Source organism: Sinosporangium album, from assembly GCF_900100605.1.
Classification (GTDB): Bacteria; Actinomycetota; Actinomycetes; order Streptosporangiales; family Streptosporangiaceae; genus Sinosporangium; species Sinosporangium album.
Genome location: NZ_FNCN01000024.1, coordinates 55660 through 97382 on the forward strand (window position 1 = coordinate 55660; position 41723 = coordinate 97382).

The 41723-nt window shown below is 69.0% G+C and carries 38 protein-coding genes, 1 tRNA gene and 1 riboswitch (1 of these 40 running past the window's edge); of the genes, 19 read left to right on the forward strand and 20 right to left on the reverse strand.

Annotated features, from left to right (window positions below; translation table 11 throughout):
• Both BLQ73_RS22290 and BLQ73_RS22300 read left to right on the forward strand, forming a co-directional pair.
• A protein-coding gene (locus BLQ73_RS22290; protein WP_093173033.1) for a class E sortase crosses the window boundary here: on the forward strand, window positions 1–253 show its final stretch. 362 nt of this gene lie to the left of the window's left edge; the window shows 253 of its 615 coding nt (coding positions 363–615); its start codon lies off the left edge, out of view; the stop codon is at window positions 251–253.
• Window positions 254–427: 174 nt separating this feature from the next.
• A complete protein-coding gene (locus BLQ73_RS22300; protein WP_093172983.1) occupies window positions 428–1000 on the forward strand; it encodes an anthranilate synthase component II in 573 nt (190 codons plus the stop codon).
• A gap of 232 nt (window positions 1001–1232) precedes the next feature.
• Here the strand turns inward: BLQ73_RS22300 and pknB are convergent, their stop codons facing one another.
• The 7 genes from pknB to BLQ73_RS22335 form a co-directional block, all read right to left on the reverse strand.
• Window positions 1233–3098 carry a Stk1 family PASTA domain-containing Ser/Thr kinase gene (pknB, locus tag BLQ73_RS22305; RefSeq protein WP_093172985.1) on the reverse strand — a complete coding sequence of 622 codons (1866 nt, stop codon included), beginning with the start codon at window positions 3096–3098 and terminating at the stop codon, window positions 1233–1235.
• Between the two features lie 83 nt (window positions 3099–3181).
• Complete coding sequence (locus tag BLQ73_RS22310; protein ID WP_093172987.1) at window positions 3182–4639, reverse strand: serine/threonine-protein kinase; 1458 nt, start codon at window positions 4637–4639, stop codon at window positions 3182–3184.
• A complete protein-coding gene (locus BLQ73_RS22315; protein WP_093172989.1) occupies window positions 4636–6099 on the reverse strand; it encodes a peptidoglycan D,D-transpeptidase FtsI family protein in 1464 nt (487 codons plus the stop codon). The genes BLQ73_RS22310 and BLQ73_RS22315 overlap by 4 nt, the downstream gene beginning before the upstream one ends.
• Window positions 6096–7448, reverse strand: coding sequence for an FtsW/RodA/SpoVE family cell cycle protein (locus tag BLQ73_RS22320; protein WP_093173035.1), 1353 nt, complete (start codon window positions 7446–7448; stop codon window positions 6096–6098). The genes BLQ73_RS22315 and BLQ73_RS22320 overlap by 4 nt, the downstream gene beginning before the upstream one ends.
• A 30-nt stretch (window positions 7449–7478) precedes the next feature.
• On the reverse strand, window positions 7479–8879 hold the full coding sequence (locus BLQ73_RS22325; RefSeq protein WP_143020377.1) for a Stp1/IreP family PP2C-type Ser/Thr phosphatase: 1401 nt from the start codon (window positions 8877–8879) through the stop codon (window positions 7479–7481).
• Window positions 8876–9340, reverse strand: a complete 465-nt coding sequence (locus BLQ73_RS22330) for an FHA domain-containing protein FhaB/FipA (RefSeq protein ID WP_093172990.1) — start codon at window positions 9338–9340, stop codon at window positions 8876–8878. The genes BLQ73_RS22325 and BLQ73_RS22330 overlap by 4 nt, the downstream gene beginning before the upstream one ends.
• Window positions 9341–9357: 17 nt before the next feature.
• Complete coding sequence (locus BLQ73_RS22335; protein WP_093173037.1) at window positions 9358–10098, reverse strand: FHA domain-containing protein; 741 nt, start codon at window positions 10096–10098, stop codon at window positions 9358–9360.
• Window positions 10099–10188: 90 nt separating this feature from the next.
• Here BLQ73_RS22335 and BLQ73_RS22340 point away from each other — a divergent pair.
• Window positions 10189–10271, forward strand: a tRNA-Leu gene (locus BLQ73_RS22340).
• Window positions 10272–11716: 1445 nt separating this feature from the next.
• Here BLQ73_RS22340 and BLQ73_RS22345 read toward each other — a convergent pair.
• Window positions 11717–12751, reverse strand: coding sequence for a CNNM domain-containing protein (locus BLQ73_RS22345; protein WP_093172992.1), 1035 nt, complete (start codon window positions 12749–12751; stop codon window positions 11717–11719).
• Window positions 12748–14097 (reverse strand): hemolysin family protein, encoded by a 1350-nt coding sequence (locus BLQ73_RS22350; RefSeq protein WP_093172994.1) that lies wholly within the window; start codon window positions 14095–14097, stop codon window positions 12748–12750. The genes BLQ73_RS22345 and BLQ73_RS22350 overlap by 4 nt, the downstream gene beginning before the upstream one ends.
• A 789-nt stretch (window positions 14098–14886) precedes the next feature.
• Between BLQ73_RS22350 and BLQ73_RS22355 the strand changes: the two genes are divergently transcribed.
• Window positions 14887–15825 carry an LCP family protein gene (locus tag BLQ73_RS22355; RefSeq protein ID WP_245691278.1) on the forward strand — a complete coding sequence of 313 codons (939 nt, stop codon included), beginning with the start codon at window positions 14887–14889 and terminating at the stop codon, window positions 15823–15825.
• 43 nt (window positions 15826–15868) lie between these two features.
• On the opposite strand, the gene BLQ73_RS22360 is transcribed toward BLQ73_RS22355, so the two are convergent.
• The gene (locus tag BLQ73_RS22360) at window positions 15869–16516 is read right to left on the reverse strand and encodes a GOLPH3/VPS74 family protein (protein WP_245691291.1); all 648 of its coding nucleotides are present in this window, start codon (window positions 16514–16516) and stop codon (window positions 15869–15871) included.
• 117 nt (window positions 16517–16633) lie between these two features.
• Between BLQ73_RS22360 and BLQ73_RS22365 the strand changes: the two genes are divergently transcribed.
• Genes BLQ73_RS22365 through BLQ73_RS22375 form a run of 3 tightly spaced genes read left to right on the forward strand, consistent with a single transcriptional unit; the run spans window position 16634 to window position 18497 of the window.
• Window positions 16634–17239: a TenA family protein gene (locus tag BLQ73_RS22365; protein ID WP_093173000.1), complete on the forward strand. Its 606-nt coding sequence runs from the start codon at window positions 16634–16636 to the stop codon at window positions 17237–17239.
• A gap of 20 nt (window positions 17240–17259) precedes the next feature.
• Complete coding sequence (locus BLQ73_RS22370; RefSeq protein WP_093173002.1) at window positions 17260–18138, forward strand: Fpg/Nei family DNA glycosylase; 879 nt, start codon at window positions 17260–17262, stop codon at window positions 18136–18138.
• A 35-nt stretch (window positions 18139–18173) separates the two neighbouring features.
• A complete protein-coding gene (locus BLQ73_RS22375) occupies window positions 18174–18497 on the forward strand; it encodes a rhodanese-like domain-containing protein (RefSeq protein ID WP_093173003.1) in 324 nt (107 codons plus the stop codon).
• 67 nt (window positions 18498–18564) lie between these two features.
• Here the strand turns inward: BLQ73_RS22375 and BLQ73_RS22380 are convergent, their stop codons facing one another.
• Window positions 18565–18807, reverse strand: a complete 243-nt coding sequence (locus BLQ73_RS22380) for a hypothetical protein (protein WP_143020378.1) — start codon at window positions 18805–18807, stop codon at window positions 18565–18567.
• A 253-nt stretch (window positions 18808–19060) separates the two neighbouring features.
• Window positions 19061–19171, forward strand: a riboswitch (TPP riboswitch).
• On the opposite strand from BLQ73_RS22380, the gene BLQ73_RS22385 reads away from it, so the two are divergent.
• The gene (locus BLQ73_RS22385) at window positions 19162–20538 is read left to right on the forward strand and encodes a purine-cytosine permease family protein (RefSeq protein WP_093173007.1); all 1377 of its coding nucleotides are present in this window, start codon (window positions 19162–19164) and stop codon (window positions 20536–20538) included. Its footprint overlaps the riboswitch before it by 10 nt.
• Here the strand turns inward: BLQ73_RS22385 and BLQ73_RS22390 are convergent.
• Window positions 20535–21095 carry a methylated-DNA--[protein]-cysteine S-methyltransferase gene (locus BLQ73_RS22390; RefSeq protein WP_093173009.1) on the reverse strand — a complete coding sequence of 187 codons (561 nt, stop codon included), beginning with the start codon at window positions 21093–21095 and terminating at the stop codon, window positions 20535–20537. The two genes, BLQ73_RS22385 and BLQ73_RS22390, sit on opposite strands and share 4 nt — an antisense overlap.
• Window positions 21096–21216: 121 nt before the next feature.
• Between BLQ73_RS22390 and BLQ73_RS22395 the strand changes: the two genes are divergently transcribed.
• Together BLQ73_RS22395 and BLQ73_RS22400 are read left to right on the forward strand one after the other, a co-directional pair.
• Window positions 21217–23100, forward strand: a complete 1884-nt coding sequence (locus tag BLQ73_RS22395) for a sensor histidine kinase (protein ID WP_093173039.1) — start codon at window positions 21217–21219, stop codon at window positions 23098–23100.
• Between the two features lie 143 nt (window positions 23101–23243).
• Window positions 23244–23720: an ATP-binding protein gene (locus tag BLQ73_RS22400; RefSeq protein WP_093173041.1), complete on the forward strand. Its 477-nt coding sequence runs from the start codon at window positions 23244–23246 to the stop codon at window positions 23718–23720.
• A 10-nt stretch (window positions 23721–23730) separates the two neighbouring features.
• Here the strand turns inward: BLQ73_RS22400 and BLQ73_RS22405 are convergent, their stop codons facing one another.
• The 4 genes from BLQ73_RS22405 to BLQ73_RS22415 all read right to left on the reverse strand — a co-directional run bounded on the left by BLQ73_RS22405 (window position 23731) and on the right by BLQ73_RS22415 (window position 25726).
• The gene (locus BLQ73_RS22405; RefSeq protein WP_245691282.1) at window positions 23731–24507 is read right to left on the reverse strand and encodes a YidC/Oxa1 family membrane protein insertase; all 777 of its coding nucleotides are present in this window, start codon (window positions 24505–24507) and stop codon (window positions 23731–23733) included.
• 63 nt (window positions 24508–24570) lie between these two features.
• On the reverse strand, window positions 24571–24831 hold the full coding sequence (locus BLQ73_RS22410; protein ID WP_143020379.1) for a DUF6412 domain-containing protein: 261 nt from the start codon (window positions 24829–24831) through the stop codon (window positions 24571–24573).
• A gap of 27 nt (window positions 24832–24858) precedes the next feature.
• Entirely contained in the window at window positions 24859–25029 is a 171-nt protein-coding gene (locus BLQ73_RS32650) for a hypothetical protein (protein WP_176955603.1), read from the reverse strand.
• 319 nt (window positions 25030–25348) lie between these two features.
• Window positions 25349–25726, reverse strand: a complete 378-nt coding sequence (locus BLQ73_RS22415; protein ID WP_245691283.1) for a hypothetical protein — start codon at window positions 25724–25726, stop codon at window positions 25349–25351.
• A gap of 235 nt (window positions 25727–25961) precedes the next feature.
• Between BLQ73_RS22415 and BLQ73_RS22420 the strand changes: the two genes are divergently transcribed.
• The 3 genes from BLQ73_RS22420 (at window position 25962) to BLQ73_RS31585 (ending at window position 28941) form a co-directional block, all read left to right on the forward strand.
• On the forward strand, window positions 25962–26312 hold the full coding sequence (locus BLQ73_RS22420; RefSeq protein ID WP_093173047.1) for an STAS domain-containing protein: 351 nt from the start codon (window positions 25962–25964) through the stop codon (window positions 26310–26312).
• A 329-nt stretch (window positions 26313–26641) separates the two neighbouring features.
• Entirely contained in the window at window positions 26642–27355 is a 714-nt protein-coding gene (locus tag BLQ73_RS22425) for a glycosyltransferase family 2 protein (protein WP_093173049.1), read from the forward strand.
• A 77-nt stretch (window positions 27356–27432) separates the two neighbouring features.
• Window positions 27433–28941, forward strand: coding sequence for an MptA/MptB family glycosyltransferase (locus BLQ73_RS31585; RefSeq protein WP_143020380.1), 1509 nt, complete (start codon window positions 27433–27435; stop codon window positions 28939–28941).
• Here BLQ73_RS31585 and BLQ73_RS32655 read toward each other — a convergent pair.
• Window positions 28823–31066, reverse strand: coding sequence for a hypothetical protein (locus BLQ73_RS32655; RefSeq protein ID WP_218125963.1), 2244 nt, complete (start codon window positions 31064–31066; stop codon window positions 28823–28825). The genes BLQ73_RS31585 and BLQ73_RS32655 overlap by 119 nt on opposite strands.
• A gap of 194 nt (window positions 31067–31260) precedes the next feature.
• On the opposite strand from BLQ73_RS32655, the gene BLQ73_RS22440 reads away from it, so the two are divergent.
• The 4 genes from BLQ73_RS22440 to serS all read left to right on the forward strand — a co-directional run bounded on the left by BLQ73_RS22440 (window position 31261) and on the right by serS (window position 35358).
• On the forward strand, window positions 31261–32547 hold the full coding sequence (locus tag BLQ73_RS22440; protein WP_245691285.1) for a glycosyltransferase 87 family protein: 1287 nt from the start codon (window positions 31261–31263) through the stop codon (window positions 32545–32547).
• Between the two features lie 14 nt (window positions 32548–32561).
• Complete coding sequence (locus BLQ73_RS22445; protein WP_245691287.1) at window positions 32562–32978, forward strand: DUF4446 family protein; 417 nt, start codon at window positions 32562–32564, stop codon at window positions 32976–32978.
• A 47-nt stretch (window positions 32979–33025) separates the two neighbouring features.
• Window positions 33026–33946: a prephenate dehydratase gene (pheA, locus tag BLQ73_RS22450; protein WP_093173015.1), complete on the forward strand. Its 921-nt coding sequence runs from the start codon at window positions 33026–33028 to the stop codon at window positions 33944–33946.
• A gap of 146 nt (window positions 33947–34092) precedes the next feature.
• Complete coding sequence (serS, locus tag BLQ73_RS22455) at window positions 34093–35358, forward strand: serine--tRNA ligase (RefSeq protein ID WP_093173017.1); 1266 nt, start codon at window positions 34093–34095, stop codon at window positions 35356–35358.
• 215 nt (window positions 35359–35573) lie between these two features.
• Here the strand turns inward: serS and BLQ73_RS22460 are convergent, their stop codons facing one another.
• Window positions 35574–35777: a cold-shock protein gene (locus BLQ73_RS22460; RefSeq protein ID WP_093173019.1), complete on the reverse strand. Its 204-nt coding sequence runs from the start codon at window positions 35775–35777 to the stop codon at window positions 35574–35576.
• A gap of 226 nt (window positions 35778–36003) precedes the next feature.
• On the opposite strand from BLQ73_RS22460, the gene BLQ73_RS22465 reads away from it, so the two are divergent.
• Window positions 36004–36837, forward strand: coding sequence for an HAD family hydrolase (locus BLQ73_RS22465; protein WP_093173021.1), 834 nt, complete (start codon window positions 36004–36006; stop codon window positions 36835–36837).
• 68 nt (window positions 36838–36905) lie between these two features.
• Here BLQ73_RS22465 and BLQ73_RS22470 read toward each other — a convergent pair whose 3' ends face one another.
• Entirely contained in the window at window positions 36906–37415 is a 510-nt protein-coding gene (locus BLQ73_RS22470; RefSeq protein WP_093173023.1) for a bacterial proteasome activator family protein, read from the reverse strand.
• Between the two features lie 46 nt (window positions 37416–37461).
• Entirely contained in the window at window positions 37462–38418 is a 957-nt protein-coding gene (locus BLQ73_RS22475) for an NAD(P)H-quinone oxidoreductase (protein WP_093173025.1), read from the reverse strand.
• Window positions 38419–38534: 116 nt separating this feature from the next.
• On the opposite strand from BLQ73_RS22475, the gene BLQ73_RS34225 reads away from it, so the two are divergent.
• Window positions 38535–41252, forward strand: a complete 2718-nt coding sequence (locus BLQ73_RS34225; protein ID WP_245691289.1) for a MinD/ParA family ATP-binding protein — start codon at window positions 38535–38537, stop codon at window positions 41250–41252.
• The last annotated feature ends 471 nt before the right edge of the window (window positions 41253–41723 follow it).

Genomic DNA, 41723 nt, shown 5'->3' on the forward strand with positions numbered 1-41723 from the left:
CCGCATCGACGAGCTCGAACCCGGCGACGAGGTCGTGGTGGAGGCGCGAGAGGCCCGCTACACCTACCGCGTCACCGGGAGCAAGGTGGTCAAGCCCCAGCAGATGGAGGTCATCGGCCCAGTTCCCGGCGAGCCGGGAGCGGCGCCCAGCGAGGCGACGATCACCTTGGTGACGTGCCATCCCGAGTACTCCGCAGCCGAACGCCTGATCCTCTTCGGCACCCTGGCGATGCGGGAAGACCGGCGCACCTGAGAACGCCTGGGGGAGTGATATGTACGGTTGGATCTGGCGACACCTGCCGGGAGGCGCGGCGGCCAAGGCGGTGGCGGCGGTAGCACTGGCCATCATGGCGGGAGCCGTACTCTGGTATGTCGTGTTTCCCTGGTTGGAGCCGCAAGTGCCCCTTGATCGAGTGACGGTAGGTTCTTGACCCGTGTTCTGGTGGTGGACAACCACGACAGCTTTGTCCACAACATCGTGCAATATCTCTGCGAACTCGGTGCCGAGTGCGAGGTGCGTCCCCGCGACATGGTGACGCTTACCGACACGTCGGGCGTCGACGGGGTGTTGATCAGTCCGGGACCGGGCAGCCCCGAGGCCTCCGGAGTGAGCCTTCCGCTCGTACGGCACTGCGCCGACGGCGACCTCCCGCTCCTAGGCGTGTGCCTGGGCCACCAGGCGATCGCCGTCGCCTACGGCGCGACGGTGGCTCGGGCACCGGAGCTGATGCACGGCCGCACGAGCCCGGTCGCACACGACGGCAGGGGGGTCTTCGCGGACCTGCCCACCCCTGTGGTCATGACCCGCTACCACTCACTGGCGGTCCTGCCGGAGACGGTTCCCGCCGAACTAGAGGTCAGCGCGGCGACTCCCGAGGGAGTGATTATGGGGCTTCGTCACAGGTCAAAGAGGGTGGAAGGGGTGCAGTTCCACCCCGAATCGGTGCTGTCCGAGCACGGTCATCAAATTTTCGCTAATTGGCTTCGCGAAATGGTGTAACACCAGGGGTGTTCCGTACGACTTACTCAATGAGGGCCTCCGCCGTTGCCCCCGAGCGGCGGAGGCCCTCTTGTCGTTTTCCGGGCATCGTGCCCGGTCAGCGGCGCGCACCCGATGTGAACGCCAAGCGATCCACGGGATGCCGGGGCGGGGATCGAGCGGGCCGGTCGCGGGCAATGAGACGGGCCCCCTTCCCGCGGCTGGAAGAGGGCCCGTGTCCCAGGTCGGCCTGTCAGCCGCCTATGTCGGTGTCCGGGTCAGTGGGCGGGAACCCGGGGTCCTCAGCGTCGTGGGTCGGTTCCCCCTCAGGCACGGTCTCGGTCGGCTCAGGACTCGGGATCTCCTCTTCCACCGGCGGCGGCTGAGGCGTGTCCGGGCCGCTGGAGACGGTGAGCGTGACGGTCAGGCCCGCGCGCTGCTTGGAGCCGCCCGCCGGGGTCTGACTGATGATGTTGCCCTTCGGCACCGACGAGTTCGGCTGCATGACCGTGCGGTACTTGAACCCGGCCTCGCGGAGCATGTTCTGGGCGTCCCTCAGCGTGTAGCCGATCACCTCAGGCACCTCGACGGCGGCCTTCGGCACGTAGACCCGGACGGTGCTGCCCTTCTCCGCCTTCTTGCCCGCCTCAGGAGAGGTCTTGATGACCGTCTCCTCCGGCTTGGAGGAGTTCTCATATGTGACGCTGACCTCGAAGCCCGCGCCTTCCAGCTCGGACCTCGCCTCATCCAGGGTCTTGTCGACCACGTTGGGCACCTCGGCCTGCTCCTTGCCCTTGGAGACCACGAGCTTGACCGCGGATTCCTTGGGGACCTCGATGCCTGCGGCCGGGTCGGTCGAGATGACCGTGCCCTTCTCCACCTCGTCGCTGAACTCCTCGGTGACCTCCACCTTGAGGCCGAGGCCCGTCAGCCGCCTCTCGGCGGCCTCCTGCGTCTGCGTCACGACCGACGGAAGCTTGACCATCTCACTGGGCTCTTGCTGCCCACCGGACCCGAACAGGTAGTAGCCGATGCCGATGAACGTGCCGATGATCAGCAGCGGGACGATGATCCAGGCCGCGGTCTTGGCCGCGTTGCCGCCGCCGGACTCCGCGCGACGGCGGCGAGCGACGCGTCCGCCGTCGTCGTATTCGTAAGGCTGGATGTCCCCGGCGAGCTGCGTGGCCGGCCCCCCGCCGCCGGGCTGCTGCGGCTGCTGCATCGTGCGGGTGTGCGCGCCGTGGTTGGCGGTCATCGCCATCGTCTGCGCGTCGACCGGCATGCCGGACATGGCGCGCTGGATGTCCGCACGCATCTCGCCGGCGCTCTGGTAGCGGTGGTTGGGGTCCTTGGCCATGGCCTTCAGCACGATGGCGTCGGCCCATGGGGGGATCTCCGGGTCGATCTGCGACGGCGGGATCGGCTCCTCACGCACGTGCTGGTAAGCGATCGCCACCGGCGAGTCGCCGGTGAAGGGCGGCTGCCCCGTCAGCAGCTCGTAGAGCACACAACCCGTCGAGTAGAGGTCGCTGCGCGCGTCGACCCGCTCACCCCGCGCCTGCTCGGGGGACAGGTATTGCGCGGTGCCGATGACCTGTGCGGTCTGCGTCATCGTGGCGGCCGAGTCGGCCATCGCCCGCGCGATGCCGAAGTCCATGACCTTGACGTCGCCCGCACGGGTGATCATCACGTTGGCGGGCTTGATGTCGCGGTGGACGATGCCGCCCCGGTGGCTGTAGTCAAGGGCGCGCAGGATGCCGTCGACCAGCTCGGAGGCCCGCTCCGGCAGCAGCCTGCGGTCCGCCCTCAGAAGGTCGCGCAGCGTGCGTCCGTCGACATATTCCATGACGATGTACGGCACCGGCGTGTTGTCCATCATGTCTTCGCCGGTGTCGTAGACGGCGATGATCGACGGATGGTTGAGCGAGGCCGCGGATTGCGCCTCACGCCTGAACCGGGCCTGGAAGATGTGGTCTCGGGCGAGGTCGGCCCGGAGGGTTTTGATGGCGACGATCCGGTCCAGCCTGATATCCCGCGCGCGGTAGACCTCGGCCATGCCACCGCGCCCGACCACACCGTCGAGTTCGTAACGCCCGCCTAGGAGCCGAGGTTGAGTCATTTCCTGCACAGTCCCTTACCGTTCATCTTGGGTGCCGACAGGTTGGCTGTTCCGTCGGTGTCCATCGTCGACCCGTTGCCACATCACGTCTCCGCCATAGGCGGATCGGTGTCTCCGGGTTCCGGAGTGATGCTTGGTGTCGTGCTCGGCGTCGGGCTGGGAGTGGTGATCGTCGGGGTCGGCGTGGGGGTTGGAGTCGGGGTCGGTGTCGGCTCCGGTTCGGGAGAAGCCGACGTGCTTACGGTAGCCGACACGGATGGGGTGGGCCGAGTCGGCTTTGGGCGAAGTATGGGTGTTCTGACGCTCGGGGTTCGCGTCTTGACCGGCTTCTGGCTCTTGGTGGGTGTCGGTGGCGCGACCGGTTCGGCTCCCCCCACAGGTGGTGAGCCCATGGTGGCGATCGCCACGGCCCCGAGGCTCACCGCGGCCGCGCACCCGGCGGCGGCCAGGGCGGCCCGCGCTCTTCTACGCCCTTGGCGTACTCGCCCCACAGGGACGGCCGGGGCGGCCACACCGGAAAAGCGCGTCGCGTCGTAGACACCGGGTTCGTCGGGGATCTGCGGCACGTCACCGAGGGCTCCCGCCGTACGCATCGGCGTGCCGCCGCCGTCCGCCACGTCGACGGGGTACGGCACAGGCCCGGCCGGCCGGCGGCCCGGGTCGCTCTGCGCCCCCCACCCCGCGGGGTCGGTGAGGCTGCGCAGGTGCCCCGCGTCGGGGGCGTCGAGGGACTCCCGCAGCACGTAGGCGCGGTCGGACAGTTCGCGGGCGGTGGCGGGACGCCGGGCGGGGTCCTTGGCGAGGCACGACATGACGAGCGCCGCGACCTCCGGCGGCACCGAAGCCGGAAGAGGCGGTGGCGCCTGGTTGATGTGCTGGAGCGCGAGCGCGACCTGGTTGTCGGACTGGAACGGAGGCGCGCCCGCCAGGCACTCGTAGGCGACCACACCGAGGGAGTAGAGATCGGTGGAGGGGGTCAGGCGCAGGCCCGACGCCTGTTCGGGGCTGACGTATTGCACCGTGCCGACGACCGTGCCGGTCTGGGTGACGGGCGCCGCCTCAAGGGCGCGGGCGATGCCGAAGTCGGTGATCTTGATCAGTCCGGCCTCGGTCACCAGCAGGTTGCTCGGCTTGATGTCGCGGTGGATGAACCCCGAACTGTGCGCGACCTGCAGCGCCTTGGCGGTCTGCGACACCATGTCGAGGGCGGTGGCGGCGCCCAGCGAGCCGTTGCGGGCCAGGATGACCGACAGCGGCTCGCCGTGGACGAGCTCCATGACGAGGTAGGCGCCGTCGCTCTGCTCGCCGTAGTCGAAGACCTGGGCGATTCCTTGATCGGCAAGGCCCGCGGCGATCTGCGCCTCGGTGCGGAAACGGTGCCTGAAGGCGGGATCGGCGGCCATGTGCCGGCGGAGCAGCTTGACCGCGACCTCCCGGCCGAGCAACTCGTCCCTGCCACGCCAGACCTCCCCCATGCCGCCTTCGGCGATACGGGAGACGAGCAGGTAGCGGTTGCCCAGCAGGGTGCCTTCGGCGGTCATTTCCCTAGCACCGCCGCCATCACCGCGCGGGCGACCGGAGCCGCCGTCTGACCACCGGAAGCCTCGTTGCCCGCTCTGCCACCGGACTCGACGATGACCGCCACCGCGACCTCGGGGTTGACGGCGGGGGCGAAGGAGATGAACCAGGCATGCGGGGGCTTGCCGTCCGCCGTCTCCGCGGTGCCGGTCTTGCCCCCGACGGCGACGCCGGGGATCTGGGCCAACTTGGCGGTGCCGTTGTTGACCACGCTGACCATCATCTCCCGCAGCTTGCGTGAGGTCTCCTCGGTCACCGCGGTGGTGAACTCCTCGGGGTCCGCCTTCTCGATCTCGGTGCCCTCGCTGTCGGCGATCTCCTTCACGAGGTACGGCTTCATGACCACGCCGTTATTGGCGATGCCCGCCGCCACCATGGCCATCTGCATCGGGGTCATCTGGTTGCTCTGCTGGCCGATGGACGTCTTGGCGATCGCGGCCTTGTCCTCCTCCTTGCCGATGGTGCTCTTGGACACCGACATCGGGATCTCCAGGTCCTCACCGGCGCCGAACTTCTGTGTCTGCTCGTTCAGCGCGTCGTAGCCGAGGTCCATGCCGATCTGGCCGAACGGCGTGTTGCAGGAGACCTCAAGGGCGTAGACGAGGGAGACGGTGCCGGAGCCGCACGCCGCCCCGCCGGAGTTGGGCAGTCCGACCGAGGTGTTCGGCAGCTTGAGGACGGTGGGGGCCGACACCTGGGTCTGGGCGCCCCTGGACTCGTCGTCCTCCAAGAAGGCGGCGGCGGTGACGACCTTGAACGTCGAGCCGGGCGCATAAGACTGGTTGATCGCGCGGTTGAGCAGCGGCCCGCCGGCTCTCTTCTCGATCGCCTTATATGCCTCGTTGACCTCGCTCCTGTCCGGCTTGGACAGCGGGTTCGGGTCGAAGGTGGGCAGGGAGACCATGGCGAGAATCGCGCCGGTCTTCGGGTCGAGCGCCACCACCGCGCCGCGCTTTCCGCTCTGGCTGAGCGCCTTGTGCGCGGCCTCCTGCGCCTTCGGCATGATCGTCAGGTCGACGTTGGCCCCTTTGGACGCCTCGCTGTTGAGCAGGTCGATGCCGCGCCGGATCAAAAGATCGGGATGGGAGCCGTTGAGCAGCCGGTTGTGCGAGCCCTCGATCTGCGTCGCCTGCTCAGGGGCGAAGAACCCCGTGATGTGCGCGTAGATTTCGCCTTCCGGGTAGCGGCGGAGGTAGCGGTATTTACTGCTCGTGTCCTTGTTCTCCACCGACTCGGCCAGCACCTTGTCGCCTGCGGTGATACGGCCTCGCTCGACCTCGTAGCGCGCGTAGAGGTTGCGCTTGTTGCGGCCGTCGGCGCGAAGGTCCTCCGCCTGGACCACCTGCACGTAGTTCACGTTCAGCATGAGCAGGCCGAACAGCAGCATGCAGGCGAGTGAGGCACGTTTGAGGGTGCCGTTCATCGCTGGAACACCTGTGTGAGTCCTTCGTCTTGAATGGCTTGCGGCGGCGGGCGGCGGGCCGAGTCGGACATCCTCACCAGTAGCGCGATCAAGATCCAGTTGGCCAGCAGCGCCGAGCCGCCCTGGGACATGAACGGCGTCACCAGGCCGGTCAACGGGATCAGACGGGTGACACCGCCGACGATGATGAAAATCTGCCAGGCCAGCACAAAGGACAAACCACCCGCGAGCAGCTTCGAAAAGGGATCGCGGGCCGCGAGAGCCGTACGAAGTCCGCGCTGCACGATGAGGCCGTAGACCAGCAGCAGGGCCATCAGGCCGGTGAGGCCGAGTTCCTCTCCTGCCGCGGCGAAGATGAAGTCCGAGAACGCGAGCGGGATCTCCTCAGGGCTGCCCTGGCCGAGACCGGTACCGAGGATGCCGCCTGTGCCGAGGCCGAACAGGCTCTGCATGAGCTGGTAGCTGCCGCCGAACTCACGTTCGTAGTAGATCGAATTCGAGGGGTCGAGCCACACGTTGAAGCGGTCGCCCACATGGCTGAAGATCTGCCCGGCGATGAAGGCACCGCCGACGAACAGCAGGAGGCCGATGAGCACCCACGACGTGCGCTGGGTGGCGATGTAGAGCATCATCACGAATGCGCCGAACATCAGGAGCGACGTGCCGAGGTCCTTCTGGAGCACGAGGATGCCGACACTGATGACCCAGGTGATGAGCACAGGGCCGAGGTCGCGGGCGCGAGGCAGGTCGATGAAGAGCAGGCGTTTGCCCGCTAGGGCCAGGACGTCGCGTTTGGCCACGAGGTAGCCGGCGAAGAACACAGCGAGGGCGAGTTTGGCGAGCTCGGCGGGCTGAAGGGTAAAGCCGGCGATGTTGATCCAGATACGTGCGCCGAACTGCTCGTGACCGATGAGCGGGAGGAGCGGTGCGATCAGCAGGGCGAGACCTGCGGCGCCGGCGGTGTAGGTGAGGCGCTGCAGCGCGCGATGGTCGCGCAGCACGATCAGCGTCACCGAGAACATCACAATGCCGATGGCGGTCCAGAAAAGCTGGGTCGCGGCGGAGGCGCCGACCTCCTTCCCGGCCTCCTCGATGCGGTAGATGATGACCAACCCGAGGCCGTTGACCAGCGTGACCAGCGGGAGGATCAGGGGGTCGGCCCACGGGGCGAACTTCGCGAGCACCAGGTAGGCGATGAGGACGAGGCCACCGAGGCCCAGGCCGTACGTGAGCATGCCGGCCGGGACGCTGCCGTTGAGGGCGAGGCCCACGTTCGCGTAGGCGAGCATGACGACGCCCACCGCTCCGGCGAGCATGGCCAGATGGGCCACACGCCGTTTGGCGGGCATCAGGACTGGGGCTTCGCTGACCGCGTTCACCTATTGAGACCTCGTGCCTGTCGGTGTCGGGCTCGCCGTGCTGCTCTTGGGCTTCTGCTGGGAGCTTTCCGTCCTGTCCTGCCGGCTCTGCTGTTTGTCGGGGCTCTCCTCGGCGGACTTGCCGGTGTCGCTGGTGTCGCCGGTCTCCTCCGAGCTGGTGCTGGCCGTTTTCTGCGTGGCGGCTGCCGCTCTGAGCTCGTCGATCTTCTTCACGCCGGCGTCGACACTGGAGACCGCTATCCCGTCGCGGACCTGCCCCTGTTCGAAGGCTTTGAGTGTGCTGACCTCAATGCCGGTACGGCGGGCGACGTCGAACAGCTGGAAAGGGCCGATCTCGGTGTTGACCCCCTGGAACACGACCACTTCGTTGGCGCTGGTGCCGACGAAGTATTGGTCCTGCGTCCACTGCCAGACGAAAAAACCGCCGACACCCACCACGACGACGCCGGCGCCCAGCGCCGTCGCGAGGATCGGCCACAGACGTCGTCTTCGGGCGGGCCGACCCGGCGCCTGGGCACCGGGTCGGCCGTCGTCATCGTCGGAGAGAATCGCCGGTTGGGGAGCGGTGACGGCGGCCCCGCCCGGGGGCGCGCCACCGCCCCCGGCGTTCAGCGAGGAGAGCCGGCCCGACCCGGCCGCCCCCACGAAGGTCGCCTGCCCGAGCGGGATGAGCGAGTCGTCCACGTCCAGGACGTCGGCCACCACGCAGGTGATGTTGTCCGGCCCGCCGCCCCGGTTGGCCAGGTCGATGAGGGCGCGGACGACCTCTTCGGGATCGTCGATGGCGGTCAAGGTCTGATGCAGTGTCTCAGGCCCGACCACGGTGGTCAGTCCATCCGAACACAGCAGATAGCGGTCATCCACCTGCGCCTCCCGGAGCGAGAGGTCGGGATCGACCTCCCCGCTGCCGTCGAGCGCGCGGAGCAGGATCGACCGCTGCGGATGCGTGGCCGCCTCGTCCGGCGTGATCCGGCCGTCGTCCACCAGCGACTGCACGAGGGTGTGATCGTGCGTGATCTGGTAGAGCTCGCCTCTGCGTAGCAGATAGGCCCGCGAGTCCCCGACATGCACAAGGGCGAGCTGTGTGCCCTTCCAGAGCATCGCGGTGAGGGTCGTGCCCATCCCCTTGAGGCTCGGGTCTCGCCCCACCATCTCGTGCAGCCTGCGGTTGGCGTCACGGACCGCCGACTCCACGGCGCCGAGCAGGTCGGCCTCGTGCGGGTCTTCTTCGAGGGCGGCCATCGCGGCGATGGCGACCGAACTGGCCACCTCGCCGTGGGCATGCCCGCCCATGCCGTCTGCGACGGCCAGCAGGCGTGGGCTCGCATACGCCGAGTCCTCGTTCCCTTCACGGAGGAGGCCGACGTCCGAGCGGGCGGCGTAGCGGAGTGCGATGGTCATTTGCGCAATTCAATGACGGTCTTGCCGATGCGGATCGGAACACCGAGCGGCACCGGGGTCGGGCGGGACACTTTCGAGCGGTCGAGATATGTGCCGTTGGTCGAGCCGAGATCTTCCACGATCCACTGACCGTCCTGGGGGAAGAGCCGGGCGTGCCGGCTAGATGCGTAATCGTCACTGAGGACCAGCGTGGCGTCAGTAGCCCGGCCGATGGTGATGGGCGTCTCCGTGAGGTCGATGACGGTCCCCTGAAGGGGGCCGGCGATAACGATGAGTTGACGTGGTCCCCCCTTCTTGGGTTTGGCCGTCTGCTTTGTGGGCTTAGGCGGTTTTCGCGGAGTGGCCGGTGCCGTGCGTGGTCCGAACAAGTCTGTCCGGATCACGCCGACCGCGGCAATCACAAAGAACCACAGCACCGCGAGAAAGGCGAGCCGGATCAGCAGCAGCGTGAGCTCGGACATGGACCGTTTGTCTACCTCTAATCGCGCCGGAACACCAGGGTTGTGCGCCCCAGAGTCACACGAGTGCCGTTCTGGAGCTCGACCCGGCGGATCGGCTGGCCGTTAACGAAAGTGCCGTTCGTCGATCCAAGATCGACTAGAGCGACTGTAGGGCCTTCCACGCGCAACTCCGCGTGATGCCGAGACACACCCGGATCGACAAGACGAAGATCGCAGTCAGTGCCCCGACCTAGCAAGGTCACAGGAGTGGCCAACTCAAACGAACGCTGCCCCTGCGGATCGTCCTGAGTCGACACCAACAACCTCGGCCGGCCCGTGAACGCGCCCTGCCGCGCCTGCGGCAGATCACTCACCGGCTGACGGATCTCATCCTGCTCGACCGTCGCGCCCCTGATCACACCCGAACGGATGCGGAACAGACCCACCGCCAAATCATCGGCGGTCTCGAAACGCACCCGGACAGGCCCAACGAAGGAATAGCCCTGCTCCTTGGCGTACTCCCGGGCAAGGTTCGCCAACTCATGGCCGATGCTGTCGGCATAGACCTCAAGCCGCTCACTGTCGGTCGTAGACAGCTCAACCACGAAGTCGTTCGGGACAAGAGTGCGGCCCTGAGCAACAATCGCCGCCCGCTCATCCATCTCACGCTGCACCGCGCTGGCAACCTCGACCGGCTGAAGGTCAGACTTGAACGCCCGTGCAAAGGCCCCCTCAACCAAGCCCTCGAGCCTGCGCTCGAAGCGCTGAAGGACTCCCACCGGGTACCTCCCTTCCTCCATGTCTAGAGGGATCGTATCCGGGTTCAGCCGCACCGGCTTTCCCGTGCTACTGTTTCTCAGCACCCACAAGGGCGGGTGGCGGAACGGCAGACGCGCACGGTTCAGGTCCGTGTGTCCGAAAGGACGTGAGGGTTCAAATCCCTCCTCGCCCACTCGAAGTTGGCCACGCCTGGTCGCAGACGGAGTCTGCTCCCTCGTGGTCTTCTCGTCGTTTACACCGGGGGACGACCCCCGGACCCCCGGGCCAGGGGGCTCTGCCCCCCGGACCCCCCGTGCATGTGGCCGGGGGCCGGGGATGGTGGCCGGGGGCCATGGCTGGGAGTCGACCAGAGGGCCGGGGGCCGAGATTCGGGAGTCGGCTCGGGGGCTGGGCCAAGGTTTGGGAATCGGCGGTCTGGGCTGGGGGTGGGCTCTGGGGGCTGTCTGCGGGGGCGGGGGCTCTACTGGTCCAGCCAACACCCCGGCCCGTTCGGGAGCCGGCCGTCGTGGCAGGTCAACGTCCCGGGAGTCGCCTGATTCGGCCTTTTCCCGTTCGGGAGTCGCCCGACCGGTCCTGTTTCCATTCGGGAGTCGCCCGACCGGTCCTGTTTCCATTCGGGAGTCGCCCGACCGGTCCTGTTTCCATTCGGGAGTCGCCCGACCGGTCCTGTTCCTGTTCGGGAGTCGCCCGGCTTGGGAGTGCGAGGGGGCGCCGGTGCTTGGACTGAGGAGCGTCGGGAGCGTAGCGACCAGAGCGACGAGGGAAAGCACCGGGTTAAGAGCCCCCTCGCCGCGCGCCGGAGGCGCGCAATAGATACTGCTTGGCCAGCCTCTGGGAGTCGGCTGTCGTGGCAGGCCGACGTCCCGGGAGCCGGTCGCCCCGGAGGGCTGACCGGCAGGCTAACCCTTGCGGGAGTCGGCTGTTGGGGCGGGCCAACGTCCCGGGAGTCGCCCGACCGGTCCTGTTTCCGTTCGGGAGTCGCCCGGCTTGGGAGTGCGAGGGGGCGCCGGTGCTTGGACTGAGGAGCGTCGGGAGCGCAGCGACCAGAGCGACGAGGGAAAGCACCGGGTCAAGAGCCCCCTCGCCGCGACACGCAGTGTCGCCATCAGACCCGGATCAAGAGCCCCCTCGCCGCGCGCCGGAGGCGCGCAATAGATACTGCTTGGCCAGCCTCTGGGAGTCGGCTGTCGTGGCAGGCCAACGTCCCGGGAGTCGCCCGACCGGCCCTGTTTCCGTTCGGGAGTCGCCCGACCGGTCCTGTTTCCGTTCGGGAGTCGCCCGATTCGGTCCCTTTCCCGCACCTGAAGGGGCGTTGTTTCTATTGGTGTCTGGGGGGTCGTGTGGGTTTGGGCTGGTGGTCGTTTGCTTGAGGGGTTGTTGCGGATGTTGTCCGAGATGTTGGTGGGGTGACTGTGCTGTGATCGTTTGGGTGTGAAAGATGATCTACCATGGGGGTGGGTGACGCGGGTAGGGGGCCTTGCCGCGGGCTTTCCTTCTCGCGTCACGACATGCATGGCCCGCCACGGTGCCGAGGGGCCGGATCAGGCGGAGTGCCTGTGCTTGGACATGGCGAAGGCCGTGCGTCCCGTTCCCCACGGACCGCACGGCCTTGTGCGGTTAGCGTGCGGCTGCCACGCGGGTGTCGAGCAGTTCGCCGATGAGGTCGCTGAGGCTCACCATGCCGATGACGCGGTCGGCGGGGTCGGTGACGAGGCCGAGGTGGGCGTGGGCTTCCTGGAGGGCGGTGACGGCTTCGGGGAGGGTGGTGGCGGCGGGGAGTCGGGGGATGGGGCGGGCCATTTCGCCGGGCGTGCGGCCGGGGTGGATGAGGATGTCGCGGGTGTGTAGGACGCCGACGACGTCGTCCGGGGTGCCGGTGTTGACGAGGAGGCGCAGGTGGCCGCTGCGGGCGGCCTCGGCGTGGACGAGGTCGTCGGGGGCGTTGGCTGCGACGGCTGCGACGTCGGCGATGGGGATGACGAGGCGTTCGACGCCTTCGCCGTAGGTGCGCAGGGCGCGCGTGAGAAGGTCGTGCTCGGCGCGGTCGAGGAGGCCCATGCGGCCTGATTCGCCGACGAGCATGGCGAGCTGGTGCGGGGTGCGGGTGGTGGCGAGTTCGTCGCGGGGGTTGACGCCGAAGAGTTTCAGCAGCAGGTTGCTGAAGCCGTTGAGGGTCGCGAGCAGCGGCCGGGCGATCCAGACGAAGCCGCGGAACGGCAGGGCCAGGCTGAGGGCGGCCTGCTCGGGGTGGGTGAGGGCCCACGATTTGGGGGCCATTTCCCCGATGACCATGTGCAGGAACGTCACCAGGGCGAGCGCGATGGTGAACGAGATGGGCACGTGGAGGGAGTCGGGCAGCCCGACGGCGGCGAAGACCGGTTCGAGCATGTGCTCGATGGCCGGTTCGGTGACCATGCCGAGGCCGAGGGAGCACAGGGTGATGCCGAGCTGGGCCCCCGCGAGCATGAGGGACAGTTCGCGACCGCCGCGTACGGCGGCGCGGGCGGCGGCCCGGGTGAGCCGGCCGGCGCCGCCGGCGACTTCCTCCAGGCGGTGTCTGCGTGCGGAGATGACGGCGAATTCGGCGGCGACGAAGAAGGCGTTGCCGATGAGCAGCACGACGCCGAGGAGAAGCGATGCGGTGATGCTCACTGGGCACTCCTCGACGGTACGGCTTGCGCCAGCCGTACCCACTCGGGCACGCGGCGGTGGACGGACAGGACGGTGAGCCCGGCCTCGCGTACGGGGGGTTGGTCGTCGAGCAGGTCGGCGTCGTGCGGGAGCCGTACGGTGACGGTGTCGCCGGGTTCGGCCATGCGGCCGAGTCCGGCGAGGATCAGACCGCCGAGGGTGTCGTAGTCGTCGCTTTCGGGGAGTGCGACGCCGATGGCGCGTTCGACTTCGTCCAGGCGGAGGGTTCCGGGGACGTGCCAGACACCCTCTTCCTGGGGGACGATGCCGAGCGGCACGGGGTCGTTCTCGTCGACCAGTTCGCCGACGAGTTCCTCGGCGAGGTCTTCGACGGTGACGACTCCGGCGAGCCCGCCGTACTCGTCGATGACGCAGGCGATCTCGTCGCCGGAGGTGCGCATGCGTTCGAGGAGGGGGGGCAGGGGCAGCGAGCTGGGCACGAGCAGGGCCGGCCTGGTGATGGTGGAGATGGCCGCGTCGCTGACGCCGGACTTGAGGAGTTCGCGGACCCCGGTGACTCCGACGACGTCGTCGCCGTCGGCGCCGAGGACGGGGTAGCGGGAGTGGCCGGCACGGCGCAGGGTGTCGATGAGGTCGGTGATGGGCCGCTCGGCGCGTAGGTGTACGACGCGCGGACGGGGCACCATGATCTCTTCGACGGTGCGGTCGCCGAATTCGAGGGCTCGGTCGAGCAGTTCGGAGAGTTTCGCGGGCAGTTCGCCGGACGCCTTGGATTCGGCGATGATGCGCGAGAGCTCCTCGGGGGTGGCTCCGTGTTCGACTTCCTCGATGGGCTCGACGCCGACCTTGCGGAGCAGGCCGGTGGCGGCGGAGTCGAAGAACCGGATGATCGGGCCCGCCACCTTGAGGTAGATCAGGGTGGAGCGTGACAGGGCTTTGGCCACGACTTCGGGGCGTGCGATGCCGAGGTTCTTGGGGGCGAGTTCGCCGAGGATCATCTGGATCGCGGTGGCGATGATGACGCCGATGGCGACGGAGACGCCGGTGACGGCGGCGGCTGGTATACCGAGTGAGGTGAGTCCGGGGCGTACGGTGACGGCGATGGCCGGTTCGGCGATGAAGCCGACGAGGAGGGCCGTGACGGTGATGCCGAGCTGGGCTCCGGAGAGCATGAACGACAGCCTGCCGGTGACGGCGAGGGCGCGTTTGGCGGCGGGGTCTCCGGCTTCGGCCTGTTCACGGAGCAGGCTGCGGTCTGCGGCGACGAAGGCGAATTCCTGGGCGACGAAGTAGCCCGTGCCGAAGGTGAGAACAAAGACGGCCAGCAGGCCGAGAGCGGTGCTCACGTGAGCGGCTCCGTGCTGGAGCCGGTTCGTGGCGTCGACGTGGAGATGTCATGTGACCCCGTGCTCGCGCACGGGCCGGTACTCCACGGGTCCGGAGTGGACACGATCGTCCTTTCGGTAGAGGTGGTTCTGAAACGGTAACGAATCACGCAGGGGTTCTTGTTTCCGGGACCCTGGTGAGGGCCCGTTTGTTGGCGAGTTGCAAGAGGGGTGAGTACTTTTCCTTGAGGAAGACTTGGTCGAGGTGCGACACCTGCGGATGACACCGCGTAGCGTCGAAGGGGCCAGGGTTCTTGAGCTTTCGTTTCACTGGATGTGGGTGGAGTTTTTCACTTGGGTGACAGGCCGAACGACGACCGCACGCGCCGGATGCGCCCTCCCCAGGGGGAGCGCCCGCCTTCGGGAGGCCCGGTGCGGGGTGGCGGGCGGCGCGGCGGAGGGGGCGCGGCGGATCCGACCATGGCGTTGCCGTCGCATGGTTCCGATGCTTCCCCGCGCAGGCCGTCGTCTCACTCTTCGCCCGGTTCTTCTGAGAAACCATCGGGTAACAATCCTCAGCGTCCTGGGCGGGTCTACGGCAAGGAGCGGCCCGGCACGTCGGAGGCCCGGCCGCTGCGAGGTGGCGGGTCGTCGGGTTCTTCGTTCATGTCGAAGGTGACGGGGCGGGGCGGCGACGGGCCACGTGGTCCACGTGGTTCGGGTGGTCCACGTGGTTCGGGTGGTCCGGGTGGTCCGGGTGGTCCGCGAGGGTCTCGCGGGGGCGGGGGGTTCCGGTTTAACGGGCGGCTTGTGGTTCGGCTGCTGGCGGGGCTGCTCGTGCTCCTGCTGGTCGCCAGCATTGTTGGATATTTCTGGATCAACGGGCGTCTGGCTGCCAATGACAAGGTGCTCGCCGACTACGAGGGTCGGCGCGACGACACCGCCGGGACGAACTGGCTGCTCGTGGGCTCCGACAGCCGCAAGGGGCTGAGCAGGGCCGACCGCAATCGCCTGGCCACCGGCCGGGCGGCGGGCCAGCGCACCGACACGATGATGCTGCTCCACATTCCCGACGACGGACGTCCGGTCCTGGTCAGCCTTCCGCGGGACTCCTACGTCCCGATCCACAACAAGGGGCGCAACAAACTCAACGCGGCCTACGCCTTCGGCGGAGCCCCGCTGCTGGCCAGGACGGTCGAAGAGGTCACCGGGCTCCGCATCGACCACTACATGGAGGTGGGTTTCGCGGGGTTCGTGGACATCGTGGACGCGGTCGGCGGCGTCAACATCTGCGTCAAGCAGCCGCTCAAGGACCCCAAGGCCGGCATCAACCTGAAGAAGGGCTGCCAGGACATGGACGGTGGCACGGCCCTCGGCTACGTCCGCACCAGGGTCACCGGCGGCCTGCCCGACCTGGACCGGGCCCAGCGGCAGCGGCAGTTCTTCGCGGCCGTGGTCAAGAAGGCGTCCAGCCCGGGCACACTGATCAACCCGTTCCGCATGGTCCCCCTGGCCACCAGCGCGACCGACGCGGTCGTGGTGGACGGCGGCACCAGCGCGTTCAACCTGCTGTCGCTGGGGCTCGCCATGGGCGGCAACCCCATCACCACCAGCGTGCCCGTGACCCCCGCGAACGTTCCCGGGGTCGGGTCGGTGCTCCAATGGCAGCGGGAGAGCGCACTGCGCATGTTCAACGCGCTCGCGGAGGGCAAGCCGGTGCCGAAGGACGTGCTCAACTCCGGAGGGTGAGCGGTGGGGCCGGTACGGCGTGAGCCGTACCGGCCCGTTCCCGTCAGCTCCCGCCGCCGGCGGTGCCCACGATTACGCCCGTGGTCACCGTTACGATCACGACGGCGTTGATCGAGTCGATGGTCTTCTTGACGGCCGCGCCGGCCCACTCGCCTTCGGTGATCTCCTTGATCCGCTGCTTGTCCGCGTCGGGGAAGGCCTTGCGGTCGAGGCGGCACGCCTTGAGCAGGGAGAGGAGCACGGCCACACGCTCGTCGGGCTCGGCCCCGCCGAGGACGTCGGTCACGCGGGCGCGGACGGCCTGTTCGATGCTCGGGTCCCGCTCGGGGTAGCGGTTCAGGGGGATGAAGCCCAGCACCTTCACCCGTTCCTCGCTGAGCACTCCGCGCTCGGCGAGCCGGGTGAGCAGCCGTTGGCGCAGCTTGGACGTGTAGAACTTGTAGACCCACCAGTCGGGTTTGCGCTCGGTGCGCGATTCGGCGATCTTGGTCAGTGCGGAGTCCAGCTCGTCGTCCCCCACGGGCGTGGAGTCCTGAAGGACGACTTTCTTCCCTTCGAGGCTGACCCGTCCGAGGATGGCGAGTTCGGCCAGTACGGCACCGCCGAGCGCGGTATCCACCTGGGTCCCGCTGACCAGGGGCTTTCCTTCCTCCTCGCTATAGGCGAGGAGGAGCAGTTCCTCCGCAATCATCACGTTCACACCCCGAGCCTAGGCGATGGTGATCGATGGCGCCGGTTTCGACACCCGGGGCAAAGCCGCAGGCCGGGACGGCCGACCGCGGCCCTGATTTGCGACAATCCTGTACTCATGAGCATTTCTTCGGAACTCCACGCTATCGGCCGTCCCCTGCTCGACGCCCAACTCGCGCACCCCACGGTGCGGGGGATCGCCCACGGTGACCTGCCCGAGCCGGTGTTCCGGTCGTGGCTGGAGCAGGACTACCTGTTCCTGCACGACTACGTCCGCGTGTTCTCGCGGCTGGCCTGGCAGGCCCCGGCCGCCCACCTGGGCGACCTGGTCGACTTGGCCCACGCGACCTACCACGAGGAGCTGGATCTGCACAGGTCCCTGTCGGCGGAGTTCGGGGCCGACCTTGAAGGGGCGAAGAAGGGGCCGGCCTGCGAGGCGTACACGCGGTTCCTGCTGGAGTCGGCGGCGAACTACGCGGAGGGCCTCGCGGCGCTCTATCCGTGCATGTGGGGATACTCCACCCTCGGGCAGATCCTCGCCGAAAACCCGCCCACGGAACCGCGCTACCGCAAGTGGGTGGACACCTACGCCGACCCCGGGTTCGCCGCGCTGGCCGCCCGGATCGGGCAGATGATCGACGAGGCGGCGCCCGATCTCGAGCGGGCCAAGGCCCTCTTCACCGAGGGTGTCGCCCACGAGCTCGCGTTCTGGGATGTGCCGTGACCTGCGGTTAATGTGTGGGCATGCCGGAACTTCCTGAAGTGGAATCGCTTGTTGAGTTCCTACGGGAGCGCGCGGTGGGCCGTGCCGTACAGCGGGTCGAGGTCGTGGCCTTCCAGGCCCTCAAGACCGTCGACCCGCCCGTCACCGCGCTCGGCGGGCTCACGGTGACCGGAGTCTCCCGGCATGGCAAGTTCATCGACCTCGACATCGACGGGCTGCACCTCGTCATCCACCTGGCCCGCGCCGGCTGGCTGCGCTGGAGGGACGACCTATCCGGCGCCAAGCCCGTCCGCCCGGGCAAGGGGCCCCTCGCGGTGAGAGTACGGCTGGCGCCCGACGACGACGGCGCGGAGCCGGGGTTCGAGCTCACCGAGGCCGGGACGCAGAAGCGCCTCGCGGTCTATGTGGCGGCCGACCCCGCCTCGGTGCCGGGGATCGCGCGGCTGGGGCCTGACCCGCTGGGCGGGGACTTCACGCCGGAGCGGCTGGGCGGGCTGGTGGGCGGTAGCCGTACGCAGATCAAGGGGCTGCTGCGCGATCAGAGCGTGATCGCCGGGATCGGGAACGCGTACTCGGATGAGGTGCTGCACGCGGCGAAGATGTCGCCTTTCAAGGTCGGGGCGACGCTGACCGACGCGCAGATCGCCGGTCTGTACGAGGCGATCGTGACCACGTTACGCGAAGCGGTGGAACGGTCCAGGGGGCTCGCGGCCAAGGACCTGAAAGGAGAGAAGAAGTCGGGCCTGCGGGTCCACGGGCGCACCGGGGAGAAATGCGGTGTGTGCGGGGACGTTATCCGTGAAGTGTCGTTCGCCGACTCGTCGCTGCAGTACTGCCCCACGTGCCAGACGGGCGGGAAACCCTTGGCCGACCGGCGGCTTTCCAGACTGCTGAAATAGCACGCACCACCTCCGTTAGCTGGGACAATGGGGGCATGATGGTCCCAGAGGTCGATGTGCGAGCCGTTCCCGACGACGCCTACGTGCTTGATGTGCGCGAGCATGACGAGTGGCAGGCCGGGCATGCGCCGACCGCCGTCCACATCCCCCTCGGCGAGCTGCAGAGCCGTGTGGCGGAGGTGCCCAAGGGGGCCCAGGTCTACGTGATCTGCCGGGTCGGCGGGCGCTCGGCTCACGCGGCGGCCTGGTTGAACCACGGCGGATGGGACGCCGTCAACGTGGGCGGGGGCATGCAGTCCTGGGCCGCCGCCGGCCTCGCGATGGTGAGTGAATCCGGCGGGGACCCCGAAGTGATCTAGATGTGCCAGTGCGGAAGCGGGAATTCCGCTTTCGCCTGTCCGTCGGCGTGGCGTGCGCAACCGTTTTTCAGCGTGACGCGTTCTGGCGGGTTTTGCGCTCGCCACGCCCGGAACGGCGGAACAGCCAGAGGATTCCCTGGTGGACGGCGACGCCTACGGCGGCGGTCAGCGCTCCCCAGGCCGCGGCCAGCAGGAGCGGTCCCGTGGCATTCGTCTCGCCTGTGACCAGGAGATACGTCGGCCAGATGGCCGCTGCGGTGATCAGCGTGAACCGCCACCAGCGTCCCAGCAGCAGGCCATAAACGATCATGGTGACCATTATCACTTAAGCCTCCACGTGGATTGTCGTCAATGCCATCATGACTATTTGGGTGCGCATGTGCGCGTGGAAAATCGCCTCACGCTGGAATTGAATTTCTTGAGGCCCGTAACTCGATTTACGGACCATGTGTGAAGAAAGTCGAGGTCCGGGCTGCGCGGGGGTTCCCGCGCCCCTCGGTGGAGCGATCCGCACCCCTCCCTGTTGGCAGATGCCACCGATGGGGCATTATGGGCGCGCACAACGTACAACCCGCGGGAGCTCGGGGAACCGGGCTGAGAGGGTAGCTGAGCCGCTGCCGACCGCCTGAACCTGTCCGGATAATGCCGGCGTAGGGAGCGTGTGATGACGTCTGCCGTCATTGACCCCCAGCGTGACCCTCGACCTGACCCCCAGGGCTCGGAAGCGCCACTCACCCTCACCGATTCTCCGCCGAAAACGCTGGGCGTGCTCGACCAGAGCGCGTTCTGGGCCAACCTCGGGGTGAGCCTGCTGGGGTTCTCCGGCGCGTTGACGCTGGTGGACCCGCTCCAGGGCAAGCCGCTGACCTTCTCGGCGGCCATCGTGGCCGCGATCGTGGGCAGCCTGATAGGCACGGTCATGGTGGCCCTGGCCGCGATCCCCGGAGCGCAGACCGGGTGGCCGGCGATGGTGCTGCTCCGGGGACTGTTCGGGGCGAAGCTGTCCTATGTGCCGACCGTGCTCAACATCGTGCAGATGATCGGGTGGGGCGCGTTCGAGCTGTGGGTCATCGCCAAGGGCGCGGAGGCGATCTTCGGTACGGCGGTGCCGTACGCCGTGTGGGTGATCATCGGGGGCGCCGCCACGATCGCACTGACGATCTGGCCACTCGGGGCGATCAGGCTGCTACGGCGCTTCGTCACCATCGGGGTGGTCATCTCGATGGCGTGGCTGTCGGTGGCGCTGTTCCGGCAGGTGCCCTCGCTGTCGGGCGGGTCGTGGGAGGCGTTCGCGCCCGCGGTGGACTACGTGATCGCGCTCTCGGTGTCGTGGGTGCCGGTCGCGGCGGACTTCGCACGGCACTCGCGGTCGAGCGGGGCCGCGTTCACCGGCGTGGTCGGCGGCTACACGGTCGCGCAGGTGGCCTGCCTCGCGCTCGGCATCGTGGCGCTGTCGCTGGTCGGGATGGACACGGACAGGGTGTGGGAGGCGTTCGTGGCGGCGCCGCTCGGGGCGCTGTTCTTCGGGATCCTCGTGCTCAGGGAGACCGACCAGTCGTTCGCGAACGTCTACTCGACCGCGATGTCGCTGCAGAACCTGATGCCGAGGATCGACCGGCGGATCTTCTCCGTGGTGATCGGCGTGGTGATCACGGGTGCGGCGCTGGTGGTGGACGTCAACGACTACGCCGCGTTCCTCAGCGTGATCGGCGCGGTGTTCGTACCCATGTTCGCGGTGCTGGCGGTCGACTACTTCCTGCTCGGCGGGGCCAAGCGGTGGAATGCCGCCGAGGACGCGCCGTCGCGGTGGCTGATGCTGCTGCCGTGGCTGCTCGGGTTCGCCGCCTATTGGCTGACCACGTCGTCGATGACCCTTCCGTGGTGGGACGCGATGTGGACGGACGTGCGCGACGCCATCGGATTCACCAGGCAGAACTGGATGAACGGCGCGCTCGGGGCGTTCCTGGTCTCAAGCCTGGTCACGCTCGCGCTCGGCCTGGTCACGCGGGGGCGTGCCAAGCAGGTCGAGAAGGCCGGCTAGAGCGTGCCCTCCAGGCGCAGCAGGCGTTCCTTGGCGGCGATGCCACCCGCGTAGCCGCCGAGGACGCCGACGCCCTCGACCACCCGGTGGCAGGGCACGATCACGCACACCGGGTTGGCGGCCAGGGCGTTGCCCACCGCACGCAGGGCCTGCGGCCTGCCGATCCGGGCGGCGATCTCGCCGTAGGTCGTGGCCGTGCCGTAGCGCACCGTGGTCATGATCTGGAGCACCGAACGGGCGAACGGCGTCGCGAGCTGAAGGTCCACAGGCGTCGCGAAGGTCTGGAGCCGCCTGCCGAAGAAGGCGTCGAGCTCGCGGCGCACCGGGTCGAGACGGCGCGGGTCGGGCCCGATGAAGGTGCCCACCTCCCTGCGCACGCGCTCGAACACCTCGTGCTCGTTCTCGTAGCTGCAGGCCACGACGCCGCGCCCGGTCACTGCGAGCACCAGCGTCCCCACCAGGGTGTCCGTTGTGCCGAAGGCGATGTCCGGCCGGGACTTTCCCACGTAGTTGGGTGCGGTCACGCGCACCAGGGCATCGAGGTCGCCGGTTGACATTCCCCCACCCTCTCACCCCGTATCGGAGTCCTTCGCGCAGCGTAGCGGACCTACCATCACACATTGAAAGTGCCATGATCAGGCCACTTGAACCGGCAGTATGTGTATGTGGGTGTTCTCGATGGCCGACATTGACGACGGCATCGCCCGGGCGGTCCTTGCCAGTTCGCCCAACGCCGTTGTCGCACTCGATCGCGATCAGACCGTGCTCGTGTGGAACAACGCGGCTGAACGGCTGTTCGGCTGGACGGCGGAGGAGATGGTCGGACGCAGAGCGCCGATCGTCCCCGAAGAGCTGACCGCCGAGCACAACGCCGTCCTGGAGCGGGTGCGCACAGGCGGCCAGGTCTCGCTGCGCACCAAACGGTTCCGCCGCGACGGCACCCTGCTCGATGTGCGTGTCGACACCAGCGCCCTGAAGTACGGCAACGCCGTGATCGGCTACGTGAGCGTCCACCACCTCAGCCAGGACGAGGAGGCCGCCAGCCAGCGTGTCGCGCGCCGCGCCCATCTGGTCCGCAGGCTCACCGATGTCGTCGCCGACATCAACTCCGAGCGCGAGCTTCCCGCCGTCCTTGACCGCATCGCGGCCAGCCTTACCGAGCTTACCGGGGCCGACGCTGGTGGATTTGTCCTGATAGAAGGGGAGTTCCTCCGTCTGGTCAGCGGCTACCGGCTCCCGGAGGAACTACGCGGAGCCACCTCCGACCTGCGCACCAGCCTGGTCGACCGGCTGCTCCGCACCGGCAGGACCGTGATCCTGGAGACCGGGGAGCACGCCCACCTCGACCACCTGGTGTGGTCCAAGCTTCCCGGGCTGCACACGATCGCGCTCGGCCTGGCGGCGGTGGGCGGTCGCCCCTACGGTGCGCTCTACGCCCTCTTCGCCAAGGGCAAGGTCGGACACCTCCAGCTTGAGCTGCTCGAACTGCTCGCCGGACACGCGGGCATAGCCGTCGGCAACGCCATGGCCTACCAGGAGGCCGTACGGCAGCGCGCCCAGGAGCGGGCCGTCTTCGACGCCAGCGCCGACGGCATCGCCGTACTCGACCAACGCGGCAGGGTGCTGCGGTGGAACCCGGCGGCGGGGGAGCTGACCGGCTTTCCTGCGGACAAGGTCATCGGTGAGCCTCTGCCGTTCGAGCTCCCCGAACCAGGGCGGAAACTCACGTTCCAGCTTGAATCAGGGCGGTGGCTGGACGTGGTCAGCGCCGTGATCGAGGAGACCGGCGAAGTCGTCGTGGACTTCCGCGACGTCACCCGGGCGAAGGAGCTGGAGGAGGCCAAGGACCTGTTCCTCGCCACCACCGGGCACGAGCTGCGCACCCCCATCACTGTGGTGCGCGGCTTCGCCGGCATGCTCGCCTCGCGGTGGGACAAGCTCACCGACGAGGAGCGGCGCTCGGCCGTCCACGCCATCGCCGAGCGGGCCGAGTCCCTGGGCACGCTCATGGACCAGCTGCTGCTGGGGGCGCGGGCGGGAGCGGGCGAGCTGCCCATTCGCATCGAGAGCTTCGACCTCGCCAAGAAGGTGCACGCCGCCACGCTGGGGCTGCCGGGGCTGTCGGACAGGCACACGGTCGAGGTGGTGCTCCCGCCCGAGGGGCTGCCGCCGGTCGCCGGGGACGCGCTCGCCACGGAGATCCTGCTTGGGCAGCTCCTGGAGAACGCTTTCAAATATTCGCCGGATGGAGGTCTCATCCGAGTCAAGGCGTGGCCAGAGGACGGCAGGGTCGTCCTGGTTGTCGACGACGAGGGAATCGGGATCTCACCCTCGGATCGTGAACGGATCTTTGAACGCTTCGTTCAGGCGGACAGCGGGGACCGCCGGAGGTTCGGGGGAGTCGGCCTCGGGCTCTACATCGTGAGAAGCCTGGCACGCGCGCAGGGCGGGGAGGTTTCGGCCCACCCCAGGCCGGGCGGCGGCACGCGGATGAGGCTTGTTCTCGGCATTGCACCCACCCCGCCCTCAGCCTCGGAAGAGCGGCGTTCCATACTCGACTAGACGCTCCGAAAGAGTAACGAAGTGGTCACGGGAGGGCTCGTCTCTTGTCCAATGTGCACAAGCTGTAATTGGGACCCGGTTTCCATGGCCATCGAACGGGGCATTTCGGTCGTACTGGAGTGTTCATCACGGGGAACGGGGAGGTGAGTACGTCGAGCGTCGTCCTGCTTCCGTACGCGCCGTCCAGCGTTGCCGTCGCACGCCAGCGCCTGTGCACTGAGCTGCAGCAATGGGGAGTCTTCGCGACCGCGGTGGATGACGCGGTGCTGGTCGTGAGCGAACTTCTGAGCAACGCCCTGAGGCACGCGCACCCCCTGCCATCGGGCGAGATCAAAGTCTCCTGGCGCTGGACCGACGGGCAAGTAGAGGTCGCAGTGAGTGACGGAGGGGCGGCCACAGAGCCGAGGGCCGGAAGGCCCACTCTCTCCTCTCTCGGCGGCCGTGGACTCGGCATAGTGGAGTTTCTGGCCGAGCGCTGGGGCGTTAGGCATGACGGTGAGGTGACCACGGTGTGGGCGGTTCTACCGGCCCCCCACCCCGTGGACCACAATCACCACAACGGCCACAATGGCCATATTCCAGATTCTGGCCTGTCCGCTTCTCTGTATGAGGCCCGCTGACGCCGGAGAATCAGGCGGCCTGCGGAGCCCTGTAAAGCAGCCCCCGCTCCGCAGCCGTCCACGCGCTGGAGGCCAGCACATAGAGCGCCGCGCCAAGCGGGATGAAAGCGGCGAACAGTACGGTGCCGAAGGACATCATCGGCAGGATCCGGCGCATCGGTTGGGGGACCTCATCGGTCAACGACCGCTTGGTGATGCGTGACATCGACCACGCGACAAGCGCCAGCAGTACGAACAGTGCTACGAGAACCGCAACGGGCACACTGAACACACCATGGATCGCCACGATCCCGGCGACACCCTCGCCGAGCGGCGCGCCGAACAGAGTGTGGCCCATCGACATCGCCGGGCCCGTGGACACCCGGTAGAGCAGCCAGAAGAACGGCACCTGCGCCATCATGGGCAGGCACCCGGCGAACGGCGAGACACCCTCCCTCACGTGCAGGGCCGCGAGTTCCTGCTGGAGCCGCTCGGGATTGCGCTTATGCCGTTCCATCAGCGTGCGGCGCATGGGGGCGATGCGCAGCTTGGCCCGGTGCGCCCGGACGTTCATCAGCGTCAACGGGAGCAGGAGCACACGGACACCGAGCGTGAAAAGCACGATCGCGAAGGCTGTGGCGTTGACGCCGACCAGCGGGGTGAGCGGGGCGGCGACGCCCGTGAGCAGGTGCGAGGTGAAGCCGACGACGGTGTCGAACATCGAGGACAGCGGGGACAGCGAGGACAGCGAGTCGAACATTGAGCTGGACATCGAGCTGGACATCGAGCTGGACATCGAGCTGGACATGGCGGAAAGCCCTTCTGCCGGGGAAGAGGATGAGCTGGCAGAAGCGCTCGCGCAGCAGACGGGCTACGCGAGCGCGGGGCTCGCCGATGGCGCTCGGGGCCGGGGACGGCCCGCTGCGTCCGGATCGGTCTGGCGGATCGTTCGGCCGCGCCGCGCTCGATCGCGCGCCGACAGAGGGTGCCACGGGCCGAACCCGGCCGCACCTCGCGGGAAGACCATGGTGAGGCTGAGCAGGAACACGCCCAGCCCCGCGACGGCGGCGGCCACGACCGCGTTTTTGAGATCGCCGTCAAACCCCGCGATCCAGAGGACCGCGGAGATCAACGACAGGTACGGCACGGCTGCGGCCGACTACTTCTTCGAAAACTTGCCGACCAGGGTGACGCCGGCCACGACCACCAGAGCGATGACCACGAGGACGAAGAGGAACTTGAGCGTCGCGAACAACGCCGGGATGAGGAACCCGAACAGGAGGTAGAGCGCGAGAAGTCCGCCGAGGACGGCGAGAAGGATACGTCCCATACGGATTAACGTACTTGCCGCTTCGGGTTCGCGCGAAGGAGCGGCACCCCTGATCTTTCCCTGACTTCCCCGAGGGATCCAAGGCGAGTCTGGGACGGCGGGCCTGGACGGCGCGGGCCTGGACGGCGCGGGCCTGGACGGCGCGGGCCTGGACGGCGCTCCGGACCGTGCTTGGGACGGCCGTTGTGTACGGCGGTCGGCTGGGCTTGCCGGTCCTCCCCGGAATCTGACCGTCGGGGGGAGCCGTCGGGGGGAGTCGTCTGGGGGATGGGCCCGGGGAGGGGGACCCGGGGTTTGCGGTCGGCCGGATCAACCGGCGCTAGTGGGTGTGGAAGGTTTCGCTCATGGCCCTGAAGGTCGGGCACGGCCAGCGCCACATGCAGCTTCGGCAGCGCAGGATCGGATGGGCGGTGTCGCTGGTGATGCCGCCCGCGTCTCGGGGTTGGTGGAGGTCGAGCATGCGGAGGCCGAATTCGGCGAACCCCAGCAGGTTCTCCCTCGCGTCGGAGAGGAAGTCGAGGTCTTCGATCGACAGGCGTGTGTGGACGGGGACGAAGCCCTCCCGGTTGACGAGTGGGCGTAGGCGGTGGGACTGCTCACGCCACGAGGAGGCCTTCTCTGAGCGGATCACGATGCACTCCAGCCGCTCGCGCATGTGGCGGCGTTCGGGGTCTTCATCGGGCAGGTCATTGATCATTTGACTGTCGGCCCGGTGGTTCCGCCGTGGACGGCACGGTGAGTGCGGTGTACAGAGACGGAACATTCAGGCCATACCCCCCTTTCCGGCCAGGCCGGTGTCGCATAGTGTCAAGCTTTGCGTACTCAGGGTTTTCGTGGAGTCGAAACCGGGGACAAAAGGCCGACGACTCCACAGGGGGCGTGTTCTACCGGAGAACGTGACCCCGGGCCCCCGCGACGCTAGTGTGCCCGCTGTGGAGCTCAAGGTTTCGACTCGATCACACGCCGACCATGCCGTCATGGCCATCGCCGGCGAAATCGACCTTTACACGGCGCCTCGCCTGCAGTCCGAGTTCACCAGGCTCCTGCAGGAGGGCCCGACCCGGGTCGTCATCGACATGTCCGCGGTGGACTTCTGCGACTCAACCGGCATGAACGTCCTGCTGTCCGCGCTCAAACGGCTCAGGGAACGCGGCGGTGCGCTGGAAGTGGCCGCGCCGCGCCCTGCCGTACGCAAGATCCTGCAGGTCACCGGGCTGGACTCGGTGTTCACCGTGCACGACGCCGTGCCCGAGGAGCTGTTGACGGCGGAGCCCAAGGGATGAGCGAGCGCTCGGGCAGGGAGCCCTCAGACGCTGGGTCGTCAGACACAGGGTCGTCACGCGCGGGGTCGTCAGGCTCGGGGCCTTCGGATGCGAGGTCTTCGGAGGCGGGGGCCCCGGGCAGGGACTCCTCAGGCGTGAAGTCCTCCGGCACGGGGACCTCAGGCAGGAGGTCCCCCCGCGGGGAGTCCTCAGGCAGGGAGTCCGCCGCACCGGCGACCCAGTCCGAGTCCGCGTCCGCGTCCGCGTCCGTGTCCGAGCCTGCGACCGAGGGCCTGCCCGAGCCGGTCTCCAGGGGCTCGGCGGAGCCGGCCGTGCGGCCGGACACCGCGGTGATCATCCCGGCCAAGGACGAGGGCGAGCGCATCGGCGCGACCGTCGCTGCGGCGCTCGCGCTGCCCGGGGTGGACCTCGTGGTGGTGGTGGACGACGGGTCCATCGACCAGACCGGGCGGGTGGCCAGGGCCGCGGGGGCACGTGTCGTACGGCACTCGCGCAACCGGGGCAAGGCCGCCGCGATGGAGAGCGGGGCCGAGGCCGTACGCCTGCTCGACGGTGAGCGCTCTCGTCACCTGCTGTTCCTCGACGCCGACCTCGGCGAGACGGCGGGCGCGGCGGCGGCGCTGATCGAGCCGGTGCGGGCGGGCCGGGCCGACATGACCATTGCGATCTTCGCCAACCGGGTCAAGCTCGCGGGCCACGGATTCGTCGTCAAGCTCTCGCAGGACGGCATCAAGCGGGCCTGCGGCTGGGAGGCCACCCAGCCGCTCAACGGCCAGCGGTGCCTCACCCGGGCCGCGTTCGAGGCCGCCCAGCCTCTCGCGCACGGGTTCGGCGTGGAGACCGGGCTCACCATCGACCTCGTACGGCAGGGCTTCCGTGTCGCCGAGGTCGAGGTCGACATGGCCCACCGCGCGACCGGCACCGACTGGCGTGCGCAACTCCACCGGGCCAAGCAGTTCCGCGACGTGGCCCGGGCGCTCGCCCTGCGCGAACCCGCGGTGGCCGAGGGGCTCGCCCGCGTGCGCGAGCGCCTGTCCCGCTGACCGGCCGACCTGACCTGCGGCCTTGACCTGGCGGCGCCCGGGCTCGGAGTGGTCGGCGGGTGTGCTGGAATTTCCGGGTGACTCAGGTGCGGTCGGTCGGCGTGCCCCCGGGGCGCTTCCAGCCCTGGAGGCCGGAGACGCTCGGGCTCCTCGCCATGATCGCCATGGGGGCGTCGGTCCTCATGACGGTGGCCATCGGGCTGCTCGGGCCCTCCGCCATGGTGCCGAGGCCGCCGGGGCCGGCCTGGCATCCGCCGTACTGGCTGAACGCCGCGCCCCCGCCCCACCTGGTGGTGGGCGTGGCCGCGGCGTCGATCGTGCTGGGCGCCCTCGGGCTGGGGGCGGCGCTTTCGGCCGCGCGGCGCGGCGGGCTGGCGGGCGCGCGGTGGTTCCTCGTCGCGGGATGCGCGGCGGTGGGGCTGCTGGCGCTGCTGCCGCCGTCGGGATCGTCCGACCATCTGAACTACGCGGCCTATGGGCGGATCGCGGCACTCGGGCTCGACCCCTATGCGATGTCGGCCGCCGACCTGCCGCACGACCCGGTCGCGGGCGCCGTCGAGGAGTGGCGCACGACGACCAGCGTCTACGGTCCGGCGGCGACAGCCGTACAGGCCCTTGCGAGCGCGGTGGGCGGCGAGAGCGTGCGGCTCACGGTGTTCACGCTGGCCTTGGTGAACGCGGCGGCGTTCATCGGCACGTCGCTGCTGATCCACAGGTTCACCCGCGGTGACCTCCGGGCCACGCTGCTGTGGGCGGCCAACCCTCTGCTGATCTACCATCTGGCCGCCGGCATGCACATCGACACGCTCGCGATCGCGTGCGTCTGCGCGGCGCTGGTCGCCGGGGCGTACGGCGCGGGCCGCGGCGGTGCCGGGCTCCCCGCCTACCGGCACGCCGGGTCGGGCGTGCTGCTCGGGCTGGGCATCGGCGTCAAGATCAACACTGGGTTGGTGTCCCTGGGGCCGGCCTGGGAGCTGCGGCGCAGGCCGGGCAGCCTCGCGCTGGTGGCCGGGGCGGCCACGCTCACTGTCGCCGGGCTCTACGCGCTCGCCGGGCGCCACGCGTTCGACCAGGTGAGCGCGGCGGGCAAGATGGTGTCCCTCGCGACCCCATGGAGCCTGGTCAAGCGGTGGCTCCAGCTCGTGTTCGGGTCCGGCGCGTACGCCCTGTGGATCCAGATCGGCTCATTGCTGTTGCTGGTGGCGCTGGCATGGCTCCTGTTCCGCGTGCTGCGCGACACGGCGGGCCGGGCGACCACGGTGTCGGCCGTGATGGTGGTGGCGTGGCTGCTGGCCGCGCCGTACGCGCTGCCCTGGTATGACGGGCTGGCCTTCGCGCTGGTCGCGCTCGTGCCGGCCACCGCGCTCGACGGGTTCCTGGTCGCCCGGCTCGCTGTGCTCTCCCTGGCGTACCTCCCGGCCAGAGCCGTCGGCCAGCCGCCCGATCTATGGTGGCTGACGGAAGTGGTTAGGAAAGAGGTGGTTCCTGCACTTCTACTGGCCTTGACGGCTGCTCTGCTGGGGTGGGCGGTTCGAGCTGGAGCGCTCGCACGCACGCGGCGAGCGTCAACGGCACCGCCACCGTAAGGGCCATGGCCGGGATCGCGATGCCCGAGTCGTTGATCAGAAAACCGGTCAGCTCGCACGTCAGCGCGCCGAACAACCCCGCCCGCAGCGCGGGGGCACGCCCGTAGGCCCTGCTCAGCGCCGACGCGCCCCACCGCGACGGGCGGCCCAGCACCAGGAACAGGAAGGCCAGGGCCACCAGCGACAGCAGCGTGAGCTGCCAGTTGCCGAGCGTCCCCAGCATGGCCGACAGCTTGCGGCCGACGACCGTCAGCGCCTCGCCGTTCATCACCTGCTGGACGAACGTGCCGAGATGCGTGCGCTGCTCCGCCGGGCGGAGCCAGTCGGCGAACGCGATCGCCCCGATGAGTACGGCACCGCCGACCCCGACGGCGACCAGCCTGCCGACCGATACCCGGCGCCCGCTCACCATCAGCATGAAGACCGCGAACCCCAGCACGAACGCCGGAACCCCGCCGAAGTCCGCCCCCCACCCGGGCCACCCGTCGGCGAAGATCGCCAACCCGCCGTAGCCGAGTGCGATCACCATACCGAGCACACGGCGGCCCCGATCCATGAGGAACTGGGTGATTCCCGCGAGGAACAGGATCGTCCCGGTGGAGAAAACGGCGAAGGCGATGTTGCTGAAGCCGTAGAACCGCCCCCCGGTCACCGGCTCGTATCCCGTGACCGCGTTCACCTGGAGCGTCGACCCCGTCATGACGTCGAGCAGCAGCGCCACCGACGTCACGCCCGCCACGACCGCCATCGGGCCGAGCACGTGCCTCCGCCACGGCCCCGCGAACGCGAGCCCCATGATCGCCGCGGAGAGCCCGTTGATGGTGGCGATCAACGCGACCATAGGCGCCCCCGTGCTCCACCACGGGACGAACTGAGCCAGGAACGTCGACACCGCGACGGCCGCGCTGCCCACGGCGACTATCTGCGTCGCCACCAGCGTGCCGGGCCTTCTCCACAGTCTGAACGCCAGCGCGGCGGCGCCGTAGAACAGCAGCTGCACGCCCACGAACACGCCGAAGAACGGCCCGCGCACGTCGCGCAGCACCTGGCTTGCGAGGTCCTCCTCGGCGAGGGCACGCGCGGGGCCCGCGACGGCGGCGTCGCCGGTCTGCCAGACCCGCCCCACCGTGCCGGCCGGGGCCGGGAGTCCGAGCGCGTTGAGGGCCGTGACGGTGAGGTCGGTGTTGGTGACCAGCCCCTGCTGCCGGGTGGAGGAGGCGGTGAGGAAGCCCTTGTACGGTGGCCCGGACGGCGAGACGCCGTCCGCGATGGCCACGTGCAGGCGGGCCGTGGCCGAGGCGTCCGACAGGCCGGCCACAAGCACAGTGGTGTCCCGGGGGAGCCGGTCGAGCAGCAGGCCCACCTCGCGGTCGGCCGCCGCCGCGGCGGCCCGCCTGGCCTCCGCGGGGACGGCGGCGGAGTTGTCGCCGGAGTTCACCACCTGGGAGAACCAGGTCTGGGTGAGGGCGTCGGCCTCCATCGCGATCAGGCGGTAGGCGGACAGGTCGCCGAGGTCGCGTCCGCTGTCGGCCACCGTCGCGGAGTATCTCCCGACATTTCCGGACCTGTCTGCGGCGCCGATGGCCGCTCCCGGCCCGATCGCCGCCACCTTCCCGCCGCTGTCCACCACGGCCTGCCCCAGCAGACCCGGGACCGCGCGGTAGGAGGTGTCCGCGTTGAACCCCACGAAGTCCTGCCAGGCGAGAACCGTCGCCCCGCCGTCGCCCGCCGGCTTCGGTGGCACCGGCAGGATGCACCCCACGGGCGTCTCCGGCGCCCCCGCCCGCTGCCCCGCCGACACCGTCAGCCACCCGGCCAGCGGGCAGGTGATCGAGCGGTTGGGCGCCGGTATCGCCCGCGTCGACAGCGACGCCGACCCGCCGCGTTCCGCCAGCGCCGCCAGGCGCGGGGTGTTGGCGGGGTCGATGTCCTTCCAGGTCAGGCCGGGCACGCCGATCAGGGCCACCCGGGCCGCCGGAGGCGGCTGCTGCGCTGCGGCGGCTTTCGCCATGCCGGAGAACGGGCCGGAGAACGGGCCGGAGAACGGGCCGGAGAGGGGCAGGAAAAGCATGGCCAAGGTGGTCAGGGCGGTCAGGAGCACGGAGGCGAGCATGGAGGCGATCACGGAGGCGGATATGGACGCGGATATGGAGGCGGGCACGGAAGTGGGCACGGAAGTGGGCACGGAAGTGGGCACGGCGGCCGGCCGACGTGCCCACGTCGGCATATGGTCGTGCGTCGCGCTCATCCGGTCCCCCTCATGTCCTCATCTCGATCGGCTTCCCCGTCTGCCACCGCCCCACGGTAACGTGCCACGTCGTGACGACCGCGAAGACGACCGCGCCCCCGGCCGGGACCACCAGGCCCCGCGTGCCCCTGTGGATGTGGCCGATCGCGCTGCTGCTCGTCGGCCTGGCGGTGGAGCCGCTGGTGGCCCACTGGTTGACCAATCCCGACGACCAGCGCCTGGTCGATCTCGATGTGTACCGTACCGGCGGCCAGGCGGTGCTCGAAGGCCGCGCGGTCTACGACTTCGTGACGCCGGCGCCCCAACTGCTGCCGTTCACCTATCCGCCGATCTCGGCGCTGCTGGCCACGCCGCTCGCCGCGATGTCGTGGCCGGTAGCCCAGTGGGTGTGGACGGTCGGGGTGTTCGCCGCGCTCGCCGTGGCGGTGGCCTACGCGTTCCGGCCGATGCTGGAGCGCGCCGGGCGGGCCCGTGCCGTACTGCTCCCGCTGCTCTTCGCGTTGCTCACGGTGATGTGCACCTATCTGATGCCGATCCGGGATCAGGTGAGGTTCGGCCAGGTCGACATCCTGCTCGTCGCGCTCTGCCTCGCCGATTGCGTGGCGCGTCGCCCGCTGTGGCCGCGGGGGTTCCTCATCGGGCTGGCCACCGCGGTGAAACTCACGCCCGGCGTGTTCCTGATCTATCTGCTCATCGCCGGTTTCAGCGGAACCGGCGACCCCGAGCGGACTTCGCGCACGCGTCAGGCGCTGTACACCGCGGTCATCACCGCCACCCTGCTCACCGTGCTCCCGTTCGCGGTGATTCCTCATGACTCGTGGGACTTCTGGTTCTCCGCCCTGCTCGATCCTGGTCGCGTGGGCGCCAACAACGCCACCACCAACCAGTCCATGCGCGGCATGCTGCTCCGGCTCTACCTTCCCGACACGCTCACCTCCCTGATCTGGCTCGCCCTGCTGGCCGTCATCGGGTGGTACGGCTTCCGCTACGCCCGCCGCGCCTTCCTGGACGGCGACACGCTGACCGCCGTGGCGTTGGTCGGGCTCATGGCCGTACTGCTGTCGCCCGTGGCCTGGATCCACCACCTCGCGTGGGTCGTGGTGGTGCTCGGGGCGATCGTCGGGAACGGGACGGACCCGGTGCGGGTGCGGGTCGCTGTGGGGGTCTGGCTGTATTACGTGGTGCCCATCCCGTGGTGGGGGGTCAGCCTGAGGGCTGCGGAGATACCGGTGATTAGTCCGGTTCTGGGGAAAATTGTTCAGAACGCCTATGGCTTGGGGGCTATGGTCCTGGTCTTCCTGCTGGGCGTCTGGCTTCGGACACGCGGGAAATCTCCTCACGAGATCGTGACCAACTGATTACCCTGTGTGGTGTGCTCGTTACTGTTTGGGTGATCGTGGGCATTGTCGCCGGCGTGACAGGCGTCGCGATCGGATACTCGGCGCTGCGCCAGGCGCGCGTCGCCGTCGAGGACTGCCAGCGCCTGCACGCCCGTCAGGCGGCCGAAGGGGCGGGCGATCTGAAGGCCGTCCGCGATGTCGCGGTCTGCCGCTACGACGCCCTGGAGGAGATGACCGGGCGCCTGTCGTTCTCCGTCGCCCTGCTCAACGGGTTCGGCGACGGCATCGTGCTCACCTCCATCAACGGGCGGTCGGAGACCCGCACCTACGTCCGCTCTCTGGTCGGAGGCAAGAGCACGCAGGAACTTTCCCCCGAAGAGGAACAAGTCGTGCGGGCCGCCCGACTGGGCCTCGGCCCCGAGATAGAGCCCCGACGATCGCAGCGGTGATCTCTAGTACCGCACACAGCGGGCGACGCGCAAGCTAGCCTGTAAAGATGAGGAAACTCGCCTACCTGGGACCCGAGGGCACCTTCAGCGAGGAAGCCCTGCGCATATTGGCTCCCGACGCCGAACGCCTGCCGTGTTCCAACGTCGCCGCGGCACTTGACGCCGCGCGGCGCGGCGAGGCCGAAGGAGCGGTCGTTCCGCTGGAGAACTCACTCGAAGGCGGCATCACCTCCACCCTCGACGAGCTGGCCTGGGGCCAGCCACTGATCATCGTCGCCGAGCTGCTGCTCCCGGTCAAGTTCTCCTTGCTCGCCCGTCCCGGCACCGAGCTCGGCCAGATCAAGCGGGTCATCACCCACCAGGCCGCCCACACCCAGTGCCGCGCGTTCCTCGCCCGCGAGCTGCCCGACGTCCACGTCATCGCGGCGGCCTCCACCGCCGCCGCCGCGCAGGAGGTGTCGCTGCCCGGCTCGCCGTACGACGCGGCCATCGGCGCCGCCATCGCCGGAGAGCACTACGGCCTCATCGAGGTCGCCTCCGACATCGGAGACCGCTCCGACACGGTGACCAGATTCGTCCAGGTCACCCGGCCCGGCCCGCTGCCCAAGCCCACCGGCGCCGACCGCACGTCCCTCGTCGCCTACCTCGCCGAGGACCACTCCGGGGCGCTCCTCGACATGCTCAGCCAGTTCGCGACCCGGGGCATCAACCTCACCCGCATCGAGTCCAGGCCCACCGGCGACGGCATCGGGCAGTACTTCTTCCACTTCGACTGCGAGGGCCACGTCTTCGAGTCGCGCGTCGGAGAGGCCCTGTCCGGGCTCCACCGCGTCTGCGCCGACGTCCGCTTCCTCGGTAGCTACGCGCGCGCCGACGGGCTGTCCCCGCAGATCCGCAGGGGCACCGCCGACCACGAGTTCGCCGAGGCCGCCGAATGGCTCGACCGCATCCGCGGGGACGGCGCGTAAGACGCGCGGCATCGGCGGTGCGCGGGGCTGGTGTGCCGGGTGCCGCGTAGGCGGCTGTACCGGGCGCTGTACTGGCCGCTGTGCGAGGGCTCACTCGGGGCTATTGAGGGCGCGAAGCAAGGAGCTTCGTCGGTAGCCTTTGTGGTGTGATTGACCTGCGTACCCTTCGTGAGCACCCCGACCGCCTGCGCGAGTCGCAGCGCGCCCGGGGAGAGGACGACTCGATCGTCGACACGCTGCTCGCCCTCGACGAGCGCCGCCGCGGCGCGCTCAACGGCTTTGAGAAGCTCCGCGCCGAGCAGAAGATCGTCGGCAAGTCCGTCTCTCGTGCCTCCGGGGACGAGAAGGTGGCGCTGCTCGACCAGGCCAAGGAGCTCGCCGCCCGGGTCAAGAGCGCCGAAGGCGAGTCCGAGCGGCTCGGCCGCGAGCTCGACGAGCGGCTCGGCGCGGTGCCCAACCTCGTGGAAGAGGGCGCCCCATACGGCGGCGAGGACGACTATGTGGTGCTTGAGGAGATAGGCGAGAAGCCGATCTTCGACTTCGAGCCCAAAGACCACCTGGCCCTCGGCGAGGCCCTCGGAGCGATCGACACCGAGCGCGGGGCCAAGGTCTCGGGCGCGCGCTTCTTCTATCTGACCGGGGCCGGGGCGAGGCTCCAGCTCGGGCTGCTCAACCTGGCCATGAACACCGCCATCGACAACGGCTTCACCCCGATGATCACCCCGGTGCTGGTCAAGCCCGAGGCGATGGCCGGCACCGGGTTCCTTGGCGCCCACGCCGGCGAGATCTACCGGCTGGAGGCCGACGACCTCTACCTGGTGGGCACCTCCGAGGTGCCGCTCGCGGCCTACCACGCCGACGAGATCCTGGACAGGGGGGCTCTGCCGTACCGCTATGCCGGATGGTCGTCCTGCTTTCGCAGGGAGGCGGGCTCCTACGGCAAGGACACGCGGGGCATCATCCGCGTCCACCAGTTCGACAAGGTCGAGATGTTCTCCTACTGCCGTCCCGAGGACGCCCATGAGGAGCACCTGCGCCTGCTCGCCTGGGAGAAGGAGATGCTGTCCAAGGTCGAGCTGCCGTACCGCGTGATCGACATCGCGGGGGGCGACCTCGGCGCGTCGGCCGCGCGCAAGTACGACTGCGAGGCGTGGATCCCCACCCAGGGGCGTTACCGCGAGGTGACGTCCACCTCCAACTGCACCGACTTCCAGGCGCGCCGCCTCAAGGTGCGCTACCGCGATGAGGACGGCAAGCCCCAGTTCGTGGCCACCCTCAACGGCACGCTCGCCACGACGCGGTGGATCGTCGCGATCCTGGAGAACCACCAGCAGGCCGACGGCTCCGTCGTCGTCCCGAAGGCCCTGCGGCCCTACGTGGGGCTCGACGTCCTTGAGCCTGTGAAGAAGTAGCCGGTGGCCGCCTCGTCCGTTCCTGGGCCGTCCTGGGGGCGGGCAGGCGGCTCCAGCCGTACGGCCATGGGCCCGCTCGTGCCGTGAGCGGCCGCTTGTGCCGCGTGCGGCCCGCAGTCGGCCTGTGCCGCGTGCGGCCCGCTCGTGCCGGCTGCGGCTCGGCAACGCAAAGACGGGGCCCGCGGAACGCGGACCCCGTCTTTGGGTAGGCAATGTCAGATGGCGCGGACCTGCGAGGCCTGCGGACCCTTCTGGCCCTGCGTAATCTCGAACTCGACGCGCTGTCCGTCCTCGAGACTCCGGTAGCCACTGCCCTGGATCTCGGAGAAGTGCACGAACACGTCTGGTGCACCGCCGTCCGGGGCGATGAAGCCGAAGCCCTTTTCAGCGTTGAACCACTTGACGGTTCCCTGAGCCATTCAAGCTCTCCCTCAGGATAAATCCATGGGACCCACACCTTGTGAATCCCGGTGTGTCGTACAGCGGGCCCCCGGTGGCTCAGACAGTCAAGCTGGTTTTCACTACGGGATCAGCTAATACAACGCCATCACATCTAACACCATCGGGCGCGTGGGTGTTCCCCTGACGAGGAAGATTTCTGGAGAGCGCGCGCACAGTGCAGACTAGAAGCAGACTAGAACTGTTATGTCCCAGCCACGTCTTGTAGCCACCGACCTGGATGGCACCGCTCTGCGCTCCGACGGCACTGTGTCCGAGCGCACTGCTGCCGCGTTTGCCCTGGTAGAAGCCGCTGGGTCCGCGCTTGTCTTCGTCACGGGAAGACCCCCGAGATGGATGAGCGAAGTGGCCGCGGCGGTGCATCACCGGGGGCTCGCGATCTGCGCGAACGGTGCCCTCATCTATGATCTACACACCGAACGGATCGTTGAGTCTCATCTCATCGAGACAGTGATACTCGAAGAGGTCGTGGCGCGCCTGAGAAGGAGCGTTCCAGAGCTCGCGTTCTCTGTTGAGTACGAAGGCGGTTTCGCGCACGAGTCAAGCTTCAGGCTGGGGCGTTGGGACGCCTCCGGGCTCGACGGTGTCCATGTGGAGGCGGCGGGGCTGCTGTCCCGTCCCTGCGCCAAACTCTTAGCGCTTCATCCGGAGATGGACCCAGACCTACTCCACGGCACGATCTGCGAACTTGTGGGAGATCTGGTCACTCCGACCCATTCGAGCGGCCGAGCGCTGATTGAGATGAGTGCTCTGGGTGTGACGAAAGCGTCTGCCCTTGCGGGGTTCGCCAGCCGCAATCGCATCAAGTCCCACGAAGTCGTGGCTTTCGGTGACATGCCGAATGATTTGCCGATGCTTGAGTGGGCGGGCGTCTCGTACGCCGTGGCCAACGCCCACCCCGACGTGTTGGCCGCGGTCCACCACGTGACCGCGGCCAACAACGACGACGGCGTCGCCCAAGTGCTCGAAGAGCTCTACAGCGGCGAGAGGGGCGCTCCAGGGCTCTCAAGCGGGCTGTAGGGCCTTCCTGCACCTTCAGGGCTTCTGCGGGCGCCTACGGGGGCTACAGGTGCGGGCGCCTACGGGGGCTACAGGTAGGGGCCCGAGCTGCGGGGCTGCTCGTCGTGGCCCGCCATGCCCCCGGGCAGGGCGCGCCGCATCTGCTCAAGCTGGGCGCGAGCGGCCATCTGCTGGGCGAAGAGCGTGGTCTGAATGCCGTGGAACAGCCCCTCCAGCCACCCGACGAGCTGGGCGTGCGCGACACGCAGCTCAGCCTCGCTCGGAGGAGCGTCGTCGCCGTTGGTGAAGGGCAGGGAGAGCCGCTCCAACTCGTCGACGAGCTCAGGCGCCAGACCGTCCTCCAACTCCTTGATCGAGCTCTCGTGGATCTCTCTCAAGCGCTTGCGGCTGGCCTCGTCCAGAGGCGCGGCACGGACCTCTTCAAGCAACTGCCGGATCATGCTGCCGATGCGCATCACCTTCGCCGGCTGCTCCACCAGGTCGGTGATGGCGCGCTCGTCCTGCTCGTGGTTGTCGTCGGCCGTCAGACCCTCGGGGCCCACGACCACGACGTGCGGGGTGCTCTGGTCAGGGTTCATTTGGTCGTCACCGCTTCATGTCCTCGGTCATCAGGTTCAACCTAGCTCACCGAACGAGAAGGATTTTGCCGATGTGTTGGCCGTTCTCAAGCAACCTGTGCGCCTCGGCGGCCTCCGCGAGCGGCACCGTCGCCTCCACGACCGGGCGTACGGCACCGGCCTCGATCAGCGGCCACACGTTGTCCTTGACGCCCCTCACGATCACCCCCTTCTCGTCGACCGGCCGCGCACGCAGCGTGGTGCCGTGGACGGAGGCGCGCTTGGCCAGCAGCGCTCCGAGGTTGAGCTGCCCTCGCGTGCCGCCCTGCAGGCCGATCACGACCAGCCGCCCTCCGGAGTTGAGGGCCGCGACGTTGCGCTCCAGATATGGCCCGCCGATTATGTCGAGAATCACATCGGCCGTGACCTTCTCCGCGAAGTCCTCGGTGCGGTAGTTCACGACTTCATCGGCGCCGAGTTCCAGGCACCGGGCGAGTTTCTCGGGGGAGCCGGCCGTTGCGACGACGCGGGAGCCGTACGCCTTGGCGAGTTGGATCGCCATGGTGCCGATGCCGCTCGCGCCTCCGTGCACCAGCAGGGTCTCGCCTTTGCGCAACCTCGCCGTCATGAACACGTTGGACCAGACGGTGCATGCGACTTCGGGCAAACCCGCAGATTCAATCTCCGACACGCCATTCGGCACCGGGAGAACCTGCTGCCACGGCACCGCGACCCGCTCGGCGTATCCGCCTCCGGCCAGCAATGCGCAAACCCGGTCACCGGGCTCGAATCCCAGCACGTCGGGTCCCGCCTCGGCGACGACTCCCGAGACTTCCAGCCCCGGGTACGGCGAAGTGCCGGGAGGAGGATCGTAAAATCCCTTACGCTGAAGCAGGTCGGCCCGGTTAACAGCAGAGGCGGTGACCTCGATCAGGACTTCTCCCCGCGCAGGCCGCGGATCCGGCACTTCTCGCCACGACAAGACCTCAGGTCCGCCGGGCTCGGTGATGACGATGGCACGCATGTGATCCAACGTAGTCGTCCTGCGAAGTTGCCGGTTGACTGCAATGGTTGGAACACGGGGCGTTAATCTGCATTGTGTTTGCTACCCCTTTATGTCCACCCCGAGGGGGAACACGGGTGCCAAGACACGATCGCGAGGATCCTCATTCTCTAGAGGAGCAACTCGCCTGGCTCGACGCCATCAAGGAGAACGAGGAGACGCCCACCGCGGTGACCGTCAGCGCCGTGGAGACCTCCTCGGCGTCTCCCTACCCGAAAGATCCCTGGCTCGCCGTCCCCTCAGGGCCCGACCCGTCCCCGCCGCTCTTCCGCGCGGCCGTCGACTCGATTTACGGGCCGGCCGGATCCGTGGCTCCCCCCGCGCCCACCTCGAACGTCGGCACAGCCGGCACAACCGAGACGAACGCGACGAACACGGCCAACACGGCGAACGTGACGAATGCGGCGAAGGTGGACGAGGACCAGGCCGACACCGCCACCTGGCGGGGCCCGGGGCCGGCGGACCCGCCCGCCGCCGAGCGCCCGGGGCCGTTCACGCTTCCCTCCACGGGCATGGGACAGGACAACGACGCCTTCCTCGCGCCGCTGAAGCCGCTCCCCAGGCCCGAGGACACGGGCGCCTATCGGCTGCCGGCCGACCCCAGGCCCGCCGAGCCGACGGCAGCCGGGCCCGAAGGCGACACCGCGACCTCGCCCGACCTCAAGCCGCCGCCGGCGCCCGACACCACGCGGAAGGCCGACCCCGCCGAGTCCGACGTGCGGCCCTTCCCCACCGAGTCCGACGTGCGGCCCTTCCCCACCGAGTCCGACGTGCGGCCCTTCCCCGCGTTCGACCTCGGGGCGTCGGCGACGTCGCCGAGCCTGCCGTCGGTCTCCACGGAGGAGCAGACCGTCACCCTGTCCCTCGACAGCCTCCCCGGTCGCGCCGCAGGGGGCGCGGTGGTGGCGGGGGACGACACGGACGGCTTCAGCCTGACCGTCGAACCCGTCCCCGACGTGCGGCCGACGCCCGCGTTCGGAGGCGCTGGCGAGACCGCCGGCGCCGACCCCCAGGCGGGGACGAGCCCGTCGCTCCCGCTTCCCGGCGGTTCCGCTCCGACCGGCGGCTCGGCGGCGCAGCCGTTCCCCGGTACGGCACCGCCGCGTCCGCCTGCCCCGACCACGCACCTGGACACAGGCGGCGACAGCCGTACGGAGGTCGTCCTTCCGGCCTCGCCGCGCACGGACCCGGAGTTCCCGGTCGTCCTCATGGACGACAGGAAGGCGGGCGAGGGGCATGCGGTCACGACTGCTCCCGCGGCTGCTCCCACGGCCCCCTCCGAGGCCGCTTCCGCGGGAGCCTCCACCGGGTTCCCCATGGTGAGCGCGCCGACCGCAGTGCCGGTCCCGCCCCCGGTGCCCGGCCCGCCCGCGTCGGCCGCGGCGTCTGGGGCGCCGAGTGCGCCCGCCGGGCCGAGTGCGCCCACGGTGTCCGACGCGCCCCCGGCGCCCGCGTTTGCGGCTCCCACGTTTGCGGCTCCCACGTTTGCGGCGCCCGCGGGGGCGGCGGCCTCCACCGACCCTGTCGGCCCCACCGGCGCAGCGCGGGCCGCGGAGGCCGCCACGTCAGCTCGGCACTCGTCCTCCTCGGTCGCACCGCCGCCCTTCACCGCCGGCCAGACGCCGCCCGCTCGCACATCCCCGGCGGAGGGCCGCGACTCCGGCGGGTCTCCCGAACCCACGCGCGCTCCACATGAGCGGCCCACGTCGGGGTCGGGGAATCCGGCCGACCGGGCCTCTGCCGTAAAAAATCCCGATAATTCAGCCGAGCCGTATCGCCCGAGGCGTCGTCAGACGCCGCCCCCCTCCGGGCCCCTGGCACCGCAGATCCGCTCAGCGTCGGGACCTCGGCCCACCGTGGACAGCCTTGACCCGGAGTCGCTGCTGCGCGGCCGGAGAAACGCGCCGACCGGCGGCTGGCGACGCCTCGTCTACAAGGCGTCGGCAGGGTGGATCAAACCCGGCGAGTCTCCCGAAGTACGGCGTCGCCGTGAACTCGTGTCGAGGGCCCGCACACTGGTCGCGGCCGGCCACCACCGCGTCGCGGTGCTGAGCCTCAAGGGCGGTGTCGGCAAAACCACCACGACCGTGGGCCTCGGAGCCACACTCGCTCAAGTGCGTGGAGACCGGGTCATCGCCGTCGACGCCAACCCGGACCGGGGCACACTCTCCGACAAGGTGGAGCTTGAGACGGCTGCCACCGTACGCGACCTGCTCAACGAACGCGGACAGATCAAGCGCTATGTCGACGTCCGCGCGTTCACCTCGCAGACCCCCTCGCGCCTGGAGATCCTCGCCTCGGACCGCGACCCGTCGGTGTCGGAGGCGTTCAGCGCGGCCGACTACCAGTCCGTCGCCCAGGTCCTGGAGAACTTCTACTCCATCTGCATCACCGACTGCGGCACGGGCCTGCTGCACTCGGCCATGAGCGGCGTGCTCGGGCTCGCCGACCAGCTTGTGCTGGTCAGCTCCCCGTCGGTGGACGGGGCGAGAGCGGCCTCGGCGACGCTCGACTGGCTGGAGGCCCACCACTACGGGCACCTGGTGCGCGCGGCCTCGGTGGTGCTGTGCAACGTGCGTCCGCGCTCCAAGTCGACGGTCGACCTCGACCGGCTGGAGGCCCACTTCGCCGCGCGGTGCCGTTCGGTCGTGCGCGTGCCGTACGACGCGCACCTGGAGGAGGGGGCCGAGATCGACCTGGAACGGCTCCAGCCGGGCACCCGGGACGCCTACCTGCGCCTCGCCGCGTCGGTGGGCGACGGATTCGCCGGGGTTACGGCGGACAGGCCGTCCTGACGTCGGCGGAGAGGCCGTCCTGACGTCGGTTCGGCGGGCCCGTCCTGCCGGCGGATAAGGGGATAAGGGCCTCATGAAGCGCCAAGGGCCTCCGACCTGCTGCCACAGGCCGGAGGCCCCGGCGACGGCGGAGGGTGTGGGATTCGAAACCGACCCCTGCAACGCTGTGATCTGCTTAAACGGCATCGTAGCTGGCAGTGCCGAGACACAACAAGCCTCAGAAGGACACAGCGGCACTGTTTATTACGCCGCGTGCCCCCACATGGGGGCACCGGCGATCTTGATGCCGTGGAGCTAGATCCGCTTCAGAAGAGCAGCGCGGGCCGAGTCGACAGCCCCGATCGGCTGGAGCCCGAGCGCTGTACGGATGTGGACGACGTCGTCCGGGTCGAACTGCGTGGCGGCGGCGGCCGCGATGATCCGGCGGTCATATCCGGGAGCGTGCACGATGGCCAAAAATCTGCCGGCACG

Coding starts and splice junctions, on each gene's coding strand:
- pknB (WP_093172985.1), bottom strand. CDS start 3,098: ATGACTCAACCTCGGCTCCTAGGCGGGCGTTACGAACTCGACGGTGTG.
- BLQ73_RS22310 (WP_093172987.1), bottom strand. CDS start 4,639: ATGACCGCCGAAGGCACCCTGCTGGGCAACCGCTACCTGCTCGTCTCC.
- BLQ73_RS22315 (WP_093172989.1), bottom strand. CDS start 6,099: ATGAACGGCACCCTCAAACGTGCCTCACTCGCCTGCATGCTGCTGTTC.
- BLQ73_RS22320 (WP_093173035.1), bottom strand. CDS start 7,448: ATGCCCGCCAAACGGCGTGTGGCCCATCTGGCCATGCTCGCCGGAGCG.
- BLQ73_RS22325 (WP_143020377.1), bottom strand. CDS start 8,879: ATGACCATCGCACTCCGCTACGCCGCCCGCTCGGACGTCGGCCTCCTC.
- BLQ73_RS22330 (WP_093172990.1), bottom strand. CDS start 9,340: ATGTCCGAGCTCACGCTGCTGCTGATCCGGCTCGCCTTTCTCGCGGTG.
- BLQ73_RS22360 (WP_245691291.1), bottom strand. CDS start 16,516: ATGATTGCGGAGGAACTGCTCCTCCTCGCCTATAGCGAGGAGGAAGGA.
- BLQ73_RS22365 (WP_093173000.1), top strand. CDS start 16,634: ATGAGCATTTCTTCGGAACTCCACGCTATCGGCCGTCCCCTGCTCGAC.
- BLQ73_RS22370 (WP_093173002.1), top strand. CDS start 17,260: ATGCCGGAACTTCCTGAAGTGGAATCGCTTGTTGAGTTCCTACGGGAG.
- BLQ73_RS22375 (WP_093173003.1), top strand. CDS start 18,174: ATGATGGTCCCAGAGGTCGATGTGCGAGCCGTTCCCGACGACGCCTAC.
- BLQ73_RS22380 (WP_143020378.1), bottom strand. CDS start 18,807: ATGATCGTTTATGGCCTGCTGCTGGGACGCTGGTGGCGGTTCACGCTG.
- BLQ73_RS22385 (WP_093173007.1), top strand. CDS start 19,162: ATGACGTCTGCCGTCATTGACCCCCAGCGTGACCCTCGACCTGACCCC.
- BLQ73_RS22390 (WP_093173009.1), bottom strand. CDS start 21,095: ATGTCAACCGGCGACCTCGATGCCCTGGTGCGCGTGACCGCACCCAAC.
- BLQ73_RS22395 (WP_093173039.1), top strand. CDS start 21,217: ATGGCCGACATTGACGACGGCATCGCCCGGGCGGTCCTTGCCAGTTCG.
- BLQ73_RS22405 (WP_245691282.1), bottom strand. CDS start 24,507: ATGTCCAGCTCGATGTCCAGCTCGATGTCCAGCTCGATGTCCAGCTCA.
- BLQ73_RS32650 (WP_176955603.1), bottom strand. CDS start 25,029: ATGGGACGTATCCTTCTCGCCGTCCTCGGCGGACTTCTCGCGCTCTAC.
- BLQ73_RS22415 (WP_245691283.1), bottom strand. CDS start 25,726: ATGATCAATGACCTGCCCGATGAAGACCCCGAACGCCGCCACATGCGC.
- pheA (WP_093173015.1), top strand. CDS start 33,026: ATGAGGAAACTCGCCTACCTGGGACCCGAGGGCACCTTCAGCGAGGAA.
- BLQ73_RS22460 (WP_093173019.1), bottom strand. CDS start 35,777: ATGGCTCAGGGAACCGTCAAGTGGTTCAACGCTGAAAAGGGCTTCGGC.
- BLQ73_RS22465 (WP_093173021.1), top strand. CDS start 36,004: ATGTCCCAGCCACGTCTTGTAGCCACCGACCTGGATGGCACCGCTCTG.
- BLQ73_RS22470 (WP_093173023.1), bottom strand. CDS start 37,415: ATGAACCCTGACCAGAGCACCCCGCACGTCGTGGTCGTGGGCCCCGAG.
- BLQ73_RS22475 (WP_093173025.1), bottom strand. CDS start 38,418: ATGCGTGCCATCGTCATCACCGAGCCCGGCGGACCTGAGGTCTTGTCG.